The 57,671-nt window shown below is 52.3% G+C and carries 49 protein-coding genes and 2 pseudogenes (2 of these 51 only partly in view); 36 read left to right on the top strand and 15 right to left on the bottom strand.

What is annotated here, in order from left to right; genetic code table 11:
- Positions 1-1,271, bottom strand: partial view of an ABC transporter substrate-binding protein gene (locus K6K13_RS19195; protein ID WP_222158411.1) — the 5' portion only. 334 nt of this gene lie to the left of the window's left edge; only the first 1,271 of its 1,605 coding nucleotides appear in the window; it begins with the start codon at positions 1,269-1,271; its stop codon lies beyond the left edge, outside the window.
- A gap of 573 nt (positions 1,272-1,844) precedes the next feature.
- Between K6K13_RS19195 and K6K13_RS19190 the strand changes: the two are divergent.
- Both K6K13_RS19190 and tcdA read left to right on the top strand, forming a co-directional pair.
- Positions 1,845-3,992 (top strand): annotated as a pseudogene (locus K6K13_RS19190) (molybdopterin-dependent oxidoreductase).
- A gap of 91 nt (positions 3,993-4,083) precedes the next feature.
- Positions 4,084-4,905, top strand: a complete 822-nt coding sequence (tcdA, locus tag K6K13_RS19185; RefSeq protein ID WP_222158410.1) for a tRNA cyclic N6-threonylcarbamoyladenosine(37) synthase TcdA — start codon at positions 4,084-4,086, stop codon at positions 4,903-4,905.
- Positions 4,906-5,290: 385 nt separating this feature from the next.
- Here tcdA and csdE read toward each other — a convergent pair whose 3' ends face one another.
- Complete coding sequence (gene csdE, locus K6K13_RS19180) at positions 5,291-5,728, bottom strand: cysteine desulfurase sulfur acceptor subunit CsdE (RefSeq protein ID WP_222161179.1); 438 nt, start codon at positions 5,726-5,728, stop codon at positions 5,291-5,293.
- Positions 5,729-5,771: 43 nt separating this feature from the next.
- On the bottom strand, positions 5,772-6,977 hold the full coding sequence (gene csdA / locus K6K13_RS19175; RefSeq protein WP_222158409.1) for a cysteine desulfurase CsdA: 1,206 nt from the start codon (positions 6,975-6,977) through the stop codon (positions 5,772-5,774).
- Positions 6,978-7,150: 173 nt separating this feature from the next.
- Between csdA and K6K13_RS19170 the strand changes: the two genes are divergently transcribed.
- The 4 genes from K6K13_RS19170 to rlmM all read left to right on the top strand — a co-directional run bounded on the left by K6K13_RS19170 (position 7,151) and on the right by rlmM (position 10,289).
- Complete coding sequence (locus K6K13_RS19170; RefSeq protein WP_222158408.1) at positions 7,151-7,372, top strand: YgdI/YgdR family lipoprotein; 222 nt, start codon at positions 7,151-7,153, stop codon at positions 7,370-7,372.
- A gap of 456 nt (positions 7,373-7,828) precedes the next feature.
- Positions 7,829-8,752, top strand: coding sequence for a transcriptional regulator GcvA (locus K6K13_RS19165; protein ID WP_222158407.1), 924 nt, complete (start codon positions 7,829-7,831; stop codon positions 8,750-8,752).
- A gap of 48 nt (positions 8,753-8,800) precedes the next feature.
- Positions 8,801-9,196: a DUF423 domain-containing protein gene (locus K6K13_RS19160; RefSeq protein WP_222158406.1), complete on the top strand. Its 396-nt coding sequence runs from the start codon at positions 8,801-8,803 to the stop codon at positions 9,194-9,196.
- Positions 9,189-10,289, top strand: coding sequence for a 23S rRNA (cytidine(2498)-2'-O)-methyltransferase RlmM (gene rlmM / locus K6K13_RS19155; RefSeq protein WP_222158405.1), 1,101 nt, complete (start codon positions 9,189-9,191; stop codon positions 10,287-10,289). Before K6K13_RS19160 ends, rlmM begins: the two co-directional genes overlap by 8 nt.
- 55 nt (positions 10,290-10,344) lie before the next feature.
- On the opposite strand, the gene xni is transcribed toward rlmM, so the two are convergent.
- The 3 genes from xni to queF all read right to left on the bottom strand — a co-directional run bounded on the left by xni (position 10,345) and on the right by queF (position 13,687).
- The gene (gene xni, locus K6K13_RS19150) at positions 10,345-11,106 is read right to left on the bottom strand and encodes a flap endonuclease Xni (protein ID WP_222158404.1); all 762 of its coding nucleotides are present in this window, start codon (positions 11,104-11,106) and stop codon (positions 10,345-10,347) included.
- Between the two features lie 66 nt (positions 11,107-11,172).
- Positions 11,173-12,537, bottom strand: coding sequence for a nucleotide 5'-monophosphate nucleosidase PpnN (ppnN, locus tag K6K13_RS19145; RefSeq protein WP_222158403.1), 1,365 nt, complete (start codon positions 12,535-12,537; stop codon positions 11,173-11,175).
- A 298-nt stretch (positions 12,538-12,835) separates the two neighbouring features.
- On the bottom strand, positions 12,836-13,687 hold the full coding sequence (gene queF, locus K6K13_RS19140) for an NADPH-dependent 7-cyano-7-deazaguanine reductase QueF (protein ID WP_222158402.1): 852 nt from the start codon (positions 13,685-13,687) through the stop codon (positions 12,836-12,838).
- A 69-nt stretch (positions 13,688-13,756) separates the two neighbouring features.
- Between queF and syd the strand changes: the two genes are divergently transcribed.
- Complete coding sequence (gene syd / locus K6K13_RS19135) at positions 13,757-14,302, top strand: SecY-interacting protein (protein WP_222158401.1); 546 nt, start codon at positions 13,757-13,759, stop codon at positions 14,300-14,302.
- Positions 14,303-14,522: 220 nt separating this feature from the next.
- On the opposite strand, the gene K6K13_RS19130 is transcribed toward syd, so the two are convergent.
- The gene (locus K6K13_RS19130; RefSeq protein WP_222157231.1) at positions 14,523-15,446 is read right to left on the bottom strand and encodes an IS5 family transposase; all 924 of its coding nucleotides are present in this window, start codon (positions 15,444-15,446) and stop codon (positions 14,523-14,525) included.
- 583 nt (positions 15,447-16,029) lie between these two features.
- On the opposite strand from K6K13_RS19130, the gene K6K13_RS19125 reads away from it, so the two are divergent.
- Genes K6K13_RS19125 through K6K13_RS19115 form a run of 3 tightly spaced genes read left to right on the top strand, consistent with a single transcriptional unit; the run spans position 16,030 to position 17,670 of the window.
- On the top strand, positions 16,030-16,377 hold the full coding sequence (locus tag K6K13_RS19125; protein ID WP_222158400.1) for a YqcC family protein: 348 nt from the start codon (positions 16,030-16,032) through the stop codon (positions 16,375-16,377).
- Complete coding sequence (truC, locus tag K6K13_RS19120) at positions 16,370-17,161, top strand: tRNA pseudouridine(65) synthase TruC (RefSeq protein WP_222158399.1); 792 nt, start codon at positions 16,370-16,372, stop codon at positions 17,159-17,161. The genes K6K13_RS19125 and truC overlap by 8 nt, the downstream gene beginning before the upstream one ends.
- Before the next feature lie 53 nt (positions 17,162-17,214).
- A complete protein-coding gene (locus K6K13_RS19115; protein WP_222158398.1) occupies positions 17,215-17,670 on the top strand; it encodes a flavodoxin in 456 nt (151 codons plus the stop codon).
- 74 nt (positions 17,671-17,744) lie between these two features.
- Here the strand turns inward: K6K13_RS19115 and K6K13_RS19110 are convergent, their stop codons facing one another.
- The 4 genes from K6K13_RS19110 to map all read right to left on the bottom strand — a co-directional run bounded on the left by K6K13_RS19110 (position 17,745) and on the right by map (position 22,634).
- Complete coding sequence (locus K6K13_RS19110; RefSeq protein WP_196905956.1) at positions 17,745-18,134, bottom strand: DUF3461 family protein; 390 nt, start codon at positions 18,132-18,134, stop codon at positions 17,745-17,747.
- 57 nt (positions 18,135-18,191) lie between these two features.
- Positions 18,192-19,016, bottom strand: coding sequence for a 2,3,4,5-tetrahydropyridine-2,6-dicarboxylate N-succinyltransferase (gene dapD, locus K6K13_RS19105; RefSeq protein ID WP_222158397.1), 825 nt, complete (start codon positions 19,014-19,016; stop codon positions 18,192-18,194).
- Between the two features lie 32 nt (positions 19,017-19,048).
- Positions 19,049-21,730: a bifunctional uridylyltransferase/uridylyl-removing protein GlnD gene (gene glnD, locus K6K13_RS19100; RefSeq protein WP_222158396.1), complete on the bottom strand. Its 2,682-nt coding sequence runs from the start codon at positions 21,728-21,730 to the stop codon at positions 19,049-19,051.
- 109 nt (positions 21,731-21,839) lie between these two features.
- Positions 21,840-22,634 (bottom strand): type I methionyl aminopeptidase, encoded by a 795-nt coding sequence (gene map, locus K6K13_RS19095; RefSeq protein ID WP_222158395.1) that lies wholly within the window; start codon positions 22,632-22,634, stop codon positions 21,840-21,842.
- 373 nt (positions 22,635-23,007) lie between these two features.
- Between map and rpsB the strand changes: the two genes are divergently transcribed.
- From rpsB to tilS, 19 genes are all read left to right on the top strand, one after another.
- Entirely contained in the window at positions 23,008-23,733 is a 726-nt protein-coding gene (gene rpsB, locus K6K13_RS19090) for a 30S ribosomal protein S2 (protein ID WP_222158394.1), read from the top strand.
- Positions 23,734-23,843: 110 nt separating this feature from the next.
- Positions 23,844-24,701 carry a translation elongation factor Ts gene (gene tsf, locus K6K13_RS19085; RefSeq protein ID WP_222158393.1) on the top strand — a complete coding sequence of 286 codons (858 nt, stop codon included), beginning with the start codon at positions 23,844-23,846 and terminating at the stop codon, positions 24,699-24,701.
- Positions 24,702-24,997: 296 nt separating this feature from the next.
- A complete protein-coding gene (gene pyrH, locus K6K13_RS19080) occupies positions 24,998-25,723 on the top strand; it encodes a UMP kinase (protein ID WP_196905961.1) in 726 nt (241 codons plus the stop codon).
- 223 nt (positions 25,724-25,946) lie between these two features.
- On the top strand, positions 25,947-26,504 hold the full coding sequence (frr, locus tag K6K13_RS19075; protein ID WP_195315622.1) for a ribosome recycling factor: 558 nt from the start codon (positions 25,947-25,949) through the stop codon (positions 26,502-26,504).
- A gap of 245 nt (positions 26,505-26,749) precedes the next feature.
- Complete coding sequence (ispC, locus tag K6K13_RS19070) at positions 26,750-27,943, top strand: 1-deoxy-D-xylulose-5-phosphate reductoisomerase (RefSeq protein WP_222158392.1); 1,194 nt, start codon at positions 26,750-26,752, stop codon at positions 27,941-27,943.
- 204 nt (positions 27,944-28,147) lie between these two features.
- Positions 28,148-28,909: a (2E,6E)-farnesyl-diphosphate-specific ditrans,polycis-undecaprenyl-diphosphate synthase gene (ispU, locus tag K6K13_RS19065; RefSeq protein ID WP_222158391.1), complete on the top strand. Its 762-nt coding sequence runs from the start codon at positions 28,148-28,150 to the stop codon at positions 28,907-28,909.
- A 9-nt stretch (positions 28,910-28,918) separates the two neighbouring features.
- Entirely contained in the window at positions 28,919-29,776 is an 858-nt protein-coding gene (gene cdsA / locus K6K13_RS19060; RefSeq protein ID WP_222158390.1) for a phosphatidate cytidylyltransferase, read from the top strand.
- Positions 29,777-29,789: 13 nt separating this feature from the next.
- Positions 29,790-31,142 (top strand): sigma E protease regulator RseP, encoded by a 1,353-nt coding sequence (gene rseP, locus K6K13_RS19055; protein WP_222158389.1) that lies wholly within the window; start codon positions 29,790-29,792, stop codon positions 31,140-31,142.
- Between the two features lie 35 nt (positions 31,143-31,177).
- The gene (bamA, locus tag K6K13_RS19050) at positions 31,178-33,604 is read left to right on the top strand and encodes an outer membrane protein assembly factor BamA (protein WP_222158388.1); all 2,427 of its coding nucleotides are present in this window, start codon (positions 31,178-31,180) and stop codon (positions 33,602-33,604) included.
- Positions 33,605-33,726: 122 nt separating this feature from the next.
- A complete protein-coding gene (gene skp / locus K6K13_RS19045) occupies positions 33,727-34,224 on the top strand; it encodes a molecular chaperone Skp (protein WP_222158387.1) in 498 nt (165 codons plus the stop codon).
- A 3-nt stretch (positions 34,225-34,227) separates the two neighbouring features.
- Entirely contained in the window at positions 34,228-35,250 is a 1,023-nt protein-coding gene (gene lpxD / locus K6K13_RS19040) for a UDP-3-O-(3-hydroxymyristoyl)glucosamine N-acyltransferase (protein ID WP_222158386.1), read from the top strand.
- Between the two features lie 190 nt (positions 35,251-35,440).
- A complete protein-coding gene (fabZ, locus tag K6K13_RS19035) occupies positions 35,441-35,896 on the top strand; it encodes a 3-hydroxyacyl-ACP dehydratase FabZ (RefSeq protein ID WP_195315614.1) in 456 nt (151 codons plus the stop codon).
- A gap of 4 nt (positions 35,897-35,900) precedes the next feature.
- The gene (gene lpxA, locus K6K13_RS19030; RefSeq protein WP_222158385.1) at positions 35,901-36,689 is read left to right on the top strand and encodes an acyl-ACP--UDP-N-acetylglucosamine O-acyltransferase; all 789 of its coding nucleotides are present in this window, start codon (positions 35,901-35,903) and stop codon (positions 36,687-36,689) included.
- Between the two features lie 3 nt (positions 36,690-36,692).
- Positions 36,693-37,856, top strand: coding sequence for a lipid-A-disaccharide synthase (gene lpxB, locus K6K13_RS19025; protein ID WP_222158384.1), 1,164 nt, complete (start codon positions 36,693-36,695; stop codon positions 37,854-37,856).
- On the top strand, positions 37,849-38,445 hold the full coding sequence (rnhB, locus tag K6K13_RS19020) for a ribonuclease HII (protein WP_222158383.1): 597 nt from the start codon (positions 37,849-37,851) through the stop codon (positions 38,443-38,445). The genes lpxB and rnhB overlap by 8 nt, the downstream gene beginning before the upstream one ends.
- An 80-nt stretch (positions 38,446-38,525) precedes the next feature.
- The gene (gene dnaE / locus K6K13_RS19015; RefSeq protein WP_222158382.1) at positions 38,526-42,008 is read left to right on the top strand and encodes a DNA polymerase III subunit alpha; all 3,483 of its coding nucleotides are present in this window, start codon (positions 38,526-38,528) and stop codon (positions 42,006-42,008) included.
- 12 nt (positions 42,009-42,020) lie between these two features.
- A complete protein-coding gene (gene accA / locus K6K13_RS19010; RefSeq protein WP_222158381.1) occupies positions 42,021-42,980 on the top strand; it encodes an acetyl-CoA carboxylase carboxyl transferase subunit alpha in 960 nt (319 codons plus the stop codon).
- Positions 42,981-43,087: 107 nt separating this feature from the next.
- Complete coding sequence (locus K6K13_RS19005) at positions 43,088-43,477, top strand: VOC family protein (protein WP_222158380.1); 390 nt, start codon at positions 43,088-43,090, stop codon at positions 43,475-43,477.
- Complete coding sequence (gene tilS / locus K6K13_RS19000; protein ID WP_222158379.1) at positions 43,467-44,795, top strand: tRNA lysidine(34) synthetase TilS; 1,329 nt, start codon at positions 43,467-43,469, stop codon at positions 44,793-44,795. The genes K6K13_RS19005 and tilS overlap by 11 nt, the downstream gene beginning before the upstream one ends.
- A gap of 81 nt (positions 44,796-44,876) precedes the next feature.
- On the opposite strand, the gene K6K13_RS18995 is transcribed toward tilS, so the two are convergent.
- The 3 genes from K6K13_RS18995 to K6K13_RS18985 form a co-directional block, all read right to left on the bottom strand.
- The gene (locus K6K13_RS18995; protein WP_222158378.1) at positions 44,877-45,809 is read right to left on the bottom strand and encodes a hypothetical protein; all 933 of its coding nucleotides are present in this window, start codon (positions 45,807-45,809) and stop codon (positions 44,877-44,879) included.
- Positions 45,810-46,041: 232 nt separating this feature from the next.
- On the bottom strand, positions 46,042-46,302 hold the full coding sequence (gene rof, locus K6K13_RS18990) for a Rho-binding antiterminator (RefSeq protein ID WP_222158377.1): 261 nt from the start codon (positions 46,300-46,302) through the stop codon (positions 46,042-46,044).
- Positions 46,289-46,489 carry a YaeP family protein gene (locus K6K13_RS18985; RefSeq protein WP_222158376.1) on the bottom strand — a complete coding sequence of 67 codons (201 nt, stop codon included), beginning with the start codon at positions 46,487-46,489 and terminating at the stop codon, positions 46,289-46,291. Before K6K13_RS18985 ends, rof begins: the two co-directional genes overlap by 14 nt.
- 311 nt (positions 46,490-46,800) lie before the next feature.
- Here K6K13_RS18985 and K6K13_RS18980 point away from each other — a divergent pair, with 311 nt between their 5' ends.
- Positions 46,801-47,346 (top strand): YaeQ family protein, encoded by a 546-nt coding sequence (locus tag K6K13_RS18980; RefSeq protein WP_222158375.1) that lies wholly within the window; start codon positions 46,801-46,803, stop codon positions 47,344-47,346.
- Between the two features lie 45 nt (positions 47,347-47,391).
- Positions 47,392-48,075: an envelope stress response activation lipoprotein NlpE gene (gene nlpE / locus K6K13_RS18975; protein ID WP_252120347.1), complete on the top strand. Its 684-nt coding sequence runs from the start codon at positions 47,392-47,394 to the stop codon at positions 48,073-48,075.
- 59 nt (positions 48,076-48,134) lie between these two features.
- Here nlpE and mutS read toward each other — a convergent pair whose 3' ends face one another.
- The gene (gene mutS, locus K6K13_RS18970) at positions 48,135-50,699 is read right to left on the bottom strand and encodes a DNA mismatch repair protein MutS (protein ID WP_222158374.1); all 2,565 of its coding nucleotides are present in this window, start codon (positions 50,697-50,699) and stop codon (positions 48,135-48,137) included.
- A gap of 728 nt (positions 50,700-51,427) precedes the next feature.
- Here mutS and K6K13_RS18965 point away from each other — a divergent pair.
- From K6K13_RS18965 to ecpD, 5 genes and pseudogenes are all read left to right on the top strand, one after another.
- Positions 51,428-52,048, top strand: coding sequence for a helix-turn-helix domain-containing protein (locus tag K6K13_RS18965; protein WP_222158373.1), 621 nt, complete (start codon positions 51,428-51,430; stop codon positions 52,046-52,048).
- A gap of 411 nt (positions 52,049-52,459) precedes the next feature.
- Positions 52,460-53,047 (top strand): common pilus major fimbrillin subunit EcpA, encoded by a 588-nt coding sequence (gene ecpA / locus K6K13_RS18960; RefSeq protein WP_222158372.1) that lies wholly within the window; start codon positions 52,460-52,462, stop codon positions 53,045-53,047.
- Positions 53,048-53,109: 62 nt separating this feature from the next.
- Positions 53,110-53,778, top strand: a complete 669-nt coding sequence (locus K6K13_RS18955; protein ID WP_222158371.1) for an EcpB family pilus assembly chaperone — start codon at positions 53,110-53,112, stop codon at positions 53,776-53,778.
- A gap of 26 nt (positions 53,779-53,804) precedes the next feature.
- Positions 53,805-56,375 (top strand): fimbrial biogenesis outer membrane usher protein, encoded by a 2,571-nt coding sequence (locus K6K13_RS18950; protein ID WP_222158370.1) that lies wholly within the window; start codon positions 53,805-53,807, stop codon positions 56,373-56,375.
- Positions 56,365-57,671: pseudogene (gene ecpD, locus K6K13_RS18945) on the top strand (fimbrial adhesin EcpD); it runs 337 nt beyond the window's last position. The gene K6K13_RS18950 and the pseudogene ecpD overlap by 11 nt, the downstream one beginning before the upstream one ends.

Here is a 57,671-nt window from a genome sequence, read left to right as displayed (position 1 = left end):
TTGAAGTCAAAGTCGCGATCGGTATAGACGCGTTTAACAAAGGTGGCGAAGTCCTGCGAGCGGATGGTGACGTCAATCCCCACTTTGGCCAGCGCGGATTTCAGGTATTCAGCAACGCGTTTAAAGCTGTCACCGTAAGGCATAAAATCGTGTACCAGTTGGAAACGAATACCGTTGGCCTGACGGGGGAAGCCCGCTTCATCCAGCAGTTTGTTTGCCTTGGCGATATCGAAATTGTACGGTGATGGCGTGCTGTCGTGGAACTGCGTCAGTTCCGGCGTAATCCCGGTGGGAGAGTTCGAGGCATAGCCATACCACACCACTTTTTTCAGCACATCGAGATTGATGCTGTGCGCAATCGCCTGACGCACCTTGAGATTTTTCAGGTACGGGTTATCCAGGTCGAACTCGATACGGGTTTGCGTCGGGCTGTAGCCATAACCGCGGGTTTCAATGCCCAGTTTCGGGTTCTTCTTGATGCTCTCAATTTCACTCATCGGGATGGGCGTATCACTGCCCAGATCCAGCGCGCCAGTTTCCAGGGCAATGGTGCGCGTGGCAGCATCAGGAATGATTTTTACCACTAAACGATCGATATAAGGTTTGGGCTGATCCCAGTAGTTCGGGTTGCGCTCATACAGAATATGGCTGCCGCGTACCCACTCTTTAAACACAAACGGGCCAGTACCGATCGGTGCGGTGTTGTGCGGGTTGGAGAGAATATTGGTGCCTTCGTAGAGATGTTTGGGCACCATCGGCGCTTCGTTGGCTGAAAACGCACTCAGCAAATAGGGCGCAGGCTGCGACAGCTCAATGATAGCGGTATAAGGATCCGGCGTTTTTACCTCGGTAACGTTAGCAAACGTGCCCTTACCCCGTGAGTTATATTGCTTCACGGTGAGAATGGAGAAGGCGACATCCGCAGAGGTGAAGTCTTTGCCATCATGCCATTTTACACCCTGACGCAAATGGAAGGTGTACGCTTTGCCATCCGGGCTGACAGACCAACTGGTCGCCAGTTGTGGCACCGGGTTCATGTTGAAATCGTAATCCAGCAACCCTTCGATCACTTTGGCGTTAACCTTCATCACCGCGCCGCTGGTGCTGACCAGACTGGTCAGGACTGGCGGTTCGGGCTCGGCCAGAAAGTTGAGCGTGCCGCCGCGTTGCGGGGTTACACCCGGTTGCGGCGTTGCCGTATCGGCTAACCCCGGCAGACTGAATAATGAGGTTGCCATTATCAGCGCAGATAATATCGCTTTATGTTTCATGGTATTTATCCGTATTTTTCAGGGATATTATCCCTGTCGATTATGCGGTTTTTTGTGAGCGTTTTTTTCGCTGATATACCAGCCTGACAGCGTAACAATTCGACGCGCTATTCAGAGGAAAAGTACGGTAATCACGGCGATCGAGAAATCACTATCAGGAAACTAACATCGGGTCATAAATAAAGGGATTGTCAGTGTGCGAGTCATCATGAATTCCTGGTTTTGGTATCTACTATTCAATAAAAACTAACTAAAACAATTGATTATTTATTATTTTCGCGTGGTGGCGAATCAATCACAGCCCGTTGCTGAGGCAAACTTTTCGACTGGCTTATTGCGGTTAAACCCTATCCTAACGTGCGTTTTAAACAAACGTTTAAATCTGCATAAGCAAAGCTATATTCCGCATAACCCGCGTACTTGAAGTGTCTGGGGTATTTCTTTTATAACTGTGGCATTGTTTTTTACGACACTGTTTTCACGATTTTTTAACGCCATATTTTGGCGTTGTTTCTTACCAGGGCTGCGTTGTCCCGCTATCCAGGGTGACACGAAAAAGTATTGAGGTTGCGAATGGCTATTCAGCGTTATCCACATCTGGCGCATTGGGGCGCTTTTACCGCCGTCGTGGAGGACGGAAAACTGATCCGCTGCGAGCCGTTTGCCAGCGATCCGGCCCCCTCCGCGATGCTTGATTCTATTGTGCCGCTGGTCTATTCCGACAAGCGTATTCGCCGCCCGGCCGTGCGCCGTTCCTGGTTACAAAAGCGTGAAAACAGCGATGGTGCGCTGCGCGGCAAAGAAGATTTTGTTGAGGTAGACTGGGATGTTGCGCTCGATCTGGTGGCGCAGGAGAACCGGCGCGTGCGCGATCGTTACGGGGCGGACGGTCTGTTCGCCGGATCCTACGGTTGGTCTTCTGCGGGGCGCTTTCATCATGCGCGTTCGCAGGTGCGACGTTTCTATTTCTCTGGCGGTGGTGCCGTTGATCAACAAGGAAACTACAGCTGGGGTGCGGCGCAATTCTTTTTGCCCTACGTTATTGGTACCTTTCAGCCGCTCACCGGCAAGGTAACGGAGTGGCGCAGCGTGTTAGAACACTGCAACATTTTCCTCGCGTTTGGCGGATTGGCGCTGAAAAACGCGCAGGTGGCGTCCGGTGGCGCGGGATATCACAGCCTGGAACCGGCATTGCGCCAACTGGCTGAGAAAAATATTCCGGTTATCAACATCAGTCCGATGCGCGACGACTGTCCAGCATTTCTCGGTGCCGAGTGGATCCCGATTCGTCCCAATACCGATGTGGCGTTGATGCTGGCGCTCGGTTACGAAATTCAGCGACTGGGTGCGGATGACACCGATTTTCTGCGGCGTTATTGCGTGGGCTATGAGGCGTTACGCCACTATTTGACCGGTGAACGCGATGGCACCCCGAAAACGCCGGAGTGGGCCAGCGCCATCACCGGCATTCCCGCCGAGCGTATTCGTCGTCTGGCGCGACAACTGATTGGCGTGCGCAGTTTTATCACCTGTGCCTATTCGGTGCAGCGCGCCCATCGCGGAGAGCAGCCGTACTGGATGATGATCGCGCTGTCGGCGATGTTGGGCCAGATTGGCCTGCCGGGCGGTGGTTTCTCCTTTGGTCACGGTTCCATGAACGGTGTTGGTAATGAGCGTATCGCATCGCCCGCGCCAGAATCCCCCTCGGTGAAGAACCCAGGGCGTGCCATTCCGGTGGCGCGTATTGCCGATATGCTACTGAACCCCGGCCAGCCCTATACCTTTAAGGGTGAAACCCATCGTTACCCCGACATTCATCTGATTCACTGGGCCGGTGGCAATCCGTTTCACCATCACCAGCAGCTTAACCGTCTGGTTGAAGGCTGGCGCAAGCCTGAAACGGTTATCGTACAGGATATCGTGTGGACGCCCGCGGCGCAGATGGCTGACATCGTGCTGCCCGTGACCACCACGCTTGAACGTAACGATCTGGGCGGATCGTCGCGCGATCGCCATCTGTTCGCCATGCATCAGGCGATTGCGCCGCAACATCAGGCGCGCAATGACTATGATATTTTCAGCGAGCTGGCAGAACGACTGGGTTATGGCGATGCCTTTACCCAAGGGCGTGATGAGCAGGCATGGTTGGAAGCGCTGTATGAAGAGTGTCGTGGGCGTCAGCAGGGCGTGGAATGGCCTGAGTTTGACGCGTTTTGGCAGCGTGGGCATCTGGATGTGCCGCAGGGTGAGAAGCCGTTTGTGTTCTTTGATGCCTTCCGCAACAGCCCTGAACAGCATCCGCTGCAAACGCCGAGCGGCAAGATTGAACTGTACAGCGATACTATCGCCCGTTACGGCTATGAGGATTTTGCCCCACATCCAGAATGGCGTCCGCCCGTCGAGTGGCTCGGAGCCGAAACCGCAGAGCGCTGGCCGCTGCATTTTATTTCCATTCAGCCATAGGATCGTTTGCACAGCCAACTGGCCGCGACGCCGCAGGTGGCGGCGAACAAAACCGCAGGGAAAGAGACGCTGTATATGCACCCGCAGGATGCCAATGCGCGCGGTATTGTTGATGAGCAGCAGGTGGAGGTCTTTAACGAACGTGGTCGAATTTATGCCGGGGTCCGCGTGACCGTGCTAACGCTGGACATTGGCACCTCACCGCTCACGCAGGGACCGAATGCCATGAGCTGCCTGGTGGACGTAGCGGCGGCCTGATTTTCATCACACCAGTAGCGTAACAGGCTCGATCGCTTTATGATCGGGCCTGTTTTTTTACAGCGATTATCAGAGTTAAAGGTTGGTGGTCATGAGTGGTACGTTATCCGAAGCCTATCTGCAACGCTTCGGCGGCACAGCGCGGTTATACGGTCAGCAGGCGTTGACGCTGTTCGCACAGGCGCATGTGTGCGTTATCGGCATTGGCGGCGTGGGTTCCTGGGCCGCAGAGGCGCTGGCGCGTACCGGCATTGGTGCAATTACGCTGATTGATATGGATGACGTCTGTGTCAGTAACACCAACCGGCAGATTCACGCGCTGCGCGAACATACCGGGCAGGCCAAAACGGAAGTGATGGCGGAACGTATCCGTGCCATCAATCCTGAATGTCAGGTCACCTGCGTGGATGATTTCGTCACGGTGGATAATGTGGCGGAGTATCTTAACCGCGGCTTTAGCTATGTGATTGATGCGATTGACAGCGTGCGCCCGAAAGCGGCGCTGCTGGCGTATTGCCGTCGTTATAAAATTCCGGTGGTGACGACCGGCGGGGCGGGTGGGCAAATCGATCCGACACGCATCAGCGTGGTGGATCTTGCCAAAACCATTCAAGACCCGCTGGCGGCCAAGCTGCGCGAGCGGCTTAAACATGATTTCAACGTGGTCAAGAACAGCAAAGGTCGCTTAGGCATCGACTGCGTGTTTTCCGATGAGCCGTTGATGTACCCGCAGGCCGATGGCTCAGTGTGCGCATCGCGCAGTACCGCGGAGGGGGTAAAACGCATGGATTGCGCCTCCGGTTTCGGTGCCGCCACCATGGTGACCGCGACCTTTGGTTTTGTCGCGGTATCCCACGCGTTAAAGAAAATGATGGCTAAGGCAGCGCGCGAAGCGCAGCAGAAGGCTTCCTGAGCGGTACGATAAGTGTCGAGGAGTCCCCACAAATTGAGACCCAGTCTTTTTGTTGGGGCAGTGAGTGTTTCGTGCGCGTTAACCTATTCGGTTATTTGCTTCGTACATCGCACGCGCCCGACTCGGGGCGCTCAATCGCCTTCGCCCCGAGGCCCCTGGCTTTTCGCGGAAAATAACGCCGCTTACGCGGTGCCTTCTGGGCCCGAGCCCACTGACGGGCCGCCAGCGACGCGTTCCCGACGCGGCGCTGACTTTCGCGGCGTCCTGCCGCTCACCCTGTGGTCTCGTTCCCCTCAGCGTTATTTTTTTACGCGTTATAACGTCAACTAATTTAAAGAATTAAAAACAAGGCTGTTTTACGCGCTTTCTCAGAGCCTAACTAGGGCTAGGCCTGTGCGGCTATGGCGTGAATACGTTGTGCCAGCGCGGACAAGCCGCTGGCGCGTGAGGCGCTGAGCTGCGCGCGCAAGCCAAGTTGGTCAAACAGGGACAACGGATCTTGCCCAAGCAAATCGGCTGCCTGTTTGCCTTCTACCGCGGTGAGCAACACGGCTAACAAACCACGCACGATTCGCCCGTCGCTATCACCGTAAAAGTGTAATCGTCCATCCTGCTGTTTCTCATAGCCTAACCAGACGCGATTTTCACAGCCGGACAGGGCGATGGTATCGTTTTTCAACGCCTCCGGCAGGGCTGGAAGCTGCTTGGCCAGCAGAATCAATTGCCGATAACGCGCTTCCCACGAACGGCAGGCATCGAAGATGTGCTGTAAGGTCTCTGCCGTAATGGCACTGCCAAAAGGGTGATCGGTGTGCTCTGTCATGGGATGTTGTGTCATGGTGTAAGCCAGTTCCATTGTTCGTCAATCAATCTCGCAGTAAATCCAACGCATTGCCAACCGCCGTTACCAGCGCAGTGACATCATGCTCGTTATTATACGGCGCAAAAGAGGCACGTACTGCGCCATCAAGTCCGAGTGCCGCGAATAACGGTTGAGCGCAATGGTGCCCGGCGCGAACGGCAATTTGCTGCTCTGCAAGCAGCGTTGCCAGATCGTTCGGATGCACGTCGGACAGGGTAAACGACAGGATGGTGGCGTTGGGACTGCGCAGTGAGCGAAAACAGGGGAAACGCGCCAACTGCTGTTCAGCCAACTGCGCCAATCCTTGGCCATAGTGCTCCGCAGCGCGCCAGTCATAGCCTTGCATCCAGGTCAGCGCAGCCCCTAACCCGAGCACTTCGGCAATCGCCGGGGTGCCTGCTTCAAATCGCTGAGGAATGGCCTGAGGTGTAAATCCATCAAAAGAGACCGCGCTCATCATTTTCCCTCCGCCGTGCCAGGGCGGCATGGATTCCAGCAGGTCGGCCTTGCCGTACAACACGCCAATACCCGTCGGGCCAAAAAGTTTGTGGCCGGAGAAAGCGTAAAAATCGATATCCAGCGCCTGTACATCCGGTGCGCCGTGCACAATGCCTTGCGCGCCGTCGATCATCACCACTGCTCCCGCCTGATGCGCCAGCGCGATCGCTTTTGCCAGATCGGGTTGGCCCCCCGTCACATTCGACATCTGGCTCAGTGCCAGCAGGCGCGTGCGTGGCGTGATCAGGTCGGCTAACGCCTCCAGATCCGGTTGGGCATCCACACCAATGGGCAGCTTGACGATGCGAGCACCGGTTTGTTGCGCCACCATCAGCCAGGGAATGAGGTTGGCATGGTGTTCCGCTTCGCTGACGATAATCTCATCACCCGGCTGCAAACGCGGACGTGCATAGCTTTGTGCCACCAGATTAATGGCTTCTGTCGTTCCGCGCGTCCACACGATGCAACGCGGATCGTCGGCATTAAGCAAGGCGGCTACTGTGCATCGAACCTGCTCGAACCGTGCCGTCACTTGCTGTGCGTGAGCGTATTGACTGCGGTGCACATTGCCGGTCTCGGCGGTGTAATACTGCGAGATGGCATCAATGACCGGCTGGGGCTTGAGCGCCGTTGCTGCGCTGTCCAGATAAACGCCGGATTGCGCGAGCGCAGGGAAATCATTACGAAAGGTTGCGGGATTGAATGCTGTCATGGTGTTCCTCTTCTGGCAGACGATCCTGTCGCATTTTTCACGGGGAAACAAGTTTTAGGACGATCCCTAAACGCATATTGAAATGCTTTTGCTAGGCTTAACACTGTTGATAAACGGAACTATCGTTCGGTAGTAGCGAAATAAGTAACTTAAAAATTTACTTGGAGTAAACTATGAAGAATAAAATAGCAATTATTGCCATCGCGATGGCCGCACTCTCTTTGACTGCCTGTTCGAGTAATTATGTGTTGCATACCAATGACGGACGCACCATTGTTGCAGAAGGGAAACCAAAAGTGGACGAGGATACCGGAATGATCCGCTATATCGATGCCTACGGTCACGAACAGCAGATCAACCGCGATAACCTGAGGGAAATGGTGGAGGCCAAGTAGTTCTCCTCCGGTGTAACCTGTGTCTCGATTCCCGCACTGCCATTTCATGGCTTACCCATTCGGTAAGGCAAATCTGAAATGTCAGCGTGGGAATTGTCATTTCTGGCACCGGCGATTCGCCGTGTGTCAGGCAAAAAAAAGCACCGCTAAAAAGCGGTGCCACATAAAAATCACTATGGACAGACAGGGTAAATGTACAGGAAGTGAAAGGTAGCCTTGGCTACCATGTCTGAAAAGCAGACAATAAATAGCAAACACAACATCACAACCACAAGCCAAAAGCACTTCAGGAAACGCCTGCCGCACCTTTCGTTCCGGCTCAAGGAAGTGGCGCTAATATAGGTATTTGCTGGTGCATCCTCAACGGACAAATTATAATGTCTCGGATAAAAAAAACTAATGGCTGGAACGGTGCTGCCTCCATGCACCTCTTAGGAAAAAGAAGAACATTACCCTATGTCAAAGCGACTCCCTCCGCTCAATGCGTTGCGTGTATTTGATTCTGCCGCCCGCCACCTCAGCTTCACCAAAGCGGCGGAGGAACTCTTTGTCACTCAGGCAGCTGTCAGTCATCAAATTAAGTCATTAGAAGATTTTTTGGGACTCAAGCTGTTTCGTCGCCGCAATCGATCTTTGCTGCTGACGGAAGAGGGGCAAAGCTACTATCTTGATATAAAAGAGATCTTCTCTTCACTCAACGAAGCGACGCGCAAGCTACAGTCACGCAGCGCCAAAGGCGCATTGACGGTCAGTCTGTTGCCCAGCTTTGCTATCCATTGGCTGGTGCCACGATTATCGAGTTTCAATGCGGAGTTTCCGGGGATTGATGTGCGAATTCAGGCGGTAGATCGCCAGGAAGATCGCTTGTCAGATGATGTGGACGTGGCGATTTTTTACGGGCGCGGTAATTGGCATGGGTTGCGCGTGGAAAAACTCTATGCCGAGTATCTGTTGCCCGTCTGTTCCCCGGTATTGCTAACGGGAAAACATCCGCTTAAAACGCCACAGGATCTGGCTGGGCACACTTTGTTGCATGACGCCTCTCGCCGCGACTGGTTGGCCTACACCCGACAGCTTGGCGTGCAGATCAACGTGCAACAAGGGCCGATATTCAGCCACAGTGCCATGGTGTTGCAGGCGGCGATTCACGGGCAGGGGGTCGCTTTGGCCAATAACGTCATGGCCCAGACCGAGATTGAAGCGGGTCGGTTAGTGTGTCCGTTTAACGAGGTATTGGTCAGTAAAAATGCTTTTTATCTGGTTTGTTATGACAGTCAGGCTGAACTGGGTAAAATAGCCGCCTTTCGCCACTGGATTTTGGCGCGTGCGGCAAGCGAGCAAGAGAAGTTTCGTTTCCGTTATGACAACGCCGCACGTTGACGTGTGGCGCTCGGGTGGAATTTGATTCGATTTACTGTGGAAAATACGATGAACAGTCGTTTTATGCTGATGTTTTCCGCGATCAGCGGGTTTGTTTTTGTGGCGTTGGGCGCCTTTGGCGCACATGTGCTCAGCAAATCGCTGGGCGCAGCCGAAATGGCCTGGCTAAAAACCGGGCTTGAATATCAGGCGTTTCATACGCTGGCGATCCTGGCGTTGTCGGTATTGATGCGCCAGCGTCGTAATCTGTGGTTTTATTGGAGCAGCATTGCGTTGGCACTTGGCACTGTGCTGTTTAGCGGCAGTCTTTATTGTCTGGCGCTGTCGCACCTGCGGTTTTGGGCGTTTGTCACGCCGGTTGGCGGTCTTTTCTTCCTGACCGGATGGGTATTGATGTTGATTGGCGTGCTGCGCCAGACAAGAAAGGCGAAAAGTAATGAATAAGGTAATTTTATATTGCCGCCCCGGTTTCGAAAAAGAGTGTGCGGCAGAGATAACGGAAAAAGCCACCGCCCACGAGGTTTTTGGTTTCGCCAGGGTTAAAGAAAACTGTGGCTATGTGATGTATGAATGCTATCAGCATGAAGATGCCGATCGTTTAATCAAAACGTTGCCGTTTGATACCCTGGTTTTTGCCCGTCAATGGTTCGTGTGCGGTGAGTTGTTGCGCGATTTGCCGCCGGAAGATCGCATTACCCCGATCGTCGGCATGCTGACCGGTGCCATTGAGCGTGCCGGCGAGCTGCGTGTTGAAGTACCGGACACCAATGAAAGCAAGGAACTGCTGAAGTTTTGCCGCAAGTTCACCGTGCCTTTGCGCGCCGCACTGAAGGAAAACGGCATTCTGCTGCCGTATGAAAAGGCCTCTCGTCCGGTTGTCCATGTGCTGTTTATTGCCCCGGGGCATTGCTATGTGGGTTATTCCTACAGCAATAACCACTCACCGTTTTACATGGGGATCCCGCGCCTGAAATTCCCTTCAGATGCGCCAAGCCGTTCTACGCTGAAACTGGAAGAGGCGTTTCACGTTTTCATTCCAGCAGATGAGTGGGATGAGCGGTTGGCCAGCGGCATGTACGCGGTGGATTTGGGGGCGTGCCCCGGCGGTTGGACCTATCAACTGGTGAAACGCAGTATGATGGTGCATGCCGTGGATAACGGCACCATGGCGCAAAGTCTGATGGATACCGGGCAGGTGACCCACCACGCCGTCGATGGTTTCCGCTTTGAGCCACCGCGTAACAATATCACCTGGCTGGTGTGCGATATGGTGGAGAAACCGGCGCGAGTGGCTAACCTGATGGCCGACTGGTTGGTGAAGGGGTGGTGCCGGGAAGTGATATTCAACCTCAAGCTGCCAATGAAAAAACGTTATGAGGAAGTGACGCAAAATCTGGCGTTGCTGAGCGAGCGCTTGAGCGAGAATGGCATCAATTTTGAGATTCGTGCTCGCCAACTGTATCACGATCGCGAAGAGGTAACGGTACACGCGCGGCGTATATGGGGCGCGGTGCCGGGACGGCGCGACGAGCGTTAAGCGCAACGCCAAACGTGTTGCTCTCCCTTAATGCGCCGCTGTCACAGCGGCGCGTTTATTGCCCCGTAGTCAGGCGTAGCTGCTGTAAATTCCCTTCCAGTGCCAAATCTATACGTAAAGTTGCTACCTGACGACTGACAAAGGCCATCTCACGCTGTGATTCCAGCTTGCGTCGCCATTTTTCCGGCACCGCATCCAACTGCTGGTAGAGCTGTTCCAAGGTTCCGGCTTGGGCAAGCAACTGACTGGCGCTCTTTGGGCCGATGCCCACCACCCCAGGTATTTTGCTGCTGCTGATGCCTGCCAATCCCCAAAAATCAGGCAGTTGCTGCGGTGAGACGCCAAACTCCTGTGCGATAAAAGGCACATCCAGCCAGCGCTTTTGAAAATAATCACGAATCTGAATGGTGGGGGCCAGCAGTTGGCAGTAGCCCTTGTCGGTCGAGACAATCGTCGCCTGATGGCCAGCGTGGGCGACTTTTGTGGCGAGCGTTGCCGCCAAATCATCGGCTTCATTACCTGGCGTATGCCAGCAGGGGATGCCCATGGCTACCAGCGCTTGCCGTATTTGCGGCAGCTCAAGCGCCAGATTCTCAGGCATGGGAGGGCGGCCCGCCTTATAGTCGGGCAACAACTGGTGCCGCCAACTGTCGGCGCGCTGTTCATCATCAAACACCGCGACGGCGTGGGTAGGCTGACTATGCTGTAGCAGTTGGGTCACCGCGTGCTGACAGGCCGATACGCAGGGCGATCCCTGCACAGCATGGATACGACGAATCAGGTTTAATGCATCGATAATCAGCAAATGTACAGGCATCAGGCGTTCCCGGCGTGAAGCGTGGTGAAGGTGGCGGAAAAATCCGGTTTTCCCGCCCGTATGGCATCAGGTGCAGATTTCATAGCAAGGGATGTAGGCGCTGCCCGGCAGCTTCATCCTTTGCTGCGCCACGAACCCTTGCAGCAGTTTATCCATGCTTTGCATCAGTTGTGCATCGCCGTGGATCTTATAGGGGCCGTGCTCCTCAATCGCCTGAATGCCGACCTCTTTGACGTTGCCCGCCACGATACCAGAAAACGCCTTGCGCAGCGCCGAGGCCAGCGCTTCCGGTGCTTGATTGGGATGCAGATTCAGGTTTGCCATATTCTCGTGAGTAGGTTCAAACGGCAATTGCAGGTCGGGGGCGATACGCAATGACCAGTTGAAGCTATAGGCATCACCGGTATGGCGGCGATGTTCTTTCACCTGCGGCATCGCTTTTTTCATCTGCCGCGCCACTTCCGCCGCATCATCGATGATGATGGAGTAGTAACGGCGCGCCTGACGGCCCAGCGTCGTGATGATAAATTCATCCAGAACATGGAAATAATCGGCACTCTCCTCCGGTCCGGTCAGGATGATGGGCAGCACCTGTTCGCTGTTTTCCGGATTCATCATGATACTCAGCAGGTAGAGGAACTCTTCCGCTGTACCGACCCCACCGGGGAAAATAATGATACCGTGCCCGATGCGCACGAAGGCTTCGAGGCGTTTTTCGATATCAGGCATGATGATAAGTTCATTCACCAGCGGATTTGGCGGTTCAGCGGCGATGATGGAGGGTTCCGTCATACCAATAAAGCGGCCTTCTTTATATCGCTGCTGCGCATGGCCGACAGCGGCACCTTTCATCGGAGCTTCCATCGCGCCGGGGCCGCAACCGGTGCAGATGTTCAATTCGCGCAGGCCTAATTGGCTACCGACTTTTCGCCCATAGAGGTATTCGGTTTCATTGATGGAGTGGCCGCCCCAGCACACCACCATGTTGGGCTCTTCCCCGACGTGCAGCGCACGCGCATTGCGCAAAATGGAAAATACCAGATTGGTAATGTGGGCACTGTTTTCCAGATTCAGGTTCTGGTAGCGCTCTGCTGAGGTGATTTGCCCGTTAACAAACAGAATATCGCGCAGCACGGCGAACAGGTTGGCCTGCAATGAACGGATAATGTCGCCATCGACGAAAGCGTCTTCCGGGGGATTGACCAACTCCAGTTTCACGCCGCGCTCACGGCGCAACACGTTGATATCAAAATCTTCGTAGCGGGATAACAGCTCTTTGCTGTTATCGGTTTGGCTGCCGGAATTCAGTACGGCAAGCGAACAGTTGCGGAATAAACGGTAAAGATCGCTGCTGGCCGTGCTTTTCAACATGTCCACTTCCAACTGCGATAACAAATCCATAGACCCTAACGGGCTGATATGTGTAATCAATTTTACTCCTTGAAAACGCAGGGTATATACCCGTCATACTTCAAGTTGCAGATGCGTTGGCTGTGCTCGTTCACCGAATCACTTACTTGAGTAAGTGATTCGGTATTCACTCACTTGCCGCCTTCCTGCAACATGAATTATTTAGGCTATAACAACAATATTTCCAGGCTATCCCTTGTCGCCGCCGAGGTGGCAAGACGCATAACGCTGATTTTATGTAGTACTCCACCTTAACCTGATGGTATCAGTTTTTCCAATAATGCCGTTTCTGAATGGCGATATTGTATCGTATCCCGCACTATTGGCGGGGTAGGCGAGCGGTGTTTGCAAGAAAGTCGGTGTTGCTACGCCAGGGATTGATGTCCAGCCCGCCACGACGTGTATAGCGCGCGTAAACGGTCAGTGCTTCTGGCTGGCAAAAACGCATCAGGTCGTTAAAGATACGCTCCACACACTGCTCATGGAACTCATTGTGGTGGCGAAAGGAGACGATGTAGCGCAACAGGGCTTCTCTGTCGATACGTTTGCCCCGGTAGTGTATTTGCACCGATCCCCAATCCGGCTGGTGAGTGATCAGGCAGTTGGATTTGAGCACATGGCTCACCAATGTTTCTTCAACAATGGGGCTCTGTGCGTTGCAGGCGCTGGCGAGATAGTCGGCATTGAACGCATAATCCGCGATCTGAATATCCAGTCCGTCTATACATTCCCCTTGGAATTGGCCCAACGTTTGTCCCTGAAAGGCATCCAGCGAGAACAGCGTCACGCGCACCTTTCCCTGCGCACAGGCGGCCAGATCGCGCGTTAGCGTCTCTTCTACCCGTTGCCAATTTTCAAATACCGTTTGATTGAAGCTGTTCAGATAGAGTTTGAAGCTTTTGGATTCGATAAGATTTGGGCTATTGGCCTGCAAATGCATTTCGCCGACGGCAACCTGCGGCACGCCGTTGGGCGCCAGCCAGGAGAGTTCGTATAATGTCCAGATATCTTCACCGTGAAACGGCAAATGCGCGGCATCAATGCCCAAAGGGTCACGGTTTAAACTGCGTGGCACCGCTTGTAATAAGCCCGCATCGTAGCTGTCGTGGTAAGATGTGGGTTTTCCCAACGTTAACGCACTGAGCGCATCGTGTTTGTCAGAAGTGGACATAACATGCCTTTGCAAAGTAAAAACGATATGCAGTAGTGTAACCGACTCGCCCAGTGAAGAGAAAAAAGTATGGATGACAATGTGCAGCACGCGCTACAGGGGTTTACTCAGCGCTACATGGCGGCCTGGCAGCACGCCTATGACCAGTTGCCAGCCAGTGAGGCGTTGTACGGTGTTGCTTCACCCTGCGCGGTGGAAAATGACGGTGAGCGGGTATTTTGGGCACCTCAGCCTGTGGCCGAGGGCGCGGCGCTCGACGGCGTATCCCGTGCGCTGACTATTGCGCTGCATCCTGACGCTGAAGCCTTTTTTACCACGCAGTATGCTGGGGATATGGAGGCGCGCTTTGCGGATATCGATTGCCTGCTGGTGCAATCGTGGAGCGAGGATGATTTTGTGCGTATGCAGGAAAATCTGATCGGGCATTTACTGACGCAAAAGCGGCTTAAGCTGCCGCCGACGCTGTTTTTAGCCACGACGGAATCAGAAATGGCGCTGATCTCGTTATCCAATGTCAGCGGTGAAGTATGGCTTGAAACCTTTGGTACACGTGAACATCGGGTGTTGGCTCCCTCTTTATCAGTGTTCCTGCAACAGTTGCAACCGAGAGTATGATGATGGTTGCCTGCGTTATCTGGCGGATATGCGTGTAAGAGATATCTTACATTTATTGTGAGATATCTCTGTGTTTTTCCGCTTTCACGCACTGTTTTTTTATTTTTTCCCTTTTTAATTAAAGGATTATATCTTTCTTTGCATTAAGGGTTTCTACGTAAATATGGCTTTGTTGAATAAATCAGAACTTGTGACTACAGCTCCCCTAGCAGATCGATTGTTATGCGATCCGGATGCTGTTCGGCATGCCTAACAGCGTCATTTTGTTAAGCGCTTTGACCATCGCCATTGCCTCACCTACCTGCGCATCATAGTCACGTAGACTTAGATGATCGCCCAGAAGCGTTTTGAACCGGAATATCGCTGTTTCAGCCACTGAGCGTCTATGATAGCCCACTTTCTTTTTCCAGACATCGTTACTGCCGCTTAGACGCTGATCCGCAACCGCGTGATTACGCTCATGGTATCGGTCTGGCCAATATTGCGCACCACGTCGTGGAGGAATAAGAGGCTTTATCCTCTTCCTCAGCAGCACATCATGACAGTAGCGGGTATCGTAAGCGCCGTCAGCCGACGCTTCCCTGATTTTCCGGTGGGTCTGGTTTATCAGGCCCGGTAGAGCCTGAGCATCAGTCGTGCCGCTGAGTGACAAATCAGCACAGATAATTTCATGCGTCACACTGTCTGTGGCCAGATGCAGCTTACGCCACACCCGCCGTCTTTCTGCACCATGCTGCCGGACTTTCCATTCGCCTTCGCCAAAGACCTTCAGGCCGGTTGCGTCAATGACCAGATGGGAGATTTCACCACGGGTCGGCGTTTTTATGCTGATTTTAACGGTCTTTGCTCGCTTGCTGAGCAGCGAGTAGTCTGGGCATCTTAGCGGCAGCCCCATCAGTTTAAAAATGGAGTCAACGAAGCCCTGTAAAGCCCTTAGCGAAAGGCCAAACACGCGTTTCATCATCAGAACAGTGGTGATAGCCATATCTGAGTAGTGACGCGGCCGGCCACGCCGTTCAGGCGTTGTTTTCTCCGTCCATGCAGAAACGGACGACTCATCCAGCCATATTGTCAGAGACCCGCGCAGCTTGAGAGCTTTGTTGTACGTAGACCAGTTGGTGATTTTAAATTTTTGCTTTGCCATGGGGTGCAGATGTTGAAATGACGGTAGTGATCTGAGCAGATGCTCACCTAAAAGTTCTATTTATTCAACAAAGCCCGTAAATATAAGAAAAAATCTGAACAGGGTCTTGCTGTTCGTCGCCATTTAATACATCTTAGTAACCGGTTACAGGATGTATCACTTTATCGCTAAATGTGGTGAAGAAGGATAACGGCTTCAGGATGAAACCAAGGACACCTCCAGGAAGGAGATTGAGAGCCGTTACGGAGTAGCGGTGGGGCAGGAGCCTGAAGGGAATATCTTCACGGAAGATGCAGGAAGAACGGTCAGGACGAAAGTTGGACGCTTGCACGGAGAGCTGGTTAGGATAACCGCCAAGGAAAAGTTTTCACGGATGAGCAGGGACGCAGTGGTGTAGCGGGAAAGCTATAAAACGAACCGGGGGCACTGAATATCAGTGCCCCCAACTTTTTTGTAGCAGAGTACTCCGTTAACGCTGTGCAGACACTGCTCTTTATTGTGTTGTCACGCAGCCCTACGCCTGTTGGGCTCATCTTGCTTCAATGATATGCTTTGCCGTCCACGCAGCCGGTAAGAGAAAAGCATGACGCACCAAGACCACATTCGACACGCCTTATGGGAAATTGAACGCACGCTACGCGACAGCGTCTTTTGGCAATCCGTCCCGCCGCAGGCCAGTGCGTTTACCAGCACAGAATCTTTCTGCATTGACACCATGAGTGCCGAGCAGTGGTTGCAATGGGTATTGCTACCGCGCCTGCATGCCATGCTGGATGGCGGCGTTCCCTTGCCTCTGTCGCTCGCGATCGCCCCCTATTTCGAAGAGGCCCTGACCGGGGATATCAACGATATCGCGCCGCTGTTGGAACAATTGCGCGCGTTGGATGCGTTGTTTGTGCCTGCCGATGCGCAGGGAGATCGGGATGCTTGAAATTCTGTACCAGGATGAGCACCTGATCGCCATTAACAAACCGGCAGGATGGCTGGTTCATCGCAGTTGGCTGGATCGCAGAGAAAAAGTGGTGATCATGCAGACGCTTCGCGATCAGATTGGCCAACATGTTTTCACCGTTCATCGTCTGGACCGGCCAACGTCAGGCGTGCTGCTGCTGGGGCTTTCCAGCGACATTGCGCGCCTGCTTTCGCAACAGTTCGAGCAGCACCAGATTCAGAAAACCTACCATGCAGTGGTGCGTGGTTACCTTTCCGGTAGCGATACTATCGACTATGCGCTGACCGAAGAGCTGGACAAAGTGGCTGATAAGCTCGCCCAGCGCGATAAACAACCTCAGATGGCCATCACTCACTACCGTTCTCTGGCGCAGGTGGAGCAACCGGTGGCGGTGGGGCGCTATCCTACCGCCCGATACAGCCTGGTTGAACTGATGCCGCAGACGGGGCGTAAACATCAATTGCGCCGCCATATGGTGCATTTGCGGCATCCTATTTTGGGGGATTCCAAGCACGGTGATTTGCGTCAGAATCGTGGGATGGCTGCACATTTTGGCTGTGGGCGCTTGATGTTGCATGCCAGCCAACTGACGCTGTGCCATCCTGTAACAGGAGAGCCCTTGGTATTACGTGCCGGGTTGGATAGGGCCTGGATGCACGTAATGACGCAATTTGGCTGGCTAGGCAGTCTCCCTGATATTGAAAGGGTTGAGTTTCCGCCTGACTCGGGGCAGGATAACGGCCTTTCCAGTACTGCCGAATAGCGTATACGGCGTTATCGGGCACGCAGCGATACATTACACGTGGAGTCATCATCATGGCGCAAATTGGTATTTTTGTTGGCACGGTTTATGGAAACGCATTGCTGGTTGCCGAAGAGGCGGAGAATCTGCTGAGTGAGCGTGGTCATCAGGTCAAGGTGTTTGAAGATGCCGACCTGTCATCCTGGCTGGCGTATCGCGAGCAGTATGTGTTGGTGGTAACGTCAACCACTGGGCAGGGGGATCTGCCGGATTCCATCGCTCCGTTGTTTGTTGCACTGCGTGAAAAAGGCGGCCATCAGCCAGCGCTGCGCTATGGCGTCATTGCCCTGGGCGACAGCAGCTACCCGCATTTTTGCGGCGCGGGCCAGCAGTTTGATGCTTTGTTGCAAGAGATGGGGGCTCAGCGTGTGGGAGAGGTGCTCCAGATTGACGCGACAGAATGCCCGGAGCCGGAAGTGCTTTCCTGTCCGTGGGTAGAGCAGTGGGCAGGGTTGGTGGAAGCGGGTTAAGCCTGTTGAATCAACGTGGTTAAAAAACGGAGCGATGACGCTCCGTTTTATCATGCCGTTAGCGGCTCATCGTATTAACGCCCTTTGGTCAGCTTCTCCAGATCGGATTCGATCTCATTAATCTTGTTCGCTACCACGCTTTCCAGATGACGCAAGTCATCAAGAATTTTACGTTTCAGATCGACTTCCACCTGATCGCGTTGGCAAATCTGGTCCAGCTCATCAATGACATAGCGCAGATTGGGGCTGATCTCATTGATCTCTTTAAAGCCTTGTCCACTGTTATCCGCAACGATGGTTTTACGCTGACGCGGATATTTAAATTTTACGCTTTTGGCGAAAAACTCCCCTTTATCCTTACGAAAATAGATTTTCAGGATGTCGTTGCTGGCCTCCTGGCGCAGGCTATAGCGATCAATTTCATCGGGATGGGAGATACCCAGGCTTTTTAGATTGTCATACATGGCGCCACCTTTTGGGGAGTGATAAAGAAAAGGCGGGTAATACCCGCCTTGTTCAGTTTAGTCGATGGTGCGAAGCAGTTCATTGATACCCACTTTACCGCGGGTTTTCGCATCCACTTTTTTCACGATCACGGCGCAGTACAGGCTGTAGCTGCCATCTTTCGACGGCAGGTTGCCGGAAACAACGACGGAGCCTGCCGGTACGCGACCGTAATGCACTTCACCGGTTTCGCGATCGTAGATTTTAGTGCTTTGGCCGATAAACACGCCCATAGAGATAACTGCGCCTTCTTCCACGATCACGCCTTCTACCACTTCAGAGCGTGCGCCGATAAAGCAGTTGTCTTCGATGATGGTCGGGTTAGCCTGCAACGGCTCCAGTACGCCACCGATGCCGACGCCGCCGGACAGGTGGACGTTTTTCCCGATCTGTGCGCAAGAGCCGACGGTCGCCCAGGTATCAACCATAGTACCTTCGTCAACGTAAGCACCGATGTTGACATAAGAGGGCATCAGCACCGTGTTGCGGGCGATAAATGCGCCCTGACGCACGCTGGCCGGAGGCACTACGCGGAAACCTTCACGTTGGAAGCGCGCTTCATCGTAACCGGCGAATTTCATCGGCACTTTGTCGTAGTAGCGGGTTTCCGTACCTTCCATCAGTTGGTTGTCATTAATACGGAAAGAGAGCAGCACCGCTTTTTTCAACCATTGGTGCGTTACCCACTCGCCATTGATTTTTTCCGCCACGCGCAGTGCGCCGCTGTCCAATAAGCCAATAACCTGATTAACGGCTTCACGGGTTACGCTGTCCACGGAGGTCGGCGTAATGTCGGCACGGCGTTCAAAGGCGGTTTCGATAACGTTTTGTAATTGATGCATCCTGTTTCTCTTTCTGTGCTGTCAGTCAATGGTTAATTCAGGGTTACTTTATCGTTTGGGTCGAGGGCTTCTGTCAACCGTTGTTGCAAGATAAGGCGCAATTCCGGAGATAATGCGCGTCTGTCTTTGTCTGCAAGGATAAAAAGGTCTTCTACCCGCTCGCCAATCGTGGAAATGCGCGCACCGTGCAACGACACGTTGAGGTCGGCGAACACTTTGCCCAGACGAGCCAGCAGACCCGGCTGATCGAGTGCACTCAACTCCATGTAGCTGCGTCTGTCCGTATGTGTCGGCAGGAAGCTGATTTCCGTGGGCACACTGAAATGGCGCAATTTGGAGGAGGCGCGGCGCGGGCGAGGATGTTGGTAATCGCGCTGCGTGAGGGCCTGAACCAGCGCCTGGCGAATAAATTCGTGGCGATCCGGTGCGACCGGGCTGCCGTCAGGCTCCAGTACGATAAAGGTGTCCATCGCCATGCCGTCGCGGCTGGTGAATATTTGCGCATCATGTACGCTCAGGTTGCGACGGTCGAGTTCGCCAGCCACGGCGGCGAACAGGTAAGGGCGGTCTGGACTCCAGATAAAAATTTCTGTTCCGCCGCGGCTGGCCTGATGGCTGATAAGCACCAACGGCTGATGTAAATCGTGCTCAACCAGATGGCGAGCATGCCAGGCAAGCTGGTTCGGTGAATGACGCAGAAAATAATCTGCGCGGCAGCGGCTCCAGATAGGGTGCAGCGCCTCTTCATCGATATTGTCCATGCGCAGCAGCGCCAAGGCCTGGAGACGATGATGGCGTACACGATCGCGCACATCCGGTGTATTTTGCATCCCGCGACGCAACTGTTTCTCGGTGGCGAAATAGAGCTCGCGCAGCAGGCTCTGTTTCCAACTGTTCCACAAGGTTTCATTGGTCGCACAGATATCGGCAACCGTGAGGCTGACCAGATAGCGCAGGCGGGTTTCGCTTTTCACTTCAGCGGCGAATTGCTGGATAACCGCCGGATCCTGAATGTCACGACGCTGCGCGGTAACCGACATCAGCAGGTGGCAGCGCACCAGCCAGGCAACCAGTTGCGCTTCGCGTGAATTGAGCTGGTGCAGTGCGGCAAACTCAATGACATCTTGCGCTCCCAGCTCCGAGTGGTCGCCGCCGCGCCCTTTGGCAATGTCATGAAACAGCGCCGCAAGCAGCAGCAATTCCGGCTGAGGCAGGCGCGGGTACAGCTCCACGCACAACGGATGCTGCGCACGCGTCTCTTCGTCGGCAAAACTTTCCAGTTTGAGCAGCACGCGCAGCGTATGCTCATCCACGGTATAGGCATGAAACAGATCGAACTGCATCTGCCCAACGATATTGCTCCATAGCGGCGTATAGGCTTCCAACACGCTATGGCGATGCATCGGCAGCAGGGCACGGTTTACCGCGTGTGGATGGCGCAGAATCGCCATAAAAAGGTGCCGCGCTTCAGGAATGGTGCACAGCGGTTGTGCCAAATGGCGCCGCGCATGGCGCAATTGGCGCAGCGTGGTGGAATAGATACCGGTGATCTCATCGTTGCGCACCATGGTACTAAACATGCGCATAATGGCTTCCGGCTTGTGCATGAACAGGGTTTCATCACGCAGATCGATCAGGTTGCCACGCAGTTGGAATTCGTCATCGATGGCGCGTGGCTTTTCACTGGCATCCAGCGCCAGGATGGCCTCATCGAACAGTTGCAGCAGCATATGATTAAGCTCGCTGACGCGGCGCGTCGCGCGATAGAAATCTTTCATCATGTGCTCAACCGGTGCATTACCCTCGCCACGGTAATTCAGCAACTGTGCCACGTTGAGCTGGCGATCAAACAGCAGGCGGTTGTCATAACGCGACAGAATCAGGTGCAAGGCAAAGCGAATGCGCCACAGGAAGCTCTGACATTCATTGAGCTCGTTGCGTTCGGCTTCGGTAAGAAAACCAAAACCGACCATTTCGTTGAGCGAGGTGGCACCAAAATGGCGTCGAGCAACCCAGAGCAAGGTGTGAATATCGCGCAGCCCACCCGGGCTACTTTTTATATCCGGTTCAAGGTTGTAGCTGGTGCTGTGGTAGCGCTGATGCAGCTCTTGTTGTTCGGTGATTTTTGCCGGGAAAAAGGCTGAGGAGGGCCAAAAGTCCTCGCTAAAAATCTGTTTTTGCAGGGAGAGGAACAGCGCTACATCGCCGCAGATCAGCCGCGATTCGATAAGGTTTGTCGCAACGGAAATATCCGCTCTGCCTTCTTGCAGGCACTCATCCAGCGTGCGCACGCTATGACCGACTTCAAGCTTGAGGTCCCACAGCAGCGTGATAAACGCGCCCACTTGTTGAGATTGATGGGGGGTGAGTGATTGCCCGCTAAGCACCAGCACATCAATATCCGACAGCGGGTGCAATTCGCCGCGCCCGTATCCACCCACGGCCACCAGTGCCGTTTGTGCGGCAGATTCGAAACCGTAAAACGCCCACAGACGTTGCAGCAGATGATCGATAAAAAAGGTTCTGGCGGTAATCAGCGTTTCGGCGGCTACCCCGGCGCGAAATTCAGCGTTCAACCACGTCTGAAAACGCTCCATAGACAGTTTCAGCGCGGCACAATCCAATTCGCTGTCGCTGTAGGTTAATGGGGAGGCGGGGGGCTGTATGTCAGCGGTGAACACGTCGGCGGAGTGAGATGCGTTGTTGTCATTCATAAATTCACAGCCCTTAAGCGTTGCCTGGCAAACGCCATAAAAGAGACGCCAGCCCTGTTAACGGTATCCCTGGCCGCCGCCGAAAGATACCCGTCGGGCTGGCGCACCATTATGCCGGGTGCGAAATGATGTTAGGGATGGTGTCATCTTCCCGCAGCGTCATAATTTCGCAACCGTTTTCGGTTACCACAATAGTATGCTCGTATTGCGCCGACAAGCTGCGATCTTTGGTTTTTACCGTCCAACCGTCTTTCATGGTGCGGATACGGAAATCGCCCGCGTTAAGCATCGGCTCAATGGTGAATGCCATGCCCGCTTGCAGCACTACGCCGCCGTCATCGGCATCGTAATGCAGCACCTGGGGTTCCTCATGGAAACCGCGACCAATGCCGTGGCCGCAATATTCACGCACGACGGAGAAATCATTGCTTTCAGCGAATACCTGGATGGCTTTACCCAAGGCACGCAGTCGGATGCCCGGCTTGACCATTTTCAGCGCCAGATAGAGGCTTTCCTGTGTGATACGGCACAGGCGTTCTCCCAGAATGGTGGGTGTACCGGCGATAAACATCTTGGAGGTATCACCGTGGAAGCCGTCCTTGATGACCGTGACGTCGATATTGACGATATCACCGTCTTTCAGCAGACGCTCATCGCTGGGAATGCCGTGGCACACCACTTCGTTGATAGAGATACACACCGATTTTGGGAAGCCGTGATAACCAAGGCTGGCAGAAATGGCCTGCTGCTTGTTGGTAATATGGTCGTGGCAGATGCGATCGAGCTCGCCAGTGCTGACACCGGGAACCACATACGGTTCGATGATTTCCAGCACTTCCGCCGCCAGGCGGCCAGCAACGCGCATTTTCTCGATGTCTTCAGGGGTTTTTATTGATATAGCCATGCAAAATTGTCCGCAGGTGTCGAAGCAGTCGACGAATTTAAGGTTACTCACTAACCACTTATGTTATCAGCCCTGACGGATGGTGCCAAATCCCCATTTGGATCCAATGGCGGTGCATCAGGAGAAAATCGGGTAAAGGGCGCAACAAAAGTTGGTGTCGTTGGCGACTTTATGGTATAAAGCGCGCCGGTGATCTGACTGGGTCTGACTAACAGGTTCAGCGGAATTCACTAAACTCATATGTGTAAATAACACACACATGTCGACACGTTCACCGGGGTGCTCGAAGGTCAATGTCTTATGACATGGCTGAAGGGTCGGTGCAATGGGACATGTGGAGGCTTAACCCCATACTCAATTTATAGAGGTAATCATGGCAACTGTTTCCATGCGCGATATGCTCAAGGCTGGCGTACACTTCGGTCACCAGACCCGTTACTGGAACCCGAAAATGAAACCTTTCATTTTTGGTGCACGTAACAAAGTTCACATCATCAACCTTGAAAAAACCGTTCCGATGTTCAACGATGCGCTGGCCGAGCTGAGCAAAATCTCTTCTCGTAAAGGCAAAATCCTGTTCGTTGGTACCAAACGCGCTGCAAGCGAAGCGGTAAAAGACGCTGCAAACAACTGCGACCAGTTCTTCGTGAACCATCGCTGGTTGGGCGGTATGCTGACTAACTGGAAAACCGTTCGTCAGTCCATCAAGCGTTTGAAAGATCTGGAAACCCAATCTCAAGACGGTACCTTCGACAAGCTGACCAAAAAAGAAGCTCTGATGCGTACTCGTGAACTGGACAAGCTGGAAAACAGCCTGGGCGGTATCAAAGATATGGGCGGCCTGCCAGATGCTCTGTTTGTGGTTGACGCTGACCATGAACACATCGCCATCAAAGAAGCAAACAACCTGGGTATCCCGGTATTTGCTGTGGTTGATACCAACTCCGATCCGGATGGCGTTCACTTCATCATCCCTGGCAACGACGACGCCATCCGTGCAGTAACCCTGTACCTGAGCGCTGTTGCTACCGCTGTTCGTGAAGGCCGTTCTCAAGATCTGGCTGTTCAAGCGGAAGAAGGCTTGGTAGAAGCTGAATAATAAGACTGGCTCCGTCGAGCCCTTATTAACCAGGTATTGAATATGTTGGTTAGGGGGCCTTAATGGCCCCCTTTTACTTATCTCCCACGAGATAACCCGAGGAAAAGATAATGGCTGAAATTACCGCTGCCCTGGTAAAAGAACTGCGCGAGCGTACTGGCGATGGCATGATGGAATGCAAGAAAGCGCTGGTAGAAGCTAACGGTGATATCGAACTTGCTATCGATAACATGCGTAAGTCTGGCCAGGCTAAAGCTGCGAAAAAAGCAGGCCGTGTTGCTGCTGAAGGTGTGATTCTGACCAAGATCGCGGCTGACGGCAAATATGGCGTTATCGTCGAACTGAACTGCGAAACTGACTTCGTTGCTAAAGATGCTGGCTTCAAAGCCTTCGGCGAAGAAGTTGCAACCGCTGCATTGAACGAACGCATCACTGACGTTGACGTTCTGAAGGCGAAATTCGAAGAACAGCGTACTACGCTGGTCGCGAAAATTGGTGAGAACATCAATATTCGTCGTATCGCTATTCAGGAAGGTGACGTGCTGGGTGCTTACCTGCACGGCGCACGCATTGGCGTATTGGTTGCCGCTACCGGCGCTGACGAAGAACTGGTTAAGCACGTTGCAATGCACATCGCTGCCAGCAAACCTGAGTATGTGAAAGCTGAAGACGTTCCGGCAGATGTGGTTGCGCGTGAGCACCAGATCCAGTTGGACATTGCCATGCAATCTGGCAAACCGCGTGAAATCGCAGAAAAAATGGTCGAAGGCCGTATGCGTAAATTCACCGGCGAAATCTCTCTGACCGGTCAACACTTCGTGATGGATCCCAACAAAACTGTTGGCGATCTGCTGAAAGAGCACAAAGCTGACGTCATCAGCTTCATCCGTTTCGAAGTGGGTGAAGGCATTGAGAAAGCGGAAGTTGACTTCGCTGCCGAAGTCGCCGCGATGAGCAAGCAGTCTTAAGATGCAAAAAAGGAGCCGCCAGTTGGTGGTTCCTTTTTATACCCGTCATACTTCATGTACCGCGGCGTTAGTGAGGTTCTCTCGGCGCATTTGCGAGTACACTGACGCACACTGTCCACGTGGGCTACCCACGGGAAAGTGACATGAAGTTGGGTATATCCAGCCAAAATTTTCAACACGTTTTACTGCCACTGCGCATTTATGCGTCGGTTTAATGACGCGCGCGGTATGAAGCACTAAGGCGTGACAGTAATCACATTCCCATTATGATGATAGCCCGTTAGGACAATAACACCATGGCAACCAACGCAAAACCCGTATATCAACGTATCCTGCTTAAGCTGAGTGGCGAAGCATTACAAGGAGCCGAAGGTTTTGGTATCGATGCGAGCATTCTGGATCGCATGGCTCAGGAAATTAAAGAACTGGTTGAGCTGGGCATTCAGGTCGGCGTCGTTATCGGTGGTGGCAACCTGTTCCGCGGTGCCGGTCTGGCACAGGCCGGTATGAATCGCGTGGTGGGCGATCACATGGGGATGTTGGCCACCGTCATGAACGGCCTGGCAATGCGCGATGCGCTGCACCGTGCCTATGTCAACGCGCGCTTGATGTCAGCCATTCCGCTCAACGGCGTGTGCGACAATTACAGCTGGGCCGAAGCTATCAGCCTGCTGCGCAACAACCGCGTGGTGATTTTCTCCGCCGGTACCGGTAATCCCTTCTTCACTACCGATTCTGCCGCTTGCCTGCGTGGTATCGAGATTGAAGCTGACGTAGTGCTAAAAGCCACCAAAGTGGATGGCGTTTTTTCTGCGGATCCGGTGAAAGATCCCACCGCGACGCTTCATGAAACGCTAACCTATCAGGATGTTCTCGAACGGGAACTGAAAGTGATGGATTTGGCCGCCTTTACGCTGGCACGCGATCATAATTTACCGATCCGCGTTTTCAACATGAACAAACCCGGTGCATTGCGCCGCGTGGTCATGGGTGAAAAAGAAGGCACCTTGATCACGAAGTAATAACGGGTGTAGTGAAAAATAAGGTACTATCCTGATCGTGGTGGTACTGCTTTATTTTCGTAATACCAATAGATAACGCGCTGCGTCGGCACGCCGGCGCAAGCATCAATGATTTACCGGGTTTGCTGTATGCATCCCTGTCTGCTTTTGTCATGCGCGTTTTTTTCATGATAAAGCGCAGGGAAATAACCTGTCTGGCAACCAGTATTCAAGGGTCCGCAACGTGATTAATGACATCAGAAAAGATGCTGATACACGCATGGAAAAATGTGTAGAAGCGTTCAAGCACCAAATTAGCAGAGTTCGTACTGGCCGCGCTTCACCGAGCCTGCTGGACGGCATCCAGGTAGAATATTACGGTTCTGCCACGCCGCTGCGCCAGGTGGCTAACATTGTGGTTGAAGACACTCGCACGCTGGCGATTACCGTGTTTGACCGCACCTTGGGCCCAGCCGTTGAGAAAGCGATCATGGCCTCCGATCTGGGGTTAAACCCGTCCTCTGCGGGCGCGGTAATCCGCGTTCCCCTGCCTCCGTTGACGGAAGAACGCCGCAAAGACCTGACCAAAGTGGTGCGTGGTGAAGCGGAACAAGGGCGTATCTCCGTGCGTAACGTGCGCCGTGATGCGAACGACAAGCTGAAAGCGTTGTTGAAAGATAAAGCGATCAGTGAAGATGAAGAACGCCGCGCGCAGGATGAGGTGCAAAAACTGACTGATGCCTACATCAAGAAAGTTGATGTCGCGCTGGCAGAAAAAGAAAATGAGCTGATGGAGTTTTAATCGGCTTCCAATCTATACCCTAAATAATTCGCGTTGCAGGACAAAACGTTAACGTTTTGAACAGCGTTTGCGCTGGCCCGTAGAGTGAATCTCAGGGATGAGATTCATCAATCCCGATGCGCTTACTCAGGTAAGTGATTCGAGTGAGCGAGCGCAGCCAACGCATCTGCAACGTGAAGTATGACGGGTATAAAAGCGCCAGCCAGCATACTACTGGCGGCGCTTTATTTTTTTAGAGCAATTTCATGAAGCAACTGACGATCCTCGGTTCAACCGGTTCGATTGGCGTTAGTACGCTGGCGGTAGTGAAAGCCAATCCGGATAAATTCGCCGTTACTGCCCTGGCCGCTGGGCGAAACGTTGATGTGATGCTGGCGCAATGCCTGCAATTCCAACCTGCCTATGCCTCCCTGTCCGATCCCCTGGCTGCAACACAGTTGCGTGAACGGCTGATGGCCGCAGGCTGCCGTACCGAAGTGCTGGCCGGTGAGCAGGCAGCGTGTGAGTTGGCTGCGCTTGATGGCGTCGATCAGGTGATGGCGGCCATCGTGGGGGCTGCCGGATTATTGCCAACCCTCGCGGCTATCAAAGCCGGTAAGCAAGTACTGTTGGCGAATAAAGAATCTTTGGTTACCTGTGGCCGACTGTTTATGAACGCTGTTGCACAATACGGTGCGCAACTGTTGCCGATAGACAGTGAACATAACGCCATTTTTCAGAGTTTGCCTGAGCACATTCAACGTCAATTGGGTTACGCTTCACTAACGGAACATGGGGTTGAGCGTATTGTCCTGACCGGTTCAGGTGGCCCATTTCGAGAAACACCGCTGGCCGCATTGGCGGCGATGACGCCCGATCAAGCCTGTGCGCATCCCAACTGGTCCATGGGCCGCAAGATTTCCGTGGACTCGGCCACCATGATGAACAAGGGGCTGGAGTACATCGAGGCGCGTTGGTTGTTTAATGCCTCAGCGGCGCAGATGGAAGTGATCATCCACCCGCAGTCCGTTATTCACTCCATGGTGCGCTATCGGGATGGCAGCGTTTTGGCACAACTTGGCACTCCGGATATGCGCACGCCGATCGCCTATGCGATGGCCTATCCGCAGCGCGTGGTGTCGAACGTGGCTCCGCTGGATTTTATGCGTCTTGGCCCACTCACGTTCAGCGAGCCGGACATGACGCGTTATCCCTGCTTGCAGTTGGCGATCGCTGCGTGCAATCAGGGCCAGGCGGCAACAACCGCGCTGAATGGGGCCAATGAAATTGCCGTTGACGCCTTTTTGCACGGTGAGATTCGCTTCACCGATATTGCGTCAGTGAATCAGCGTGTGATGGAGCAGCTTTCCTGCGCCGAGCCAGAGTCCGTTGACGATGTCCTGTCCATTGACCGTTGGGCTCGCGAGAAAGGCCGGCAGGCATTACGCGGTTTCCACTGACAACGTGCGCTGACCAACGCGATCCTCACGGCACAATTTTTTCATTCGGGATCAAGGTGATATAGTCTGCGCCATTCGCGTCGAAGTCAGTGCGAAAACGCTGGCGAAGGACGTACAGCCGTGCTCGTTCACGGCTTTTTTGTGCTAACGGGTCTGATGTTAGGGATGGATTGTTTTCTTACTTGAGGAAATTAAGTTCGCGTTATGCCGTCGGATAATCAACAAACACCCATTACGCCACCCGAAAGCGTGCCAAGGCATGTTGCAATCATCATGGATGGTAATGGCCGTTGGGCGAAAAACCGTGGAAAACTGCGCGTTTTTGGCCATCAGGCTGGTGTGAAAGCGGTGCGGCGTGCTGTGAGCTTTGCGGTAAGCCATCGGCTGGATGCCTTGACCTTATATGCCTTTAGTAGCGAAAACTGGAACCGTCCGGCGCAAGAAGTGAAAGCGCTGATGGAACTGTTTGTTCGCGCGCTGGACAGTGAAGTCAAAAGCCTGCATAAACATGGCGTTAGATTGCGTATCATCGGTGATATCAGCCGTTTCAGCCCGCGTTTACAAGAGCGCATTCGCCGCTCTGAAGCACTGACAAAAAATAATCCAGGGTTAATACTGAATATTGCCGCGAATTATGGCGGACGTTGGGATATTATTCAGGGCGTCAGGCAATTGGCTGAGCAGGTGCAGGAAGGCACGCTCCGCCCGGACGCGATCGACGAAGATACCTTATCCCACGCCCTGTGTTTGAGCGATCACACACCGGTCGATTTGGTTATCAGGACGGGGGGAGAACACCGCATCAGTAATTTTTTGCTGTGGCAGATTGCTTATGCTGAGCTTTACTTTACCGATGTCCTTTGGCCTGATTTCGATGAACACGATTTTGAAGGTGCGATGAATGCATTTGCGCAACGCGAACGGCGCTTCGGTGGAACTGCACCTTCCGATGCTGACGCATCATAGGGGGACGGTGTGCTGAAGTATCGATTGATAACTGCCTTGATTTTAATTCCGTTGGTGATTGCGGCTCTGTTTCTGCTACCACCGAAGGGATTTGCACTGGTAACGCTTGGCGTTTGCATGCTGGCCGCCTGGGAGTGGGGGCAATTTGCCGGGTTAGGTTCTTCTGCCCAGCGTTTGTCGCTTGCCTTTCTGTGCGGCGCCCTGCTGGCGTTGATGACGCTTTCCTTGCCCAACTATCATTATTCGGTTCATCTGCTGCCTATTCGCGTTTCGCTGTGGGTATCACTGGTGTGGTGGTGTGCCGCCTTGCTGTTGGTGCTCTCTTATCCCGGTTCTGCGGGATTTTGGCGCGGCTCCAAAGCGTTGCGCCTGCTGTTTGGCGTGTTGACTATCGTGCCTTTCTTCTGGGGTATGGTGGCGTTACGCCAGCACCATTATGATAGCGATCCCTTCTTCGGTGCCTGGTGGCTGCTCTACGTGATGCTGCTGGTATGGGGCGCAGACAGCGGTGCATACATGTTTGGCAAACTGTTTGGCAAGCATAAGCTGGCACCCAAAGTGTCTCCGGGTAAAACCTGGGAGGGCTTTGTCGGTGGGTTAGCCACGTCCGCGATTATCTCCCTGCTGTTTAGTGTTTATGCGCCGTTGGGCGTTGCGCCGTTTACGCTGCTCATCTGTTCGGTGATCGCGGCGCTGGCATCGGTACTGGGCGATTTGACTGAAAGCATGTTTAAACGGGAAGCTGGCATTAAAGACAGTAGCCACCTGATTCCCGGTCATGGCGGCGTGCTTGACCGCATCGATAGCCTGACGGCGGCGATCCCGGTATTTGCCTGCCTGATGTTTTTAGTGTTTAAAACGGTTTAGGATGACCTGACTGATGATGAATGTCCTTTGGAGTTTGGCTGCATTTGTTGTTGCACTGGGCGTATTGATTACGGTGCATGAATTTGGCCACTTCTGGGTTGCTCGTCGCTGTGGGGTTAAGGTTGAGCGTTTTTCTGTCGGATTTGGCAAGGCGTTATGGCGTTGGCGCGATCGGCGGGGGACTGAGTTTGTCATTGCCTTAATCCCATTGGGTGGCTATGTCAAAATGCTCGATGAGCGTGTGGATACCGTCTCGCCGGAACACCATCATCTCTCTTTCAACCGTAAGACCGTGTGGCAACGTGCTGCCATCGTGAGTGCGGGTCCGATTGCCAATTTCTTGTTTGCGATTGCCGCCTACTGGCTGGTGTTTATTATTGGCGTGCCGGGTGTACGGCCCGTGGTTGGCGAAATAGTGCCCAACTCGATTGCTGCTATGGCGCAAATGTCGCCGGGGATGGAACTTAAAGCGGTAGATGGTATCGAAACGCCTGACTGGGACACGGCGCGTTTAACGCTGATCGGCAAGATTGGCGATAACGAGGTAACGCTTGATGTCGCTCCGCTCGGTTCTTCGTCTGTGGTGCGTAAAACGCTGGATTTGCGTGACTGGCAGTTCAATCCTGAAAGGCAGGATCCCGCGTCCTCATTGGGCATGGTGCCCCGCATGCCACAAATCGATGCGGTGCTGACGCAGGTACAGGATGGATCGGCAGCGCAAAAAGCCGGTTTGCAAGTCGGGGATAGGATCGTTAAAGTCGATGGTCAACCGCTGACGCGCTGGTCGCTGTTTGCCAGTACGGTGCGTGACAAGCCGGATGCAGATATTGCGCTGGACATTGAACGAAACGGTGAGACTCGCTCTCTAATCTTGACGCCGGACAGCAAAACGACCGGTGGCAGGGTAGAAGGGTTTGCTGGGGTGGTGCCAAAAGTCATCCCGCTGCCCGAAGAGTACCGGACGGTGCGGCAATACGGGCCGTTCAGTGCGATTTATCAAGCTGCGGATAAAACCTGGCAACTGATGCGGTTAACCGTCAGTATGCTGGGAAAACTGATAACTGGCGATGTTAAGCTCAACAACCTGAGTGGGCCAATCTCGATTGCTCAGGGGGCCGGGATGTCGGCCGACTATGGGCTGATTTACTACCTGATGTTTTTGGCATTGATCAGTGTAAATCTGGGCATTATCAATTTGTTCCCGCTACCGGTTTTGGATGGTGGACACCTGCTCTTTCTGCTGGTTGAAAAACTGAAAGGCAGGCCGGTTTCTGAGCGTGTGCAGGACTTTTGTTATCGCATCGGCACGGTGGTGTTGATGCTGTTAATGGGGCTCGCACTTTTTAATGATTTCTCTCGCCTTTAGGCGGGGGAGTAGGTTAGGAAAAACGCATAACAACGATGGCGATGAAAAAGTTGCTCATAGCGTCGCTGCTGTTCAGCAGCGCCACCGTATACGGTGCAGACGGATTCGTAGTGAAGGATATTCATTTCGAGGGCTTGCAGCGTGTTGCTGTCGGTGCGGCACTGCTCAGCATGCCTGTCCGTGTGGGTGATACCGTCAGTGATGACGATATCGGGAATACCATCCGTGCTCTGTTCGCGACCGGAAACTTCGAGGATGTCCGGGTACTGCGCGACGGTGAAACCTTGATTGTGCAGGTCAAAGAACGGCCCACCATCGCCAGCATCACCTTCTCCGGCAATAAAGCGGTGAAGGATGAGATGCTGAAAGAAAACATGGAAGCATCCAATGTGCGCGTCGGCGAAGCGTTAGACCGCACCACCCTCTCTTCTATTGAGAAGGGGCTGGAGGATTTCTACTACAGCGTCGGTAAATACAGCGCCTCCGTAAAAGCGGTGGTGACGCCGTTGCCGCGTAACCGCGTTGACCTCAAGCTGGTATTTACCGAAGGGGTTTCCGCGCAAATCCAGCAGATCAATATCGTTGGCAACAAAGCTTTTACCTCTGATGAATTGATTGCCCAATTCCAACTGCGCGATGACGTGCCGTGGTGGAACGTCATGGGCGATCGTAAATATCAGAAACAGAAACTCTCCGGTGACCTGGAAACGTTGCGCAGCTTTTATCTCGATCGCGGCTACGCTCGTTTCACGATTGACTCCACGCAGGTGAGCCTGACGCCCGACAAAAAGGGTATCTATATCACCATCAATATCACGGAAGGCGATCAGTACAAGCTGTCCGGGGTAACGGTGCGCGGTAATCTGGCGGGCCACTCTGCCGAGATTGAAGGGCTGACGAAAGTGAACCCTGGCGAGCTGTATAACGGCGCCAAGGTGACACGCATGGAAGAGGATATCAAAAAGCTGCTGGGCCGTTATGGATATGCTTATCCGCGCGTGGTGACACAGCCTGAAATCAGTGACGGGGATAAAACCGTCAAGCTCAATCTTAACGTCGATGCTGGCAACCGCTTCTCGGTGCGCCGTGTGCGCTTCGAGGGTAACGATACCTCCAAAGATTCTGTGCTGCGCCGCGAAATGCGCCAGATGGAAGGGGCGTGGTTGGGCAATGATCTGGTTGAGCAGGGCAAAGAGCGTCTTAACCGTCTCGGCTACTTTGAAAGCGTTGATGTCAAAACCCAGCGCGTGCCGGGCACTCCCGATCAGGTAGACGTCACCTACAAGGTGAAAGAGCGTAATACCGGTACGTTGAACTTCGGCGTCGGCTTCGGTACGGAAAGTGGCGTCAGCTTCCAGGCAGGGGTGCAGCAAGACAACTGGCTGGGTACCGGTAACTCAGTGGGCATCAGCGGGACCAAAAACAGCTACCAGACCTATGTCGAGCTGTCGATGACCAACCCCTACTTTACGGTAGACGGCGTCAGCCTTGGCGGTCGTATTTTCTATAACGACTTCAAAGCCTACGATGCTGAGCTTTCTGACTATACTAACCGTAGTTATGGTGTAGGTACGACGTTAGGTTTCCCGATCAACGAGAACAACTCATTGCGTCTGGGTCTGGACTACGTACACAACGATGTGTCGGATATGTCACCGCAGGTGGCGATGTGGCGCTATCTTAATTCGGTGGGTATCAATCCTGAAGTGGTGGTGGGGTCAAACAATCACTCCAGCGCCAATTTTAGCGCGAATGATTTCTTCCTGAACGCAGGCTGGGTCTACAATAGTCTGGACCGTGGCTTCTTCCCGACGGAAGGGAGCCGTGCCAGCTTCAACGCCAAGGTGACGGTGCCGGGTTCCGACAACGAATACTACAAGCTGACCTTTGATTCAGCGACCTACTTGCCGTTGAGTGAAAACCACCACTGGGTGTTGATGGGCCGTGCGCGTGCTGGTTATGCGGACGGTATTGGCAGCAAAGATGTGCCGTTTTATGACAACTTCTATGCCGGTGGGTCCAGTACGGTACGTGGCTTCCAGTCGAATACCATTGGTCCTAAAGCGGCATATTATAATTGTGCTGATAAAACTAAGCCTTATTCCCAGTGTGCCATTATAAACTCTGACGATGCGGTGGGCGGTAATGCCATGGCAGTCGCCAGTGCGGAACTGATTCTGCCGACGCCGTTTGCCAGCGATAAGTATGCCAGCTCGCTGCGCACCTCGCTGTTTGTGGATGCCGGTACGGTTTGGGATACCAACTGGAAAAACACGAAGAACACCGTGGATGCGGGTGTGCCAGACTACAGCGAACCGGGCAATATTCGTGTGTCCACCGGCCTTGCCGTGCAGTGGATGTCACCGCTTGGGCCATTGGTGTTCTCCTATGCCCAGCCGGTCAAGAAAATTGACGGAGACAAGTCGGAACAGTTCCAGTTTAACATTGGTAAAACGTGGTAGTGTAACGACAAACACGTCGTCTCTAAGTGAAGTATAGGGCTCTGGTAACGCGCCGTGTGCGCCGACCCAGAGCTTTGTGCACGTTAATGTGTGATAAAAAGATCAGGTTGAGGAGTAATAACGTGAAAAAGTGGTTGTGTGCCGCAGGTCTCGGTTTAGCTCTGGCAGCGTCTGCCAGCGTTCAAGCGGCCGACAAAATTGCCGTTGTCAACGTTGCCAGCATTTTCCAGCAGTTGCCACAGCGTGAAGCCGTTGCCAAGCAGTTGGAAAACGAGTTTAAAGGCCGTGCTTCTGAGTTGCAGAAAATGGAAGGCGACCTGCAAACCAAAATGCAAAAATTGCAGCGTGATGGTTCTACCATGAAAGCCAGCGATCGCAGCAAATCTGAAAACGATCTGATGGCGCAGCGTGAGCAGTTCTCCAACAAGGCACAGGCGTTTGAACAAGACAATCGCCGTCGTCAGATGGAAGAACGTAACAAGATCCTGAGCCGTATTCAGGATGCCATCAAAAGCGTTGCCAGCAAAGATGGCTACGATATCGTGATTGATGCCAATGCCGTTGCCTATGTTGGTAATGCGAAAGACATCACGGCTGATGTGCTGAAACAGGTTAAATAACTCATGGTTTCAATTCGACTGGACGCCTTGGCAGCACAGTTGGATGCGCAATTACACGGTGATGGCGATATCGTCATCACCGGTGTTGCTTCTATGCATTCGGCACGCTCTGGACAAATCACCTTTCTTTCAGACAGCCGCTATCGTGAGCAACTGACTGCAACACAGGCATCCGCCGTGGTGGTGACAGAAGCTGACTTGCCTTACTGCAAGGCAGCCGCGTTGGTGGTGAAAAACCCGTATCTGACGTATGCGCGCATGGCGCAATTGATGGATACCACGCCGCAACCTGCGCAGGATATCGCACCCAGTGCGGTGATTGCCGATGATGTCGTGCTGGGGCGCAATGTCGCCATTGGCGCAAATGCGGTTATCGAGTCAGGCGTAACGTTAGGCGATGGTGTGGTGATTGGTGCCGGTTGTTTTGTCGGGAAACATACCAAGATTGGTGCGGGTTCTCGTCTGTGGGCCAATGTGACGATCTATCATCGGGTTGAGTTAGGGGCGCAGTGCCTGATTCAATCTGGTGCAGTGATTGGTTCCGATGGTTTTGGCTATGCCAACGATCGTGGCAATTGGGTCAAGATCCCGCAGTTAGGAACGGTACGCATCGGCGATCGCGTTGAGATTGGTGCTAACACCACCATTGACCGTGGTGCACTGGACGACACCCTTATTGGTGACGGCGTTATCATTGATAACCAATGTCAGATTGCACACAACGTCGTGATTGGCGACAATACAGCAGTCGCAGGTGGCGTTATCATGGCTGGCAGCCTGAAAATTGGCCGTTACTGCATGATAGGCGGAGCCAGTGTGATTAATGGCCATATGGAAATTTGCGATAAGGTCACGGTTACCGGCATGGGGATGGTCATGAGACCTATCACCGAACCCGGCGTATACTCATCGGGAATTCCGTTACAGCCAAACAAAACGTGGCGTAAAACCGCAGCGCTGGTGATGAGTATTGATGATATGAGCAAACGGCTAAAAGCCGTTGAGCGCAAAGTCAACCAGGATTGATTCCCGCGCCGGCCTAGTCAGGCAGTGGCAGGCGGTTTAATGGATACTGGTTTATACGCGTTGGTTGTTGTGGATTGCCTGCTTAGGCTGGCGTAGAAATCCTTATTTGCGGCCTGCCAGATGATCCTCCTTTTGGGATCTCGCAGGACGTGTTGTTGATGGCATCAGTTTTACGGACAGGAAGAGTATTTTGACTACTAACACTCATACTCTGCATATTGAAGAGATTTTAGAACTATTACCGCACCGCTTCCCCTTTTTGCTGGTGGATCGCGTACTGGATTTCGAAGAAGGGAAATTCCTGCGTGCGGTGAAAAATGTCTCTTTCAACGAACCCTTCTTTCAGGGACACTTCCCCGGGAAGCCCATTTTCCCCGGCGTGCTGATTCTGGAAGCCATGGCCCAGGCCACGGGCATTCTGGCATTTAAAAGCGTGGGTAAACTGGAACCGGGCGAACTTTACTACTTCGCGGCTGTGGACGAAGCGCGTTTCAAACGTCCAGTGCAGCCAGGGGATCAGATGATTCTTGAGGTTGAATTCATTAAAGAGCGCCGTGGTGTTGCACGTTTCAAAGGCGTCGCCAAAGTGGATGGCGAAGTGGCTTGTGAAGCGTCAATGATGTGTGCTCGTCGTCGGGAGGCCTGATAACGTGATTGATCAATCCGCCTTTATTCATCCCAGCGCCATTGTTGAAGACGGTGCCATTATTGGTGCGCGTGTACACATTGGCCCGTTCTGCTACGTCGGTTCTCACGTTGAGATCGGCGAAGGCACGGTATTAAAATCCCATGTTGTGGTAAATGGGATCACTAAAATCGGCCGTGATAATGAGATCTACCAATTTTCCTCCATTGGTGAGGTAAATCAGGATCTCAAATATGCGGGTGAACCGACTCGCGTAGAGATCGGCGATCGTAACCGTATTCGTGAAAGTGTCACGATTCATCGTGGTACAGAACAAGGTGGTGGATTGACTAAAGTCGGCAGCGACAATCTGCTGATGATCAACACGCATATCGCCCATGACTGCGTTATTGGTAACCGCTGCATTCTGGCGAACAATGCCACGCTGGGTGGACACGTCGAAGTTGATGATTTTGCAATCATCGGCGGCATGACTGCCGTGCACCAGTTCTGTGTCATCGGTGCACATGTTATGGTCGGCGGCTGTTCCGGCGTGGCACAAGATGTGCCACCATACGTCATTGCACAAGGTAACCATGCGACGCCGTTCGGTCTGAATATTGAAGGGCTGAAACGCCGCGGGTTCGAAAAAGAGACCCAGCAGGCGATTCGTAACGCCTACAAGCTGTTGTATCGCAGTGGGAAAACGCTGGAAGAGGTGAAACCGGAAATCGAAACGCTGGCGAAAGGTAATCCTGCGGTTCAAGCATTTATCGATTTCTTTGCCCGTTCTACCCGCGGCATTATCCGGTAATTCATGTCAACGCGTCCCCTTGTGATTGGTATCGTCGCCGGAGAAACCTCCGGCGACATTCTTGGTGCGGGCCTGATCCGAGCGCTGAAAAGCCAAATGCCTGACGCTCGCTTTGTCGGCGTTGCCGGGCCACGCATGCAGGAAGCCGGGTGTGAAACCTGGTATGAGATGGAAGAACTTGCGGTGATGGGGATTGTCGAGGTGCTCGGGCGTTTGCCGCGCCTGCTGTCGATCCGCCGTGACCTTACGCAACGTTTTACCGAACTTGCGCCCGACGTTTTTGTTGGCATTGATGCGCCTGATTTTAATATTACGCTCGAAGGCCGCCTCAAAGCGCGCGGTATCCGCACCATTCATTACGTCAGCCCTTCTGTATGGGCCTGGCGCCAGAAACGTGTTTTCAAAATTGGGCGAGCCACCGACCTGGTGTTGGCGTTTCTTCCCTTTGAAAAAGCGTTTTATGACAAATTCAATGTGCCTTGTCGCTTTATTGGTCACACCATGGCCGATGCCATGCCACTACAGCCGGACAAACTGGCGGCGCGCGCGCAGTTAGGTATCGCGCCAGAGCGCCATTGTCTAGCGCTGCTGCCGGGCAGCCGCGGGGCTGAAGTAGAGATGCTGAGCGCCGATTTTTTACGCAGCGCACAGCTATTACGCCAACGCTATCCTGATTTAGCCGTGTTGGTGCCGTTGGTGAACGCCAAACGGCGCGAACAGTTTGAACGCATCAAGCAAGAAACCGCTCCCGAGCTGGACGTGCATTTGTTGGATGGTCAAGCGCGTGAAGCGATGATTGCCAGTGATGCGGCGCTGTTGGCGTCTGGCACAGCGGCGTTGGAGTGCATGCTGGCGAAATGCCCGATGGTCGTGGGTTATCGCATGAAGCCCTTTACGTTCTGGTTGGCAAAGCGACTGGTAAAAACCCCCTGGGTATCGTTGCCCAATTTGTTGGCAGGGCGCGAGTTGGTAAAAGAGTTGCTGCAAGATGAGTGTACGCCAGACCAACTGGCGGCGGCCCTGCTTCCCTGGCTGGAAGGTGGGGAAGACGTGAAGCAACTGCACGAGACCTTTTTGGCGCTGCACCAACAGATTCGTTGTGATGCGGATGCGCAGGCAGCACAGGCTGTGCTGGAATTGGCCCGAGGTGAAGTGAACCATGTATGATGTTTTTGTCTATCCGGAGGCGACGCGCATCGCCGGTGTAGATGAAGTCGGGCGCGGTCCGTTGGTGGGAGCGGTTGTCACCGCCGCAGTGATTCTCGATCCGCAGCGTCCGATCGTTGGATTGGCCGACTCAAAGCAGCTTAGTGAAAAACGGCGTTTGGCGCTTTATGATGAGATCAAGGATAAAGCGTTGTCATGGAGTTTAGGACGCGCCGAGCCCGAAGAGATTGACCAACTGAATATCCTGCACGCGACGATGCTGGCGATGCAGCGTGCCGTGGCGGGGTTGCACTTGACGCCCGATTACGTACTGATAGACGGCAACCGCTGCCCGCTGTTGCCCGTACCCGCGTTGGCGGTGGTAAAGGGCGATAGCCGAGTTGCCGAGATCAGTGCCGCGTCGATTCTCGCCAAAGTGACGCGAGACCGGGAAATGGTCGAACTGGATGCCCGTTTTCCTGAATATGGTTTTGCGCAGCACAAAGGTTACCCGACGGCTTATCACCTTGAGAAACTCGCTCTGTTAGGCGCTACCGAGTACCACCGGCGCAGTTTCGCCCCCGTAAAACGCGTATTGGGGTTGGCATAGCCCGTCAATCACGCCATCAGGTAATATCGGTGCCCCGCCGGTGTCGCGGGGCTGTTTTCGACAACGTCTAGGATCTGGATATGGCCGAACCACGTTTTGTCCATCTGCGTGTGCACAGTGACTATTCCATGATCGATGGGTTGGCAAAAGTTGGGCCGCTGGTAAAAAAGGCGGCCGCGCTGGGCATGCCAGCCCTGGCGATCACGGATTTCACCAACCTGTGCGGGTTGGTGAAATTTTACGGCGGCGCACACGGTGCGGGCCTTAAACCTATCATCGGCGCCGATGTTCTGGTTAGCAGCGATGCGCTGGGCGATGAACTGGCGCAACTCACCCTGCTCGCCATGGACAACGAGGGCTATCAAAACCTCACCCTGTTGATCTCCCATGCCTATCAGCGCGGCTACGGTGCTGAAGGCCCCACCATCGAACGCGATTGGCTTATCGAATACGGTAAAGGCTTACTGCTGATTTCGGGGGCCCGGCACGGCGACGTGGGCAAATTTATCCTGCGCGGTAACCAGGCGTTGGTCGAGCAGAGCCTGGCCTTTTATCAAGAGCACTTTCCGGGCCGCTATTACCTGGAACTGATTCGCACCGGTCGCCCGGATGAAGAGAGCTATCTTCATGCGGCGATTGAATTAGCCATGAAACACCATTTGCCGGTGGTGGCGACCAACGATGTTCGATTCATCAATGCCGATGAATTTGATGCCCATGAGATTCGCGTCGCCATTCACGATGGCTATACGCTCGATGATGCAAAACGTCCCCGTAATTACAGCGCGCAGCAATATATGCGCAGTGAAGACGAGATGTGTGAGCTGTTTGCCGATATTCCAGAGTCGCTGGTTAACAGCGTTGAGATCGCCAAACGCTGTAATGTCACCATCCGTCTGGGAGAATATTTTCTACCCCAATTCCCGACCGGGGATATGTCCACTGCGGATTTTCTGGTTAAACGTGCTAGGGAAGGGCTGGAGGAGCGTCTCGCTTTCTTGTTTCCCGACGAAGAGGTGCGTAAGCAGCGTCGCCCGGAATACGACGAACGTCTGGAAATTGAACTCAATGTTATCAACCAGATGGGATTTCCTGGCTACTTCCTGATCGTGATGGAGTTTATCCAGTGGTCAAAAGATAATGACGTCCCGGTAGGGCCGGGGCGCGGCTCCGGTGCCGGCTCGCTGGTGGCCTACTCACTGAAAATCACCGATCTCGACCCGCTTGAATTTGACCTGCTGTTCGAACGTTTTCTTAACCCGGAACGCGTATCGATGCCTGACTTTGACGTCGACTTCTGTATGGAGAAGCGTGACCTGGTTATCGATCACGTCGCGGAGATGTACGGGCGTGATGCGGTATCGCAGATCATCACCTTCGGTACCATGGCGGCCAAAGCGGTTATTCGCGACGTAGGGCGCGTGCTCGGACACCCTTACGGTTTTGTCGACCGAATTTCTAAACTGGTGCCACCCGATCCGGGCATGACGCTGGAAAAAGCGTTTGCTGCCGAACCGCAGCTACAGGAAATTTACGACGCCGACGAAGAAGTTAAAGCTCTTATCGATATGGCGCGCAAACTGGAAGGGGTGACGCGCAACGCGGGTAAACACGCCGGTGGGGTGGTAATATCGCCGACCAAAATCACCGATTTCGCACCGCTCTATTGCGATTCGGAAGGGAATCATCCGGTTACCCAGTTTGACAAGAACGATGTGGAATATGCCGGGCTGGTGAAATTTGACTTCCTGGGCCTGCGCACGCTGACCATCATCGACTGGGCGCTGGAGATGATCAACGCCCGTCGTGCCAGGCAGGAGCAGGAGCCGATTGATATCGCGGCCATCCCGCTCGACGATAAAAAAAGTTTCGACATGCTGCAACGTTCGGAAACCACGGCGGTGTTCCAGCTTGAATCGCGTGGCATGAAAGACCTGATCAAACGTTTGAAGCCGGACTGCTTTGAAGACATGATCGCTCTGGTGGCGCTGTTCCGTCCGGGGCCTTTGCAGTCAGGGATGGTGGATAACTTCATCGACCGTAAACACGGACGTGAAGAAATCTCCTATCCTGATATACAGTGGCAGCATGAATCGCTGAAGCCGGTGCTGGAGCCGACCTATGGTATCATCCTGTACCAGGAACAGGTGATGCAGATAGCCCAGGTGCTTTCCGGCTATACGCTGGGCGGCGCGGATATGCTGCGCCGCGCTATGGGTAAGAAAAAACCCGAAGAAATGGCTAAGCAGCGCTCCGTGTTTGAGGACGGCGCTAAGAAGATGGGGGTCGACGGCGAACTGTCGATGAAGATCTTCGACCTGGTGGAAAAATTTGCCGGGTATGGGTTTAACAAGTCGCACTCAGCCGCGTACGCCTTGGTATCGTATCAAACGCTATGGCTCAAGGCGCATTATCCTGCTGAATTCATGGCTGCTGTGATGACGGCAGATATGGATAACACCGAGAAAGTGGTGGGACTGGTGGACGAGTGCTGGCGTATGGGGTTAAAAATCCTGCCGCCGGATATCAACAGCGGGCTGTACCATTTTCACGTGAATAATGACGGGGAAATTGTTTATGGTATCGGCGCGATCAAGGGCGTTGGTGAAGGACCGATAGAAGCGATCATCGATGCGCGAAATCAGGGTGGTTATTTCCGCGAACTGTTCGATCTCTGTGCCCGTACTGATATCAAGAAACTGAATCGCCGCGTACTGGAAAAGCTGATCATGTCCGGTGCGTTTGATCGGCTGGGGCCGCATCGCGCGGCGTTGATGAATTCACTCAACGATGCGTTGAAGGCTGCCGATCAGCATGCCAAGGCCGAAGCTATCGGCCAGGTAGATATGTTTGGTGTTCTGGCGGAAGCGCCGGAGCAGGTAGAACAGTCCTACAGCACGGTAGCTCCCTGGCCAGAGCAGGTGGTGTTGGACGGTGAACGGGAAACGTTAGGGCTTTATCTGACGGGTCACCCAATCACGCAGTATCTCAAGGAAATAGAACGCTATGCTGCTGGCTTGCGTTTGAAGGACATGCACCCGACGGATCGGGGCAAAGTAACAACGGCGGTCGGCCTGGTGCTGGCTGCCCGCGTAATGGTCACCAAGCGAGGTAATCGCATTGGCGTATGTACACTGGACGATCGTTCCGGCCGTTTGGAAGTGATGCTGTTTACTGAAGCGTTGGATAAGTATCAGCATCTGCTTGAAAAAGACCGAATTCTGATTGTCAGTGGACAGGTCAGCTTTGATGACTTTAGCGGGGGCCTTAAAATGATGGCCCGTGAGGTTATGGATATCAGTGAAGCGCGTGAAAAATATGCGCGTGGGCTTGCTATCTCGCTGACTGACAGGCAAATTGATGACCAGCTATTAAACCGTCTCCGCCAATCGTTGGAACCTCACCGATCGGGGACGATCCCGGTACACCTTTATTACCAGCGAGAGGATGCCTGCGCCCGGTTACGTTTTGGCGCGGCATGGCGTGTGACGCCAACCGATGTGCTGCTTAATGACCTGCGCACACTGCTGGGGAACACCCAGGTGGAACTGGAATTTGACTAAAATAGGAATACTATGAGTCTGAATTTTCTTGATTTTGAGCAGCCGATTGCAGAGTTGGAAGCGAAAATTGACTCGCTGACCTCAGTCAGCCGTCAAGATGAAAAATTGGATATTAATCTGGACGAAGAGATCCAGCGGCTGCGGGAAAAAAGCGTTGAACTGACGCGCAAGATTTTTGCCGATCTGGGTGCCTGGCAGATTGCGCAATTGGCACGTCATCCACAGCGTCCCTACACGCTGGACTATGTCAGCCATATTTTCACCGACTTTGATGAGTTGGCGGGCGATCGCGCCTATGCCGATGACAAAGCGATTGTGGGCGGCATTGCGCGTTTGGATGGGCGTCCGGTGATGATCATTGGTCATCAGAAAGGGCGCGAAACCAAAGAGAAAATTCGCCGCAACTTCGGTATGCCTGCACCTGAAGGTTACCGTAAAGCGCTGCGTCTGATGGAGATGGCAGAGCGTTTTAACCTGCCGATTATCACCTTTATCGACACGCCGGGCGCATACCCAGGCGTTGGTGCTGAAGAGCGCGGCCAGTCGGAAGCGATTGCGCGCAACCTGCGTGAGATGTCCGGCCTAAGTGTACCGATTATCTGTACGGTGATCGGCGAGGGGGGGTCCGGCGGTGCATTGGCGATTGGCGTGGGTGACAAGGTCAACATGCTGCAATATAGCACCTATTCTGTTATTTCACCGGAAGGCTGCGCCTCTATCCTGTGGAAAAGCGCCGATAAAGCGCCGCTGGCGGCGGAAGCGATGGGGATCATCGCCCCGCGTCTTAAAGAGCTGAATCTGATTGATGCTATCATTCCTGAACCGCTCGGTTCCGCGCACCGCGATGTGGAAACCATGGCCGCGTCGCTGAAAGCACAACTGCTTTCAGACTTGCGTGAACTGGATGAATTGGATAAAGACGCGTTGTTGGATCGCCGTTACCAGCGCCTGATGAACTACGGTTACTGCTGATCCCTGATCTATCGCGCTGAATAAAGTCCGCTTTCCGCAAGGAGGCGGACTTTTTTGCTATTATGCGGCTATTCCCCATCATCACCTTGCCATAACAAGGAGTACGCATGCTGGCGTTAACGGCCATTCACCATATTGCCATTATTGCCTCTGACTACCGGAAAAGTAAGGCATTCTATTGCGATGTCCTTGGGTTTGAGCTGTTGGCGGAAACCTATCGGGCAGAGCGCGACTCATGGAAAGGCGATCTGGCGTTAAAGGGGCGTTACGTTATCGAACTGTTCTCGTTTCCCTCTCCACCGCAACGGCCGACTCAGCCTGAATCCTGTGGCCTGCGCCATCTTGCTTTTGCGGTAGCCGATATTGACGAGGCGTGCGCTGCACTGCAACGCGCAGGCGTCACCTATGAACCGGTTCGGGTGGATGAATTTACCCTGCGTCGTTTCACCTTCTTCCGCGATCCGGATGGATTACCGTTGGAGCTTTATGAGCAGTGAGCGGACCGACGTGGCTGCGCTACTGGAAAACGTAGCGGTGCAACTCTCTGGCTGTCAGCGTGTGCTGGTAGCTTATAGCGGTGGACTGGATTCCAGCGTGCTGCTGCATATGCTGTATCAATTGATGCAGCAGCGCTCGGATATTGTTGTGCGTGCCGCCTATGTGCACCATGGGCTAAGTCCGCACGCTGAGCGTTGGGCGCAGCACTGCATGCATACCTGCCAGCAATGGGATATTCCCTGCACGGTGCTGCCTGTCACGGTGGATGCGCGTGAACGTGGTGTTGAAGCGGCAGCACGCGAAGCGCGCTACCAGGTACTGCGCCAACATCTGTTACCTGAAGAGGTGCTGCTTACCGCACAGCATCTCGACGATCAGAGCGAAACGTTCCTGTTGGCGCTCAAGCGCGGCAGCGGGCCTGCCGGGCTTTCAGCGATGGGGGCTACGGGGCAGTTGGGCGCGAATCGCTTACTGCGCCCACTGCTGGATGTAGCGCGAGCGCAACTTGAAAATTATGCCCATCATTATCGACTCACGTGGGTGGACGATGAGAGCAATGGTGACGCGCGATACGATCGTAACTTTCTCCGTTTGCAGGTACTACCGCAACTAAAACAGCGCTGGCCTTCATTTCCAGAAGCAGTGGCACGCAGCGCGCGACTGTGCGCCGAGCAGGAACAACTGTTGGATGAATTGTTGGCGGTATCGCTTCAGTCGGCCTGTGACGCGAAAGGCGCATTGGCGATTGATGCCTTGCTTCCCCTGAGCGAACCACACCGTTTTGCGCTGCTGCGGCGTTGGTTAAGAGGGCACGAGGTGGCGATGCCTTCACGCGAACAATTGCTGCATCTGTGGCAGGATGTGGCACTCAGCCGCCAGGATGCAGAACCGCTGTTACAATTGGGCTCCGTACAGATTCGACGCTTTCGTCAGCGTTTATACTGTATTGCCGAATGCGTAAACGCTGTCGACCTGGTGTTGCCCTGGCACCCCGAGCAGGGCGTACTAACGCTTCCGCACCGTTTAGGTTACCTGTCCTTGGCCGAACAGAGTATGCGTGTCCGACGCCCGCATCCCGATGAGCAAGTGAGCGTGCGTTTTGGCCTGAAAGGGAAACTGCATATTGTTGGGCGCAGTGGCGGACGCTCTGCGAAAAAACTGTGGCAGGAATATGCGATTCCTCCCTGGATGCGTGAACAAATCCCTATTCTGTATTATAACGAATACCCTATCGCAGCCGTTGGCGTTTTTGTAATGCGGGAAGGAGAGGCTCATGATGATTCTGCGGCGTGGCAGGTGGCGTGGAGTATGGTGTAGCGCTGATAACAGGATATATCAGCGCTAATCGAGTAACGCCAAGAATGTAATATGGCAGCGAAAATGGTTATCTAAACAACTTTATGCGCCGTAAGCGTTCTCTAATATATCAGGGTATAGCCCATTATGCTGTCTTTGTATTATTGTTAGCAATTTCTGTATTTCTGGTATTTTTAATAACTGCTGTATGTCTGGCGGAAATAATCTATCTTTAGCCTCTTTGTCCCGTAAAGGCGAGGGGGTATCTCTCAGCAGAACAGGTTTATTTATTGTCTCATCGGTTGCATGAGGTAAATTAATTTTATTCAAGTAATTATGTAATGCAGATAACGTCTCTGTAAATTCTCGCTCTTGAAGTTTTGTTGATTTGTATTCACCTTTTTTTAGCCCTTCGTAAATTTCTAAAGAACCACTAACACAAGAAACCAAGGCACTAATTCCACGTAAAACAGTTAACACGGTAGCACCTGTGACGAGCATTGCCGGGAAGACTAGAGGGAGTGCAAATAACGCTACAGATAGCAATATGGATGCGACAGAAAGGATCACTGTTGTGTTAAATAACATTGAACCATTACCCTCCTTTGATCTTTTATTGTAGATTAACTTGTTTCCGCCATGTGGTTCATATAATTTATTAACAATGTCCTTTACTTTGTTTATTTCAATATCTAATTCAAGCTGGAGTGCTTTTAATGCGGTTTCTTTTTCATGCAATACGGCGGCTTTATCTAAAATTGCGATGATTGTTTTTAGGTTTTCTTGTAGATTTTTAATATCATTAGACAATTTTTTGTCATGTGCAAAAAAAGATGAGCAGTTGGTATTGGCAACCGTTTGTAGATGTGAAAAGAAAATATCCCGTTTGTCGTTTGTAAATTCTTTATGCGTGTTACTACTGATGTGTTGGACTATTTCAGCCCACCTTTTGGGATTGGGATTTATCTGGGAGGCTGTAGACCAGTTTCCGATTGTCGTAATCGCATTGTCACATGAGTAGTCATTCTGACTCACTACATAGTTTGTTTCCTCGTTACACATACTCGAACTCCCAAAGAAACGGTTACTAATGTTTGCTTATAAAGCTTCGTCTAGGGTGTGTTTATTGTCACTCGGGTTTTTATCGGGGATTGGGTTTCAATCTTATCAACTACGGCAGGTATCGAATGCTTTGTCCTAATGCAAAACGGACAACCTGGGTTGTCCGTTGACTAAACGTTTTATCGTGTCTTGGCTGTGTGACCCATCAGGATTCACTCACCACCACTTTGCCGATACCTGGATTACTAAAGCTCACGATATGATCCAGACGCAGTTCTCGCAGTGCGCCATTTTCTTCCACCACCAGATATTCCACTTGCTTGCGCGAGACAATATCCTTGGCCTTGCCTGTGAGGGTTTCACCGCTACGCAACTCGAGCGTCAGCGTCAGATGTTGCTGGCACGTAGCCTCAAGGCTATCGTAATCATCACAATTGATGGGTTGATATTCGTTACTCATTGACATAATCGCTCACCAATAAGTTAGCTGCGGCGAAGGCCGCCTGTTCCCTGACGGTGGACGGCAAGTCGCCATTGGCTGCGATCCCATCCAGGGTTTGCAAAACACAACCTAATGCATCGGGTATGTAACCCAGATTGCCGCTGGCGATCTCCGCGTATAAACGACGAACCAATTCAGAATGTTGCTGCACAATATCCTCCCTTGGAAGCCCACCGCCGTAGGCTTTTGTGCCTGTTGTCGCCGCGATGGCCTCGTTTTTTGCTGATAAGGGGAGATAATCCCATGAAAATAAGTATTCGTTATCAAAAGGACTATAGCATAGGCATCAGCAGGATATCAGCATTCCGCTGTTAAGCAATGCTTCAGTTAGCGCACAATTTTACCCTTTTTACGCAGTAGACTTGAGGCTGCGACCGGTCTGTTTTCTGAATTGCTGTCGGTATGCTGTGCGTCTCACCGGTTCTCAAGGTACACTGGTTGCAGACGGAGAAGAGGTATTGAATGGCATTAAAAGCAACGATTTATAAAGCAGCAGTGAACATTGCGGATTTGGACCGCTCTTTTTTTTACGATGCCAATTTGACCTTGGCGCAGCACCCTTCAGAAACAGAACAGCGTATGATGCTGCGACTGCTGGCGTGGATCTGTCATGCGGATGAAAATTTACGCTTCACCAAGGGGTTATGTGCCGATGACGAACCAGAAATCTGGTTGCGCGATGACACACTGGCGCTGAAACTGTGGATTGAGTTAGGGCTGCCAGATGAGCGTCGACTCAAAAAAGCTTGCAACCAGTCTCCCAGCGTCGTGCTCTATGTCTATGGTGAGCGAGCGGCCCATGTCTGGTGGCAATCAATGGAGCAAAAATTGCGGCCGTATCGCAATCTTTCCGTCCGTTTTTTAGACGATCGCCAATTGCAGGCATTAGCGACAATGATACAGCGCACCATGACGTTACAGGCAACCCTGCAGGATCGCTCCGTGTGGCTGTCTGATGATAAGAATAATCTGGAAATTACGTTTGCCGAGTGGCAACAAGCCCAATAATCGTAATGATCCGGGGTGACTGGAGAAGGTGGGGAGGAGAATAGCGTGAAAAAAATGGCGCTTGGCTTACTACTGGTTTTTGTGGCAGCAGGGTTTATGGGGTGTCACACGCCCAAACCGGTGCGTGAGGAAGCATTGCAGCCCATGGCGCAAAGTTATCGTGGCGTATTGCCTTGTGCAGATTGTGCCGGTATCGATACGTCATTATTCCTGGCTGAAAATGGTACGTTCATACTGCAACATCACTATCAAACCGATCGCCCGGGCAATCGTGTGTTTGCCACCTATGGCAAATGGGCGCGCACGGCCGATAAGCTCGTGCTTACCGATGTGCAAGGCGACAAACGTTATTTCAGACCGCTGGAGAATGGTCTGGAAATGCTCGATCGAGACGGTGCGCCGATCGTATCGTCCAACGCCTATCGTCTGACGGCGACCAAAGCGCCGTTGCCAACGACCCCGATGGCGATGCGCGGTTTGTACCGCTATATGGCCGATGCGGCGGTGTTTTCTGATTGTTTTACCGGGGTCACCTACCCGGTGGTAAATAATATTGTGATGGAAAAACGCTATTTACAGGTGCGTAAATCATCGGAAGACGCGGTGCTGCTTACCTTCAGCGCGCATTTTGCCGTTGTGCCTTCGATGGAAGAGGGGATGGAGGTAAAAAGCCTGGTCCCGAGTAGTGCGTCATTTCAGATGAAAGCGCAAAACCACTGTAACGAGTAACAATACCACCGCATCGGGATAAAAAGCGGCCTTCCAGCGAAAGGCCGCTTGCCATGACGTTATACCATCGCTTTCAGCTTATACAGCCATTCCAGCGCCTGACGCGGCGTTAACGTATCCGGATCTAGCGCTTCCAGTGCTTCGACCGCTGGAGCGGGCTCTTCACTGGTTAACAACGCCAGTTGCGCACCATCTACATGGCTGGCAGAGGCGTGATTGGAAAGTGATTCCAGCTCTTTAAGTTTTTGCCGGGCGCGTTTAATGACCTCTTTGGGCACGCCTGCCAGTGCGGCAACGGCGAGGCCGTAGCTCTTGCTGGCGGCCCCTTCCTGAACGCTGTGCATAAACGCGATGGTGTCACCGTGCTCCAGTGCATCCAGATGCACATTCGCTACGCCTTCCATTTTTTCTGGCAAATGGGTTAATTCAAAGTAGTGGGTTGCAAACAATGTCATGGCCTTGATGCGCTGCGCCAGATTTTCCGCACAGGCCCAGGCCAGGGATAAACCATCATAGGTCGATGTGCCACGTCCAATTTCATCCATTAATATCAGGCTGTTAGCAGTAGCATTATGCAGAATGTTGGCCGTCTCCGTCATCTCCACCATGAATGTGGAACGCCCAGAGGCGAGATCGTCTGCGGCACCAATACGTGTGAATATGCGATCAACCGGCCCAATGGTGGCCTTATCGGCAGGTACAAAGCTGCCAATATGAGCCATCAGCACGATCAGCGCCGCCTGGCGCATATAGGTACTCTTACCGCCCATGTTCGGGCCGGTCACGATCAGCATACGGCGCTGCGGCGTGAGTGACAGCGGGTTGGCAATAAACGGCTCGCTCAACACCTGCTCCACCACCGGATGGCGGCCCCCTTCAATTTTTAATCCCGGCTGCTCGCTCAGCGTCGGGCATACATAATTCAGCGTATCAGCACGTTCTGCCAGGTTGGCGAGAACATCAAGTTCTGCCAACGCGGCGGCGCTTTGTTGTAATGCCTCAAGGTGTGGCAGCAGTTGGTCAAACAGGTCGTCATACAAGGCCTTTTCCAGCGCCAGCGCCTTGCCCTTGGAGGTGAGCACTTTGTCTTCGTACTCTTTCAATTCAGGAATGATGTAGCGTTCGGCATTCTTCAGCGTTTGGCGGCGTACATAGTGAATCGGCACCAAGTGGCTCTGTCCGCGGCTCACCTGTATGTAATAACCGTGCACGCCGTTAAACCCGACTTTGAGGGTATCAAGCCCCAGTTTTTCGCGTTCACGAATCTCCAAACGATCGAGGTAATCGCTGGCACCGTCAGCCAGCGCACGCCATTCATCCAGTTCGGCGTTATAGCCGCTGGCGATCACACCGCCATCGCGCACCAGTACAGGTGGCGCTTCCACCACGGCACGTTCCAACAGGGCGCACAGTTCGTCAAACTGATGAACATGCTGAGAAAGCTGTTGGACATAGTCTTCGGTGCTTTCTGCCAGCAACTCATGGATAGCCGGATACTGGTGAAAGGCATGGCGCATCCGTGCCAGATCGCGCGGTCGGGCAGTACGCAGCGCCAGACGAGCCAAAATGCGCTCCAGATCGCCAATTTGTCGCAATGGGGGCTGGAGCGCCTCCGCCAGTGGCTGCAACGCGCAGATGGTGCTCTGGCGTTGTGTCAGCGCTTGCTTGTCGCGCGTAGGCATATGCAGCCAGCGCTTGAGCATACGGCTGCCCATCGGTGTGACGGTACAATCCAGAATGGCAGCAAGCGTATTGTCGACGCCGCCCGCCAGATTCTGTGTCAGCTCCAGGTTGCGACGCGTCGCGGCATCCATAATGATGCCATCTTGCTGGCCTTCCATGGTGATGCTGCGAATATGTGGCAATGAGGTTCGTTGGGTATCTTTGGCATACTGTAGCAGGCAACCAGCGGCACGCAGCGCCAGCTTGGCCTGTTCTACCCCGAACCCTATCAGGTCGCGTGTACCAAACTGCATATTGAACTGCTGACGCGCGGTTTCCAACTCGAATTCCCAGAGCGGACGGCGGCGCAACCCATGGCGATGTTCGATCAAATGAGAGGCACCAAACGATTCCGGGTAAAGCAACTCCGCAGGATTGGTGCGTTGCAACTCTGCCGCCATGGTCTCTTCATCTGCCGGTTCCATAACGCGAAAACGCCCGGAGCTGATATCTAACGTGGCATAGCCAAAGCCGCGCCCGTCCTGCCAAATGGCGGCTAAAAGATTGTCCTGTTTTTCCTGCAACAGCGCTTCATCGCTGATCGTCCCTGGGGTGACGATACGTACTACTTTGCGCTCTACGGGGCCTTTGCTGGTCGCCGGATCGCCAATTTGTTCGCAGATGGCGACGGATTCGCCTTGTTGCACCAGTTTTGCCAGGTAGTTTTCAACCGCATGGTGTGGAACGCCTGCCATGGGGATGGGTTCTCCGGCCGAAGCACCGCGTTTGGTAAGCGAAATATCCAATAGCTGTGATGCACGTTTGGCATCATCGTAAAACATCTCATAAAAATCGCCCATGCGGTAAAACAGCAGGATGTCAGGATGCTGCGCCTTAAGCCTGAAATACTGCTGCATCATGGGCGTATGGTCGGTGAAATCCTTGTCGATAGGTTCATTCATCTCTGTCTTACTCATTTTTAGCTATTGGGGATTTAATGGACAAGCCACTTATGCTGCAAGCATTTACTTAAACCAAAAGACCCTGTCAGCAACATGCCTACTCTAGGGTACGGTATATCTTATCACTTCCTCGCGCAGGGATTCACCCACTGAGGTCCGCTAGCTGGAACGTTATCAAAGCAGTAGTGGAAAATGTATCTGATTCTGATACCAGCCTCTTCCTGCGCGAAGCGTATCGTAATTTAGATAGATGATTTACAAACGATGGGAAGGGTTACTGATCGCAATGATGGAAATACGATAATTACCTACGGTGACTATTGTGCCATTTTTTTTCCGTGTGGCCGGTGAAAATTGTTGGGGTTGCTACTGCTAAAGTATCGTCAATTTTTCCCTTTATTGAATGTGCCGATAACATTTTTGCCGTGTCTATTTTGGTGCAGTTCTGTAAATTAATATGGAAAATTCTTAATGAATGTTGGAGTTTTCTTATTTTAAACTTTCCTTTGACGTCGAGGCCTGTTTTAGATTGTTGATTTGTATCTTTTTATATATATGTGTTTTTATGTGTGTGTTTTGTTTTTAGGAAAATTAATCTTTTTTCGTTTGATGTAAAAGATAAAAAAACTATTGCTATATTTTTCTGTTTGCATAGAATGCCTACTAATTGTTATGCGTTGGCGAAATTATAGAGAGGTAGCAAGTAGGATAATTCGGAAAAGTGAACGATGAAAGTAAATACTACAAAAATATTTAATGGGTTAAGTTGTGTAAGTTGTCAGTTTCGGTGTGAATTATTACCTTTTCCATCTTTAAGAACCATTAATTGTATTAAAGAGCAGTTCTGTGTATGGCCTGAAAGTAACTATTACCTCAGCATCGGGTTGGTTGATGTTGTTGCGAATAGTAAATACAATTACATGGGCGGCGGGTTTGTCTTTGTTGACTTCTCATTGGCGAACATAAAAATTTTCACCAATGCTCGTTGGCTGGATTACCTTGCGCGTTCTGGGTTGCGTTTGATCCTTGTTTCTGACAAATTAATGGAGCCTCTGGCTGCCTACTGGAAACAACGGGATGACAGAATTTTTTCAGTGTTGTATACCAGTGATGGTTATGAAAATATCTTGAAGTCTATAGATAAGATCTATTTAAGAAAGATAAATGCGACCAGAGCGCGGGGAAAAATGACAGAAAAGGAAGTGTCTGTCTTATTCCTGGTGCTTAACGGGTGTTCTTTGAAAGAGATCGCTGGAGAGTTGCAAATAGGCAGTAAAAGGCTATATAACATCAAATACTCAATTGAAAGAAAATTGGGTGTTAAGTTGTTTCATGCTTTTCAATTTTAAAATCTAATTTTTCTGTTTGGTGTTTTATTTCATAATCAAAATCATGTTTATGAAAGAAATATCACAGAGAAAGTTTTCTGCACGTGTAAAAAACATCAAATCAACCCTGGGGAAGCATTATTTCCCAGTGATGATGTTGTATATGCTTTCGTAGGGTTTTAATAAGTTTAGTTAGATGCTTTAAATTGATATCGCCAGTAATTATGATGATCTGGTGCGGTTTGCTTTGCCATAAAAACAATATCTTTTTTATTTCCTTTGAAATAAAGCGTTTTTAAAATGCTTAATCATTAAGGAATTGAGGGTATTGAGATATTTTTGAGTCGATAAGTTTTTACCTTTTATAAAATGCAGTAAGTTTTATTTTTCTCTCAATTAAACATAAGCAGTAATAATCTTAAGGATGTAAGAATGAAAAAAAGTATTGTGATGCTCGCCTTGGCTGCGGCAGTGGTTAATATCGGTGCAGCGCAGGCTGCTGATGTCACCGCCCAGGCGATGGCAACATGGTCAGCGACGGCTAAAAAGGACACCACCAGCAAACTGGTTGTCACGCCGCTAGGCAGTCTTGCATTTCAATATGCCGAGGGTGTGAACGGCTTTAATACCCAAAAAGGGCTGTTTGATGTGGCGGTTGAAGGCGACACCAGCGCAACCTCTTTCAAACTGACGTCTCGCTTGGTCAGCAATACGTTGACGCAATTAGATTCATCGGGTTCCACGCTGAATGTTGGCGTCGATTATAACGGCACTGCCATTGAAAAAATGGCTGATACCGTGCTGATCGATACCGCTAACAGTGTGCTGGGTGGAAACCTGAGTGCTTTGTCCAACGGTTATAACAAGACCGGTCGCACTACAGCACAAGATGCCTTTACCTTTGCCATTATTAGCGGCACCAGCGATGGCACTACGCCTGTGGCTGATTACAGCCTGTTGCCGGAAGGGATCTGGAGCGGTGATGTTAGCGTTCAGTTCGATGCGACCTGGACCAGCTAAGTTCTCTTTGCGAGAAAAAGGCGGGGTCACCCGCCTTTTTTACTGTGTAATACGGAAGAATCATGAAGCCTGTTATTTTCATAATGAGTTTATTCTTGGTGAATAGTGCACCCGCATTAGCGTTAGATGTGAGGGATATTACTGCCTTTATTCACAGCGACAGTTCCACGCTTAGCAAAGAGATTAAAAATACCACGAATGATGGTCGATTGGTGAATGTCAAAGTGGAAAGATTATCTTCCCCGCTTGAAGGCGGCACCATTATTCCAATGGAAAAGAAAGATGAGTTACTACTCACCCCTGCAAGTTTACTGCTGCCCGCGCAAAACAGTGACGTTGTCCGTTTTTTCTATCAGGGCTCCAATGATGATAAAGAACGTTATTATCGGATTATCTGGTTTGATCAGGCGTTGAGCGATGCGCAGAGTGGGGCATCAAATAAAAGTGCTGTTGCGACTGCCTCGGCCCGAATTGGCACCATTCTGGTGGTGGCACCAAGGAAAGTGACCTTTGGTTACCAGTATGCCAATGGGAAAATAACCAATACCGGAAATGCGACGTTACGTGTGATTGCCTACGGTCCTTGCTTAAAACCGGTTGATGGCAAGGAATGCAAAGAAAACTATTACCTTATGCCGGGAAAAACACGCGCTTTTTCTCGCGTTAATACTGAGGATAAAAAAGGCCGAGTTGCCATGTGGCAGGCTGAAAAATTCGTTTCCGTTAAATGAGTGACAAACCTGACAGAATTAATACTATGTACAAATTGCAAATAAACATCGAAATAAAAAAAATTGTAATATCTATGATGGTGTTATTTTCTGTTGCGTTTAACGTAGCGGCGGCGCAGAAAACGGTTCAACAGATTGGCGGTGTCATGATACCCCACGCTTTCCGTAATGCATTGCTAGATGGAATGAGTATACCGTTATTTATTCATCTGGATGGCAGTGCCGAATCACAAAACGATCAGCGTATCGGTAATGCGGTTATCTGGTTGGACGGTGATACTGTGAAAGTCAAATTGATACATATCGAGGAGAAAGATGACACTGCTACGGTGAATGAAAAAACACGTCATGCATTAGCCGCTTTAACCGATGCGCCCTTTAATGAGAATTTGGAAATCAAAGTTGTCGATGATGCCTGGCTGAAATTCAATTTGAAGCAATTGATTTTGCAACTGGTGGTTCGACAAGAAGCACTCGGTACCTTATTCCGTCCGCGTAGCGAAGATATTGGCAACGCCAGCGTCGATGCGCTTAGCAGCACCTTGAATTACAACCTGGGGGTGTACAACAACCAGATGCGTAACGGTGGCGATAATACCTCGAGTTATCTTTCGCTGAATAATGTTACGGCATTGCGTGAACATCATATGGTGCTCGATGGTGCCTTTTATGGCATGGGCTCCAGCCATCGGGACAGTACGGTGTATAAAGCGATGTATGAGCGTGATTTTGGTGGGTACCGCTTTGCCGCTGGGATGCTTGATACCTGGAATCTCCAGTCATTAGGGCCGATGACCGCGCTTTCTTCTGGCAAAATTTACGGTGCATCCTGGGGAAATGCAGCAAGTTCGACGGTGTTTGACAATTCGCAGTCGGCTACGCCAATTGTTGTATTCCTGTCTGCGGCGGGAGAGGTGCATATTTCGCGCGAAGGCCGTCTGCTCAGTGTTCAGAATTTTGGCATGGGCAGTCATGAAGTGGATACGCGTGGGCTGCCTTACGGTATTTACGATGTAGATGTCGCCGTTGTCGTCAATGGTCGAATGGTCAGCCGGCGTGTCGAACGTGTGAATAAGCTGTTCACGCGCGGTCGGGCGACAGGTGCGCCATTGGGCTGGCAAATCTGGGGCGGCAGTATGCATATGGAGCGCTGGTATGAGAGCGGTAAAAAAACCAAGCCAGCGAAAGACACCTATCTGCTCGGGGGCTCGTTGTCGGGCTCCGCTGGATTGACCAACTGGTCCGCCACCGGGTATGGCTATGACAGCGCGATGATTGGTGAAGGCCGCGTCTCTGTACCGATAACGGAATCGATCGGTGCCAACCTACAGCAAATGGTAGCCAACGACAGCTCGGTGAGCAGCATTGGTAACGTTACCGCTGCGCTGCCCGGTGGATTCAGTTCTTTATGGGTCAATATCGAAAAAGCCTCGATGGGGGATGATTTGCGCCGTAATGATGCGGATAACCGCGCGATTGGCGGCACGCTCAATATGAATGTGTTGTGGTCAAAATTGGGCATACTGAACGTTAGCTATAATGACGACAGGCATAATGACAGCAATTATTACAACGTCGATTACAGCCAGATGTTATACAGCGGTTCGCGCGGAACCTTGGGGTTACGTATGGGGATCCAGAGTTATCAAAATGGCTATAGCAATGGGTACAGCAACAACGGCAGCAGTAATGGCTACAGCGGTAGCAGCAGTAATACGGGCAGATATATTGCGTTGGATTTCTCTATGCCGCTGGGAAATTGGTTTAGCGCCGGTACCACGCATCAGAACGGCTATACCATGGCGAACCTGTCGGCCCGCAAACAGTTTAATGACGGGGCGATCCGTACCGTGGGCGCCAATGTGTCCAGAGCAATATCGGGCGACACAGGGGATGACAAATCATTGAGTGGCGGTGCCTACACGCAGTTTGATACCAAGTATTCTGCCGGGACGCTGAATGTCAACAGCAGTGCCGACGGCTATGTGAATACCAACCTGACGGCGAAGGGCAGCGTCGGTGTACAGGGTAATCAGCTGGCTGCAAGCGGACGCACCGATGGGAACGCGGGCATTATCTTCAAAACAGATGTGGCTGATGATGGCAAGTTGAGTGCGAAAGTGAACGGAAGAACCTTCCAATTAGACGGTAAACGCAATTATTTGCCGCTTTCGCCTTACAGTCGCTATGAGATTGAGATTCAGAACAGCAAGGACGCCGTTGATAGTTACGACATCGTGACCGGCCGCAAACGTCAATTGACGCTTTATCCCGGCAACGTAGCTGTTATTGAACCAGAAATAAAACAGCGGGTGACGGTATTTGGTCGTATTCGCGCTGAGGATGGCTCGTTGTTGGCGAATGCACGCATTAATAACCATATCGGCCGAACCAGTACGGATGAGAACGGCGAATTTGTTATCGATGTTGATAAAAAATATCCAGTTATTGACTACAGCTATGGCAATAACCAGCGCTGTGAAGCGGAACTCGATCTGAGCAAGGCTCGAGGTGCCGTATGGGTGGGGGATGTTATTTGTATCGGGCTGAGTCGCTATGCCAGTAATTTGTCATCTGGGGAATATCATGAAGGGTAATAGATGGACCTTACTCAGTGCTTTCAGTGCGCTGATCGTCACAGCCTCAGCGAACGCTGCTGTGACAAAAACCAACTGGCCTGATGCGCCCGCGATGTCCTATGTTTTTGTTGAAAACAACGCAGATGACAACTTTTTTGTGACGCCTGCGGGGGCACTGGATCCGCGGATAACCGGTGCAAACCGCTGGACTGGGTTGAAATCTACCGGGGCGGGCGGCTATGTGCAACAGAGCCTCGGCTATATCGACAATGGTTATAATACGGGGTTATACGCTAACTGGAAATTTGATATGTGGTTGGATAATCCACCGGTATCCAATCCGTTGCAGGGGTTGCGTTGTATCAGTTGGTACAATGGTTGTAACTTGAATACCAGCCTGATTTTACCGCAAACCACCGATACCAAAGGTTTTTACGGTGTAACCGTACCGAGCGGCGATCAAAAATGGATGCACGGCATGATGTCGGATTCATTTTATCACTATTTGCAGCAGGTGCCGGTGGGCGGGAGTTTCACGACGACAATAAATTCCTGCATGACGTCAGTATCTTATGATGCAAATACGGGCGCGCGATGTAAGGATCAGGCTTCTGGGTATTGGTATACACGTAACGTGACACACACCAAAGGCGCTCATCTGAAACTGATTAATACCAATGCGCTGGCCGAAGTGTTTATTAACAGTGATGGTCGGCCGACGCTGGGTGAGGGAAATTCTCAATGCCGAATTCAAACCATTGGTAGTTTGACCGGCGTTAGCTGCAAAATGGTTAGCTACATGTTGGCCAACAATGGGGTGAGTAATGAGTCAATCCATGTTTTTCCGTCGATAAATAACGCCGCGCTTTCTGCGGGGGTTACATTATATGATATGTAATTCAGCCTTGATGGCAACACCTGGCGCCCAGTGAGTGGGATCAGCTATTACTTTACGTTTAACCAAATGAAATCCTCAGATTCCATTTATGTTTTCTTCTCCAGTAATCTGTTTAAGAAGATGGTGTCTTTGGGTATCAGTGATACTAACAGCAGTGATTTGTTTAATTTCAGATTTTACAACACGACGTCGCCAGAGTCTGGCTGGTATGAATTCTCAACGTCAAATCGGCTGATTATCAAGCCTCGGGATTTTAGCATCAGTATTATTTCTGAGGATTATGACGTCGCGCCGTCTAAAGAAGGACACGTCGCGACAGAGAGCCCCGCGCTGGACTTTGGCTATATTGTCACGACCAGTGGAAAAACGGCGGCTGATGAGGTGTTGATCAACGTTAACGGACCCACGCGTTCGAT

Source organism: Symbiopectobacterium purcellii, assembly GCF_019797845.1.
GTDB lineage: Bacteria > Pseudomonadota > Gammaproteobacteria > Enterobacterales > Enterobacteriaceae > Symbiopectobacterium > Symbiopectobacterium purcellii.
The sequence above is the reverse complement of the archived record's forward strand: the minus strand, read 5'-3'. Positions and strand labels throughout refer to the sequence as shown.

Bases quoted from the DNA above. Each gene is read 5' to 3' on its own strand.
- tcdA (WP_222158410.1), top strand. From the start codon at position 4,084: ATGAGTGGTACGTTATCCGAAGCCTATCTGCAACGCTTCGGCGGCACA.
- csdE (WP_222161179.1), bottom strand. From the start codon at position 5,728: ATGACAGAGCACACCGATCACCCTTTTGGCAGTGCCATTACGGCAGAG.
- csdA (WP_222158409.1), bottom strand. From the start codon at position 6,977: ATGACAGCATTCAATCCCGCAACCTTTCGTAATGATTTCCCTGCGCTC.
- K6K13_RS19170 (WP_222158408.1), top strand. From the start codon at position 7,151: ATGAAGAATAAAATAGCAATTATTGCCATCGCGATGGCCGCACTCTCT.
- K6K13_RS19165 (WP_222158407.1), top strand. From the start codon at position 7,829: ATGTCAAAGCGACTCCCTCCGCTCAATGCGTTGCGTGTATTTGATTCT.
- K6K13_RS19160 (WP_222158406.1), top strand. From the start codon at position 8,801: ATGAACAGTCGTTTTATGCTGATGTTTTCCGCGATCAGCGGGTTTGTT.
- rlmM (WP_222158405.1), top strand. From the start codon at position 9,189: ATGAATAAGGTAATTTTATATTGCCGCCCCGGTTTCGAAAAAGAGTGT.
- xni (WP_222158404.1), bottom strand. From the start codon at position 11,106: ATGCCTGTACATTTGCTGATTATCGATGCATTAAACCTGATTCGTCGT.
- queF (WP_222158402.1), bottom strand. From the start codon at position 13,687: ATGTCCACTTCTGACAAACACGATGCGCTCAGTGCGTTAACGTTGGGA.
- syd (WP_222158401.1), top strand. From the start codon at position 13,757: ATGGATGACAATGTGCAGCACGCGCTACAGGGGTTTACTCAGCGCTAC.
- K6K13_RS19130 (WP_222157231.1), bottom strand. From the start codon at position 15,446: ATGGCAAAGCAAAAATTTAAAATCACCAACTGGTCTACGTACAACAAA.
- K6K13_RS19125 (WP_222158400.1), top strand. From the start codon at position 16,030: ATGACGCACCAAGACCACATTCGACACGCCTTATGGGAAATTGAACGC.
- truC (WP_222158399.1), top strand. From the start codon at position 16,370: ATGCTTGAAATTCTGTACCAGGATGAGCACCTGATCGCCATTAACAAA.
- K6K13_RS19115 (WP_222158398.1), top strand. From the start codon at position 17,215: ATGGCGCAAATTGGTATTTTTGTTGGCACGGTTTATGGAAACGCATTG.
- K6K13_RS19110 (WP_196905956.1), bottom strand. From the start codon at position 18,134: ATGTATGACAATCTAAAAAGCCTGGGTATCTCCCATCCCGATGAAATT.
- dapD (WP_222158397.1), bottom strand. From the start codon at position 19,016: ATGCATCAATTACAAAACGTTATCGAAACCGCCTTTGAACGCCGTGCC.
- glnD (WP_222158396.1), bottom strand. From the start codon at position 21,730: ATGAATGACAACAACGCATCTCACTCCGCCGACGTGTTCACCGCTGAC.
- map (WP_222158395.1), bottom strand. From the start codon at position 22,634: ATGGCTATATCAATAAAAACCCCTGAAGACATCGAGAAAATGCGCGTT.
- rpsB (WP_222158394.1), top strand. From the start codon at position 23,008: ATGGCAACTGTTTCCATGCGCGATATGCTCAAGGCTGGCGTACACTTC.
- tsf (WP_222158393.1), top strand. From the start codon at position 23,844: ATGGCTGAAATTACCGCTGCCCTGGTAAAAGAACTGCGCGAGCGTACT.
- pyrH (WP_196905961.1), top strand. From the start codon at position 24,998: ATGGCAACCAACGCAAAACCCGTATATCAACGTATCCTGCTTAAGCTG.
- ispC (WP_222158392.1), top strand. From the start codon at position 26,750: ATGAAGCAACTGACGATCCTCGGTTCAACCGGTTCGATTGGCGTTAGT.
- ispU (WP_222158391.1), top strand. From the start codon at position 28,148: ATGCCGTCGGATAATCAACAAACACCCATTACGCCACCCGAAAGCGTG.
- rseP (WP_222158389.1), top strand. From the start codon at position 29,790: ATGATGAATGTCCTTTGGAGTTTGGCTGCATTTGTTGTTGCACTGGGC.
- bamA (WP_222158388.1), top strand. From the start codon at position 31,178: ATGGCGATGAAAAAGTTGCTCATAGCGTCGCTGCTGTTCAGCAGCGCC.
- lpxD (WP_222158386.1), top strand. From the start codon at position 34,228: ATGGTTTCAATTCGACTGGACGCCTTGGCAGCACAGTTGGATGCGCAA.
- lpxB (WP_222158384.1), top strand. From the start codon at position 36,693: ATGTCAACGCGTCCCCTTGTGATTGGTATCGTCGCCGGAGAAACCTCC.
- rnhB (WP_222158383.1), top strand. From the start codon at position 37,849: ATGTATGATGTTTTTGTCTATCCGGAGGCGACGCGCATCGCCGGTGTA.
- dnaE (WP_222158382.1), top strand. From the start codon at position 38,526: ATGGCCGAACCACGTTTTGTCCATCTGCGTGTGCACAGTGACTATTCC.
- accA (WP_222158381.1), top strand. From the start codon at position 42,021: ATGAGTCTGAATTTTCTTGATTTTGAGCAGCCGATTGCAGAGTTGGAA.
- K6K13_RS19005 (WP_222158380.1), top strand. From the start codon at position 43,088: ATGCTGGCGTTAACGGCCATTCACCATATTGCCATTATTGCCTCTGAC.
- tilS (WP_222158379.1), top strand. From the start codon at position 43,467: ATGAGCAGTGAGCGGACCGACGTGGCTGCGCTACTGGAAAACGTAGCG.
- rof (WP_222158377.1), bottom strand. From the start codon at position 46,302: ATGTCAATGAGTAACGAATATCAACCCATCAATTGTGATGATTACGAT.
- K6K13_RS18980 (WP_222158375.1), top strand. From the start codon at position 46,801: ATGGCATTAAAAGCAACGATTTATAAAGCAGCAGTGAACATTGCGGAT.
- mutS (WP_222158374.1), bottom strand. From the start codon at position 50,699: ATGAATGAACCTATCGACAAGGATTTCACCGACCATACGCCCATGATG.
- K6K13_RS18965 (WP_222158373.1), top strand. From the start codon at position 51,428: ATGAAAGTAAATACTACAAAAATATTTAATGGGTTAAGTTGTGTAAGT.
- ecpA (WP_222158372.1), top strand. From the start codon at position 52,460: ATGAAAAAAAGTATTGTGATGCTCGCCTTGGCTGCGGCAGTGGTTAAT.
- K6K13_RS18955 (WP_222158371.1), top strand. From the start codon at position 53,110: ATGAAGCCTGTTATTTTCATAATGAGTTTATTCTTGGTGAATAGTGCA.
- K6K13_RS18950 (WP_222158370.1), top strand. From the start codon at position 53,805: ATGTACAAATTGCAAATAAACATCGAAATAAAAAAAATTGTAATATCT.